Origin of the sequence: Rhodoferax saidenbachensis (genome assembly GCF_031457975.1) — a bacterium.
GTDB lineage: Bacteria > Pseudomonadota > Gammaproteobacteria > Burkholderiales > Burkholderiaceae_C > Allorhodoferax > Allorhodoferax saidenbachensis_A.
Window position 1 is genome coordinate 450346 of record NZ_JAVDXO010000002.1, and the last position, 55738, is coordinate 506083.

Genomic DNA, 55738 nt, shown 5'->3' on the forward strand with positions numbered 1-55738 from the left:
GCGGAATTCACGCTGGCGGCTGAACCAGGCCACCACGATGGCGGCAGCAAAGCCGAGCACGATGTCCAGCACGATGGTGCTGATGTAGTAGCCGATGCCGGGGCCGCTGTCGCGGTCATCGCCCTTGCGCAGGAAGCTGTCCACCGCGTAGCCGATCACGCGGCTCAAAAACACCACAAAGGTGTTCATCACGCCCTGAATCAGCGTCATGGTGACCATGTCGCCGTTGGCGATGTGGGCGACTTCGTGGCCAATCACGGCCTCGATCTCTTCGCGCGTCATGCCTTGCAACAGGCCCGTGCTCACGGCCACCAGGGCCGAGTTCTTGAACGCGCCGGTAGCAAAGGCGTTGGGTGCGCCTTCAAAGATGCCGACTTCGGGCATGCCAATGCCAGCCTTGTCGGCAAACTTGCGCACGGTCTCCACAATCCAGGCTTCGTCGGCGTTTTGCGGCTGCGCGATCACCTGCACACCCGAGGTCCACTTGGCCATGGGCTTGCTGATCAGCAGGGAGATGATGGCACCCCCAAAGCCCATCACCAGCGCGAAACCCAGCAGCGAGCTCAGGTTCAGGCCGTTGGGTGTGAGGTAGCGGTTCACGCCCAGCAGGCTGGCCACAATGCCCAACACGACCACAACAGCCAGGTTGGTCAGGACAAACAAAATAATGCGTTTCATGATTTCTTTCGGAATGCGACCGTGTACCAGTCGTTGCCCCGGATGGTAGGGGCGATGGCCGTGTTTTCAAGCTTTTCAGGGCTTGAGCCCACGAAGTTTATGGGCATTTGCGCGGTGCACGGAACACGCTGCTGTCGGCATAAAACGCCGCTTCTTCATTCTGCGCCCACCAGCCTGGCACGCCCAGCACCGGCAAGTGCGCAAACGGCTTGGCCGCCAGCATGGGCGCCGAAAGGGTGTGCGCCAGCCAGGCATCCAGATCCGCTATCGAATTGCTAGCTGCTTGCGCACGAAATACGTGGGCTGTGATGGGTTTTCTTGGTGCAACCAGCTTTTCCAGCAGTGCGTGGCCAAACAGCAGCAAGGTGGACTCCGCCCAGAGCGGACGCAACGTACCGAACACCGCCTGCCAGTCCTTGGCCGCCAGCGCCTGCCACAGCGCGTCGGGCGCCAGCAGCAGTGCGGCGTTTTCGTCAAACACGGTGAGCGCGTCGCGTGCCGGGCCGCGCACCGGCTGGATGCCGGTTTGCGCAATCTGCTCGGCCTGCAGCTGGTTGAGCTTTTTTTTCGCCAGCGGAAAGTGCAGCCAGCACAGGCCGTTAAAGAAGTCGTGCAGGCCATCGCGCGTGGGCACGCTGCCGGTGTCGAAGATGTACTGCTCGTAGGCGGTGCCAGTCGGCAGCTCGGCTTGCGGCACAAACTGCACCGGGGCGCGTTGCGCGGCATTGAGTGCCTGCGCCACGGTCAGGCCACCATTTACCTCAGCCGCCAGCCCCTCCCCCACTGCACGCCAAGGCGCGAGCCAGGGCGCGCGCCAGTCAATCGCCTCTAGACCATGCGCCACTGCAATGCTTCGCCCGCGGCCAGGGGTTTGAGGGAGGTTTCGCCAAAGGCAAAGCTCTCGGGCGGCGTCCAGCTCTCGCGCTTGAGCGTGATGGTTCCGGTATTGCGCGGCAAGCCGTAGAAGTCCGCACCGTGGAAGCTGGCAAAGCCTTCCAGCTTGTCCAGCGCGCCGGCCGTGTCGAACGCCTGGGCATACAGCTCCATGGCGGCATGCGCGGTGTAGCAGCCCGCGCAGCCCGATGCGTGTTCTTTGAGATGCGTGGGGTGTGGCGCGCTGTCGGTACCCAGGAAGAACTTGTGGCTACCACCCGTGGCCGCCTGCACCAAGGCCTGGCGATGCGTTTCGCGCTTGAGCACGGGCAGGCAGTAGTAGTGCGGACGGATACCACCCGTGAAGATAGCGTTGCGGTTGTAGAGCAGGTGGTGGGCGGTGATGCTGGCCGCGGTGAAGCGGTCGCTGTCCGCCACGTACTGCGCGGCTTCCTTCGTCGTGATGTGCTCGAAGACGATCTTCAGTTCAGGGAAGTCGCGGCGCAAGGGGATCAGCTGCGTGTCAATGAACACAGCTTCGCGGTCAAACAGGTCGATGTCACTGCTGGTCACCTCGCCGTGCACCAGCAGCAGCAGGCCGGCCTTTTGCATGGCTTCCAGCGTCCTGTAGGTCTTGCGCAGGTCGGTCACACCCGCGTCGCTGTTGGTGGTGGCGCCTGCGGGGTAGAGCTTGGCGGCGACCACACCGGCATCCTTGGCCCGTGCAATCTCGTCGGCGGGCAGGTTGTCGGTCAGGTACAGCGTCATCAGCGGCTCAAAATTCACATCTGCGGGCACGGCGGCCTGGATGCGCGCCTTGTAGGCCAGGGCCTGCTCCGCGGTGGTCACTGGTGGCTTCAGGTTGGGCATGATGATGGCGCGGCCAAACTGGGCGGCAGTGTGCGGCACCACGGTGTGCAGGGCGGCGCCGTCGCGCACATGCAGGTGCCAGTCGTCCGGGCGGGTGAGGGTGAGGGTGTTGGTAGGGGGCGTCGCTTGCGTCATGGGCGCTATTGTCCCAAAACCGCCGGTCACCCCATTTCAGGCCAACAAACGCAGCCCAGAGGCGCTGGGGGTGCCGGTTTCAAAGGCGCTCACAATGCGCGTGAGCTGTTCGGCCTGGTCTTTCAGACTTTCGGCCGCAGCAGCGCTCTGCTCCACCAGGGCCGAGTTTTGCTGCGTCATCTGGTCCAACGCTGTAATCGCGGTGTTCACCGTGGCAATGCCCTCGCTCTGCTCGGATACCGTGGCGCTGATGTCGCCGATGGTGTGCGTTACGCGCTGCACCGACCCCACGATTTCACTCATGGTCTGGCCCGCAGCCGCCACCAGCTGGGTGCCGCGCTCCACACGCTCTACGCTGGTACTGATGAGACTCTTGATTTCCTTGGCCGCCTCGGCACTGCGACCGGCCAGGCTGCGCACCTCAGAGGCCACCACGGCAAAGCCGCGGCCCTGCTCGCCGGCGCGCGCAGCTTCCACGGCCGCATTGAGCGCCAGGATATTGGTCTGGAAGGCAATACCGTCAATCACCGAAATGATGTCCGCGATCTTGGACGAGCTGGTGTTGATTTCCTGCATAGTGGCCACGACCTCGGACACTACCGTGCCACCGCGCTGTGCCACCTCGGCAGAAGTACCGGCCAGTTGACTGGCCTGCCGCGCCGCGTTGGCGCTGTTCTGCACGGTGTCGGTGAGCTGGCCCATGGAGTGCGCGGTTTGCTGCAAATTGGCCGCGGTCTGCTCGGTGCGATTGCTCAAGTCCAGGTTGCCTGCGGCTACCTCCTGGCTGGAGCGGTGGATGGAGCCCGCCGCCTCGCGGATGCTTTCCACCACGCCGCGCAGATTGGTCTGCATGGCCGTGACGGCCTGCAGCAGGCGGCCGATCTCGTCATTTGCCCCTTCGGGCACTTGGGTGGTGAGGTCTCCGGCGGCAATGCGCTCTGTCATGCGCATGGCCAGTTTGACCGGATGGGTGACACCCACGGTGATGCGCCAGGCAATGAGACCGCCGGCAACGAGCGCCACCGCAACCAAGCCGCCCAGCAGCACCAGCATCTTGCGCTGCAGGGCCTCAGAGCCGGTACTGGCCTCGTGCGTCTGGGCCAGCTGCAGCGCGATGAGGCTGGCCGCGTCCTTGCGCAGAGCCTCTTCGGCGGGGCGTACCCGGTTCATGAGCGTAAGCACAGCGGCCACGGTATCGCCGTCATTGGCCTGCTTCAAGGCATCGGCCACCTCGGGCAGCACCTTCTTGGTCTGCTCGGAAATGCGCCCCATCAAGGCTCGCTCGTCGGCACTGGCGTTGTCCGCCGTCAGCAGCGCGCTCAGGGCCGCCTCGGCCTCACTGAGGCGCGCAATGGCAGACTCCGCGGCCTTGAACTCCACCTGTAGCTGCTTGGGGTCCAGCTCGGTGAACAGCGCCACCGACCGGCTGTGGATGGTGACGCGGTTGATACTGTCCATCAACGCGTTGGTCAGCTCCGTCTGTCGGTTGTTGACCCGCACGATGTGCTCCAGCGAGTTACCGATCTGGCCCACCGAGTAAACGCCCGTCGCGGCCACGGCCAGCAACAACAAGAGGATGGCCACAAAGCCCAGGGTCAGTTTGCGCGCCAACGACGGCTGCCGGATAAAGGAAGTGGACATAGATGCCTCTTGTTGCCTGTATGCCGCCGCGGCGGGCCTGAACGACTCAGTGCTGGAGAATCTTGTTGAGGAAGTCCTTGGTGCGTGGCTGGCGCCCATCAGGGTTGCCGAAGAACTCGTCCTTGCTGCAATCTTCCAGAATGCGACCGCCCACGTCAATGAAGATCACGCGGCTGGCCACCTTGCGGGCAAAGCCCATTTCGTGGGTGACCACCATCATCGTCATACCTTCCTTGGCCAGGGAGACCATGACGTCCAGCACCTCGCCCACCATTTCGGGGTCCAGAGCCGAGGTAGGTTCATCGAACAGCATCACCACAGGGTCCATGCTCAGGGCACGGGCAATCGCCACGCGCTGCTGCTGGCCACCGGAGAGCTGGCCGGGAAACTTGTCCTTGTGCGCCATCAGGCCCACGCGGTCCAGCATCTTCAGGCCACGCACCTTGGCGTCGTCGGCGCTGCGGCCCAGCACCTTGATTTGCGCAATGGTCAGGTTCTCGGTGACGCTGAGGTGGGGAAACAGCTCGAAATGCTGGAACACCATGCCCACGCGGCTGCGCAGTTTGGGCAGGTCGGTGCTGGGGTCGTGCAGGGGCACACCGTCCACTGTGATATTGCCCTTCTGAATAGGCTCCAGCCCATTGACCGTCTTGATCAGGGTGGACTTGCCAGAACCCGAAGGCCCACACACCACCACCACATCACCCTTGTTGATGTTGACGGAGCAGTCATTGAGCACCTGAACCGGGCCGTACCACTTGGACACATTCTTGATTTCAATCATGTTCTATCTCTTCTTGTTCAACGGATGATGGCAATGCGGGCCTGCAGACGTTTGACAGCCCAGGACAACGCAAAACAGATCACAAAGTAAACGACGGCGGCCAGCAGGTACGCCTCTTCGGGGCGGCCATACAGCTTGCCGGCCAGCGTGAAGCCCTTCAGCAGGTCATAGGCACCGATGGCGTACACCAGCGACGTATCCTGAAACAGGATGATGGTCTGGGTGAACAGCACCGGGAGCATGTTGCGAAAGGCCTGCGGCAGCACCACTAGCACCATGTTCTGGCGGTAGGTCATGCCCAGTGCCTGGCCGGCAAACACCTGGCCACGCGGAATGGACTGGATGCCAGCACGCATGATCTCGCTGAAGTACGCGGCCTCAAAAGCAATGAAGGTGATCGAGGCCGAGAGCTCCGCACCGATGGGCTTGCCCACCAGGAAAGGAATCAGCAGGTAGAACCACAGAATCACCATTACCAGTGGGACAGAGCGCATGCCATTGACGTAAAACGCCGCCGCCCCACCCATCGCCTTGTTGCCCGAGAGACGCATCAACGCCAGCAGCGTGCCAAACACCACGCCACCCAGGGTGGCCACGATGGTCAGCAGCACACTGAAGCGCAGACCACTGAGTACGAATTTGTTGACGACGTCCCAGCTCAGGAAAGAAATATCCAATCCCAACATGTCAGTGCCCCCCGCCGGTGCCACCAGCGACGATGAAGCCGGGGATTTGCAAGGAGCGCTCGACCAAGGCCAGCACACGATTCACGGCAAATGCAGAAATCGCATACAGCGCGGTCACGCCCAGGTAGATTTCCACACCGCGCGAGGTTTCTTCCTGGGCCTGCATGGCAAACATGGTGAGCTCGGAAATGGAGACCGCAAAGGCTACCGATGAGTTCTTCAGCAGGTTCATGGACTCGCTGGTCAACGGCGGCAGGATGATGCGAAACGCCATGGGCAGGATCACATAGCGGTAGGTCTGAGCTGTGGTGAAACCCATGGCCATGCCAGCGTAGCGCTGGCCCTTGGGTAGCGCCTGGATACCGGCGCGCACCTGCTCGGCAATCCGCGCCGAGGTGAAGAAGCCCAAGCCAAACACCACCAGCACGAAGCCGGGAACGGCCTGGAAGGAGGGAAACATCTTCGGCACCACAAAGTACCAAAGAAATATCTGCACCAACAGCGGAATGTTGCGAAAGAACTCCACCCATACGTTGGCCAAACGCACCAGCCAAGGGCTGTTGGGCAAGGTCCGCAGGGTGCCTACCAAGGCCCCCACACCCACCGCCACCAGCCAGGAACAGCCAGCCACCGCCAGCGTCCACCGCCAGGCTTCCATCATCCATTGCCAGTACGTCCGGCCACTGCCGTCGTCACTGAAAAAAATCTGCCAATCCCAATGCATACCACCTCCACTGCAAATTGCGCGCCATCCTAAAAACAAAACCCGCTGGCATGCGGTCCAGCGGGTTCACATCAGACCAGAGGGTCCGAATTACTTCTTGGCGTAGTCTTCAGCAGGCTTGTCGTTGGGTGTAGCCCAGGCGGCCTTGGTGCTGTCGCTGGCGGACAGACCGACGCGCGTGTTCTTCGGAGGAATGGGTTGCATGAACCACTTGTCGTAGATCTTGGCCAGCTCGCCCGACTTGGCGAGGGCAATGACAGTGTCATCCGCCAGCTTCTTGAAAGCGGGGTCGTCCTTGCGGATCATGATTGCAATGGGCTCGACCGACAGCACTTCACCCACGATCTTGTAATCGCCGGGGGTCTTGGAACTAGCAATGTTGCCCGCCAGGATTTGACCGTCCATCACAAAAGCGTCTGCACGGCCGGACTCCAGCAGCAAGAAGCTGTCGGCGTGGTCCTTGCCGAACACTTCCTTGAAGTCCACGCCGGTGGCGCGTTCGTGCTTGCGAAGCAGCTGCACGGAGGTGGTTCCGGTCGTGGTTGCCACGTTGCGCCCATTGAGCTGGGCAATCGATGTGATGCCGGAGCTGCCCTTGGTGGCAATGCGCACTTCTTCCACATAGGTGGTCACCACAAATGCCACGTCTTTTTGGCGGGTTGCATTGTTGGTGGTGGAACCGCATTCGATGTCTACGGTACCGTTCTGGATCAAGGGAATTCGGTTTTGCGACGTGACCGATTGGTACTTGGTTTCAATCTTCTTGCCCACGGCCTTTTCCACGTTGGCGACGATGCGCTGGCACACCTCCACATGGAACCCCCCGTACTTGCCATCACCCAAGGCATACGACAGGGCACCCGATGAGTCGCGCACGCCCATGGTGATGGCGCCATCGGCTTTCACCTTGGCCAGGGTGTCGTTGCTCTGCGCGTAGGCACCGAAGATGCTGGCAGACAACAGGCCCAGAATGAGAACGTTCTTTTTCATGTTTTTCCTTCAATAAAAATCACTGTGATGAAACCCGAAACCTGGCAAGCATGGTGGGCTGACGGTCAACTGTACTGCCACCGCCCTGAATCCCGGACACCTGCTTACCCCTAGAAACCATGCAAATGGTAAATAACTTTATTCCTCTTTAGAACGGCACGAAATCCGTGGGGTACTTCCAGAAGTCCTTGAGCAGGTAGCTGACTGGCAGGTTCAGCGGCTTCTCGTTGGGCGGAATGGCCTTGAGGAACCAGCGATCGTAAATCGGCTGGATTTCCTTGCTCACGATCAGCCGGCGCATTTCCTCGTCGATCAGCTTCTTGAACTCGGGATCATTCTTGGGCAGCATGATGGCCAGCGGCTCGGTGGTCAGGAACTTGCCCACCACCTTCAGCGCCTCGGGGTGGGGCCGGTTGGCGGCCAGGCCGTACAGCAACACATCGTCCATGACGAAGGCATCGGCCTCGCCGCTCTCCACCATCTCCACGGCCTTGGCGTGGTCGGGGGCCTCCAGAATGGTGAGGTGCAGCAGACGCTCCCGGTTGGCCTGCTCGACCGCCTTGAGTGGCGTGGTGCCCTTGGTGGACACCAGCCTTTTGCCGTACAGGTCTTCAATGCGGTCAACCTTGCTATCGGCGCGCACCAGCATGCGCGCACCCGTGATGAAGTGGGGAATGGTGAAGGCCACCTTTTGGCGCCGCTCAGCGTTGTTGGTGGTAGAGCCGCACTCCAGGTCGGCCTTGCCTTCCTCGATCGTGGCAATGCGGTTAGCCGGGCTGACCTGCACAAACTCCACCTGCATGCCCTTGGCGCCGGTCTTTTTGCGCACGGCCTCGGCCAGTTTCAGGCACAGGTCTACCGCATAACCCACGGGCCTTTTCTCCGTGTCCAGGTACGAGAAAGGGATGGACGACTCACGGTGCGCCACCACCAGCTTGCCGCCAGCGGCCACGCGCTCTAGCACGGTGCCAGCCTGCGCCACGGCGCCGACAAGAGCACAGGCGACCAACGCCCCACCACGAACCCATAGTTTGGTTTGCATACCCACTCCAACGACACGTTTTCCGCCCTGGGCGCGACTCTAGCCTCGCCGGGTACCGACCGCCAATGCTGATTCATTCGCGCGGCATGCAAAAAGAGAATGCAAATTCTATGCCGCGGTTCCCTGGGTCAGCAGATAGTCCCAGAGTGCCTGGGCCGAGCCCTTGGGCGTGCGGGTCTGGGCGCGTTGGGCCGCCGTCAGGCCACGGGCGGCCTCTTTGCCCGAAAGGCGTTCGCGGTAGGCGCGCACCTCCATGGTGATCTGCAAGCCCTTCATCTGCGGCGGCAAGGCGCTCACCAGTTTTTTGGCACGCAGGTCTTTCTTCACCGCGCTGAAGGGCAAAAATGCCACGCCGTGGCCTTCCAGCGCCATGGCCTTCAGGCCCTCGGCCATGTCGGTCTCATAGACACGGTCAAAGTGGATGGCCACATCGGCCTGCTTCAAGATCAGTTCCACCATCTGCCCCAGGTAGGCGCCTGGCGCATAGCCCAGGTAGGGCAAGGGCTGTCCGGCCTTGCCCGGCAGCATGAACATCGGGCGGCCATCGGCATCGGGTTTCACATAGGGCGCCACCACCTCTTCGCCCAGGCTGACCATCTCATAGCGGTCGGCATCCAGTTGGTAGGGCTGCGAGGGGTGGTGGTAGGCGATCAACAAGTCGCAGCTGCCCTCCACCAGACGCAACACAGCATCGTGCACATTCAGCGCGATCAGCCGGCTTTTGAGCGGGCCAAATTTTTCCCGCAGGCCCGACACCCAGGCCGGGAAGAAGGTGAACGCCAGCGTGTGCGGCACGGCAAACTCCACCACGTCCTGCGCGGCGGTGGTATGCCCGCGCAGCATGGCGCGTGTGCTTTGCAGGGCCTGCAGCACTTCCAGCGACTGGTCGTACAGGGTTTCGCCCGCCGGGGTCAGGCGCGTGGGGTAGCTGCTGCGGTCCACCAGATCGGTGCCTGCCCAGGCCTCCAGCGACTGGATGCGCCGCGAGAACGCGGGCTGGGTGACGTGGCGCAACTGCGCGGAGCGGCTGAAACTGCGGGTCTCAGCCAGAGACACAAAGTCTTCAAGCCATTTGGTTTCCATGGGCCGCGATTATGCGCGGATTGCATGGGTTACACAGTGGGTGGAACCCGTACGCCACGCCGCGCCATCATGTCTTGGGCCATGGCCTGCAGCGCAGGCACCGACAGCACCGCCTGCGCAGCCGGGTACACCAGACCGTCCTCGTGCACCATGTGCTGGCCATACAAAGCGGCAAATTGGTCCAGTGCTGCAGTCTGTGCTGGAGTGAGGGCCAAGGGGCCGGCGTTGTGTCCGGCAATCGCCAGCAGCACCTGCCGGGCGGCGGCCCAAGCCGCTTCCATGTCTCGGTGGTCCTGCATGAGCTGGCGCACCTGGGCGCGCAGCGCAACGTCCGCGCCCAGCAGCAGCGGGGGAAACACATGCAACTCTTCGTCTTGGTGGTGCAACGGGGCAGCGATATCAAAGTAGCGCAGCACATCGCGTGCAGCCTGGCGGGCGTTATCGTCGCAGCCCATGTCCACCAGATGCTGCTGCAAGCGCTGCAACAGCGCCAGGCTGCGGTGCACACGTTCGTGGCAGGCGGCCAGCATCTCAAACGGCGCCTCAAACCCCGCTTGGGGCGCAGGGTGGGCGATGAGCGGTAGCGGAGAACGGGCCATGGCGGCATTATCCGGCGCACCGCACAATACGGCCCCATGCGTGTATTGACCTGGCTCCGCACTTCGGCCCTGCTGGCCACCCTTGCCACCGCCTTGCTTTGTGGCAGCACCCGGGCACAGACGCGCGTGGACGAAACCCTGCTACACCTCAGCGAAACTGAACTGCAGGCCCGCTTGCCTGAGCTGCGCCGTGCCGCCAAACCGGTGGTGGGACCACGTGGTCTGCGCGGCACCTGGACGGCACCGGGCGCACGCCTGCAAGGGCTGGCGCTGGACACCACGTTTTACCTGCGTGCCAAAAGCGTGCAGCGGATTGAGCAGCGATGGGCATCGACCTCGGCGCGGGATTGCACGCCGCAGCTGGAGCAGGCACTGGCCGCAGATCTGGAAACCCGTTGGGGGGCCAGTGTATCCACCACGGAAGACACGGGTACGCCTGAGTGGCAACGCGCCACGCTGTGGACGCAGGGGGATGCCGAGGCGCGGCTGTTGTTCTCGCAGACCGGCGGGCAATGTGCGGTGATGTTGGTGTACGCGCCCTATCTGCCCAAGGACGCCGCCACGCTGTGAGTGCGTGACACGGTGCGGGCCTAGGCCACGCCGCTGACCAGTGCGGTGTAGGCCGCGCGCGTGGCGGGCGAGACCGAGGCCAGCACCTGCGCATACGGTGTTTTGTGGCGCGCCAACAGGCGGGCCGAGGCCACGCTCTTGGAGCGGCAAAACCAGTGGCAGCTGTGTTGCATCAAAAACAGCTCGGCCGATAGCGTGAAGGCCTTGCGCTTGGGGCTGAGCTGTTGCGCGTTCTCCACCACCTGGGCCAGGCCCTGGGCATGGATGGCAAACGCACGGCGCAAATCAAACGTAGCCGCAGGCAGCCACACCGTCGCATACGGAATGGCCATGGGCAGCTTGCTCACCCGCGTGCGCAGCGGGTCTTCGTTGGCGAATTCAGTGGCGAAGGCCTGGAACTGCTCCAGCAGCCTGAGCTCCTGCGCGGCCAGGAAATTCCACACCTGGGCCTGGCGCTCGGCGTTGTCCTCGCCTAGCGCGCGCAGGTAACCGTCGGTCAGCCCCTCCATGAGGCGTTCAATGTCATAGCGCGACAGCGCATGCCCCAACAACACGATGCGCTGGCGCTGGTCGCGTTTTTTAAGGAACAGAATGCCGCCGGCAACCAGGGCAATGAGAATGAGGTCCATGGGGAAGAAGTGGGGCGTGACAGCAGCGCGGCAGTGTACGCGGCCCGAAATTGCCCCTACGCTTTGGACTTGATTGCTATGGTTTCAGGAGCTGCTTGCGCAGACTCCACGGGGGCTAGAGACCCAAAATTGCCTTCAATTACTCCGCACTCTGCTGCAGCGCCCACATGGACGCGTAGCGACCATTGGCGGCCAGCAGCTGGGCGTGGTTGCCGCGTTCGATGATGCGGCCAGCGTCCATCACCAGGATCTCGTGCGCGTCTACCACGGTGGACAGGCGGTGGGCGATAACCAGCGTTGTCTTGTTTTGCGCCACGCTTTGCAGCTCGGCCTGGATGGCACGCTCGTTGGCGCTGTCCAGTGCGCTGGTGGCCTCGTCGAAGATCATCACGGGCGGGTTCTTCAGCAGGGTGCGGGCGATGGCCACGCGCTGCTTCTCGCCGCCACTCAGCTTGAGTCCGCGCTCGCCCACCATGGTGTCGTAGGCCTTGGGCGCCGCGGCAATGAAGGCGTGGATGTGGGCAGCTTTGGCGGCCGCCTCCACTTCGGTGCGTGTGGCGCCGGGGCGGCCGTAGGCGATGTTGTATTCCACCGTGTCGTTGAACAGCACAGTGTCTTGCGGCACGATGCCCAGGCTCGAGCGCACGCTGCTTTGCGTGACCTGTTTGATGTCTTGTCCCGCCACAGTGATGCGACCCTGCTGTACGTCATAGAAGCGGAACAACAGGCGCGCGAGTGTGGACTTGCCCGAACCGCTGGGGCCAACCACAGCCACGGTCTTGCCGGCCGGAATTTCGAAGCTGATACCGTGCAGGATGGTGCGGGCCGGGTCGTACGCAAAGGTCACATCTTCAAAGCGCACGGTGGCATCAGCGCCATCCGCAGCCAGTTGCAGTGGCTGCGCACCGGGCACGTCGGCAATCTCGCGTTCGCGCTCCATCAGCGTGAACATCTTTTCCAGGTCGGTCAGACTCTGTTTGATCTCGCGGTAGATCACGCCCAGAAAGTTCAGCGGGATGTAGAGCTGGATCATGAAGGCGTTGACCATGACCAGGTCCCCCAGCGTCATGCGCCCGTCCACCACGCCCTGCGTGGCACGCCACAGCATGGTGACCAAGGCGCTGGCGATGATGAGCTGCTGGCCGGTGTTGAGCAGGGAGAGCGTGGTTTGACTCTTGACGGCCGCGCGGCGGTAGCGCTCCAGGTTTTCGTCGTAACGCTGGGCCTCAAACTCTTCGTTGTTGAAGTACTTCACCGTTTCGTAATTCAAGAGCGAATCGATGGCGCGGCTGTGGGCCGTGCTGTCCATCTCGTTCATCTTCTTGCGGAACTGGGTGCGCCACTCGGTCACGGTGATGGTGAAGCCGATATAGACCACCAGCGCCACAATGGTGATCCAGGCAAACCACACATCGAACTTGACGGCCAGCAGCGTGAGCACCAGCGTCACCTCGATCAGCGTGGGGATGATGCTGTACAGCGAATAGCTGATGAGCGAATGCACGCCGCGCGTGCCGCGTTCGATGTCGCGCGTCATGCCACCGGTCTGGCGCTCCAGGTGAAAACGCAGGCTCATGGCGTGCAGGTGGCGGAAGACCTCCAGGCTGATGCTGCGCGCCGCGCCCTCGGTAGCCTTGGCAAACACCAGTTCGCGCAGTTCGGTGAACAGCGAGGTGGACAGGCGCAACGCACCATAGCCCAGCAGCAGCGCGGCGGGCACCACCAGCAGCGCGGCGGGGTCGCCAGGCTGCAGCGTCATGGCGTCCACCAGGTTTTTCAACAGCAGCGGCACGCCCACGTTGGCCATCTTGGCGCCCACCATGAAAGCCAACGCGGCGATCACGCGCCACTTGTAGATCCACAGGTAGGGGAACAGGCGGCGCAGGGTCTCCCAATCGGACTTGGGCGGGGTGCCGGAGACCGGGGCGGCAGTAACGGCAAGGGGAGCATGGGCGGGGATGCCGGAGGGGCGCATGGGGGACAATCCAGAGAAGAACCAAACAAGGATTGTGCCCATGTCTACCAATTCAAGCCCCGTGCTTGTGCAATTACCCTCCGACGAGGAACTGGTGCTCAAAGTCATCCCCATGCCGGGCGACTGCAATGCCAATGGCGATATCTTTGGCGGCTGGGTCATGGCCCAGGTGGACCTGGCCGGATCGGTGGTGCCCGCGCGCTACACCCAGGGTCGTATGGCCACCGTGGCGGTGAACGAATTCGTCTTCAAGCAGCCAGTGCGCGTCGGCGACATCCTGAGCTTCTTCAGCAAGGTCAGCCGCATTGGCCGCACCTCCATCACCGTGAAGGTGGAGGTGTACGCCGAACGCTTTGGCAGCCAGGGCCAGTACATCAAAGTCACCGAGGCGTCACTCACCTACGTGGCCATCGACGACAAGGGCCAGCCTCGCGAGATCCCCAAACGCGACTTGTAAATAACACGCCCGTCTAGGGGTCTACGAGAATAGTGACAACCCTATCGGTGAATCAGGGGCGCACAGCTATAACCGAACTGCACAACACAGGGGGGCAAGGTGCAGTTCCTTCAATTGCTGATCAGCGGCGTGGCACAGGGGTGCATTTACGGCCTGATCGCACTGGGCTTCGTGCTCATCTACAAGGCCACAGAGACGGTCAGCTTCGCCCAGGGTGAACTGATGATGCTGGGCGCCTTCGGCGGCCTGGTGGGCATGACGCTCTTGGGCATGCCCTACTGGGCGGCCATGCTGGTGGCAGTGCTGGGCATGGCCGTGTTTGGCATGCTGCTGGAGCGCCTGGTGATCCGCCCCATTCTGGGCCAGCCGGCCTTTTCCATCGTGATGCTAACCATCGGCATTGGCTACGTGGCGCGCGGGCTGATCACCATGGTCCCCGGCATGGGCACCGACACCCAGGCCCTGCCCGTGCCCTACAAGGACGAAATCATCAAGATCGGCGGTAACGCCATGGGCATAGGCGCGCTGGTGCTCAACATCGAGCACATGGTGGTGATTGGCGCCACCGGCGTACTGTGCGTGTTGCTGTTCGCACTGTTTCGCTACAGCAAGCTGGGCATTGCCATGCAAGCCGCCTCGCAAAACCAGCTGGCCGCGTACTACATGGGCATTCCCGTGCAGCGCCTGAACGGCCTGGCCTGGGGCCTGGCCGCGGCGGTGGCCGCCATTGCGGGTTTGCTGTTGGCCCCCATCACCTTTGTGCACGCCAACATGGGCTTCATCGGGCTCAAGGCCTTCCCCGCCGCGGTGGTGGGCGGCTTCGGCAGCTTGCCAGGCGCCATTGTGGGCGGGCTGGTGATCGGGCTGGTGGAGTCGTTCTCCGGCTTCTATTTGCCGGACGGCTTCAAGGACACGGCGGCATACATCGTGGTGCTGGTCATGCTGATGGTCAAACCCAACGGCCTGTTTGGCGACACGCTGCGCAAAAAAGTATGAGATTTATCTTCAAGACGGACTACGCGCAGGACATCCGCCTGGCCAAGCACGGTGGGCATTTGTTCTGGTACAGCGCGCTGATGCTGTTGCTAGTGGCCGCGCCCTGGTTGTTTGCCGAGTACTGGCTGGCGCAACTGACCTTTGTGCTGATCTATTCCATTGCCGGGTTGGGCATCATGCTGCTGGCCGGGTTCACCGGATTGTTCTCATTGGGCCATGCAGCGTTTCTCGGCGTGGGGGCCTATGCGCAGGCGGTGCTCACGCACCATGGCATGCCGTTCCCGCTGGCGCTGGCCTGTGCGGCGGGGCTGTCGGCCGCGGTGGGCCTGGTGGTGGGGCTGCCGGCGCTGCGCGTCAAAGGCATTTACCTGGGCATGGCCACGCTGTCATTCGGCTTCATTGTGGAAGAAGTGCTGGCGCGCTGGGAGTCGGTCACCGGTGGCAACGCCGGCATCCACATCGACAAACCCACGCTGTTTGGCTGGGTGCTGGAGACTGGCGAGCAGTTTTACTTTCTCTGTCTCATCGTCACCGTCATTGCCACACTGGGCATTCTGAACTTGCTGCGCTCGCCCACGGGGCGCGCGTTTGTGGCCATCCGCGATTCCGAAATTTCCGCACAGAGCATGGGCATCCACCTGGCGTACTACAAGACGCTATCGTTCTCGCTGTCGGCTGCGCTGGCGGGTGTGGCCGGTGCACTGTACGCGCACAAGCTGCAGTTCATCTCGCCCGACCAGTTCAACATCATGCAGAGCATTGACCTGCTGCTGATGATCGTGATTGGTGGTGTGGGCTCGGTGCATGGGGCGTTTCTGGGCGCCATCTTCCTCATCACCATGCCGCAGGCCATTGCGCTGGTGAAGGACTATCTGCCCGAGGCCGTGGGCCAGGCGCCCGGCCTGCAAGGCGTGGTGTATGGCACGGTGCTGATTGCCTTTGTGCTGTTTGAGCCCATGGGGCTGTATGGCCGTTGGCTGAAGGTGCGCACCTACCTGCAGATGTTTCCGTTCTACCGCAAAGGCATGTTCAAGCGGCAGAAGTCCTTCCAGAAATCGGACCGGCTGAAATGAGCGAAGCCCTTCTATCCGCCCAGAATTTGAGCGTGCGCTTTGGCGGCGTCTTGGCCGTCAACAACGTGAGCTTTGATGTGAAGCAGGGCGAGGTGTTCACGCTGATCGGCCCCAACGGTGCAGGCAAGACCACGGTGTTCAACCTCATCAGCCGTATCTACACGCCCACCACGGGCACCATTGACTATGCGGGCCCTAAAGGCATGCTGAAGCTGACCGAGCAGCCCCCACAAGCCGTGGCCTCGCTGGGCATTGCGCGCACCTTCCAGAACATCGAGCTGTTTGAGCACGCCAGCGTGTTGCACAACCTGCTGATTGGTCGCCACACGCACCGCAAAACCGGGCTGTGGCAAGACCTGTTCTTCACCCCCAAGGTGCGCGAAGCTGAACTGCTGGCGCGCGAGAAGGCAGAAGAAGTGATCGAGTTTCTGGACCTGCAGCACCACCGCGACTCGCTGGTGGCCGGCCTGCCCTACGGCGTGCGCAAGGTGGTGGAGATGGCACGCGCGCTGTGCACCGAACCCAAACTGCTGTTGCTGGACGAGCCATCGAGCGGCCTGAATGTGGAAGAGACCGACGACATGGCGTTCTGGATCCAGGACATCAAAAATGAGCTGGGCATCACGGTGCTGATGGTGGAGCATGACATGAGCCTGGTTTCCAAAGTGAGCGACCGCGTGCTGGCCATGAACCAGGGCGAAGTGCTGGCCCTGGGCACACCGCGGGAGGTGCAGGCCGACCCCGGCGTCGTGGAAGCCTATCTGGGCTCCATTGGCGATGTGTCGTCGCTGCGCCGCCAGACCACGCAGGAGCCCGCATGAGCACGCAGCCGCCGCCCATCAGCGACCAACCGGTGCTCAAGCTGCTCAATGTGGAGAGCGCCTACGGCCCGATCAAGGCCATCCGCGGCGTGAGCCTGCAAGTGCGCCGCGGCGAGATTGCCACCGTGCTGGGCAGCAATGGCGCGGGCAAGACCACCATCCTCAAGACCATCTCCGGCATCATCGACCCACGCAAGGGGTCGGTGGAGTTCAAGGGTGAAGACATCACAGCGCAAGACCCCTCCTACATCGTGCAGGAGGGGTTGAGCCATGTGCCCGAGGGGCGCGAGGTGTTCCCGCTGCTGAGCGTGCGCGACAACCTACAGATGGGTGCCTTCACGCGCTCAGACCGCGATGGTGTGGCCAGGGACATGGAGTCCGTCTTCACCTACTTCCCTATCCTGCGGGAGCGTGCCACGCAAGACGCCGGCCTGCTCTCGGGTGGGCAGCAGCAGATGCTGGCGATCAGTCGCGCACTGATGGCCGACCCGGACCTCATTCTGCTGGACGAACCCAGCCTGGGTCTGAGCCCGAAGCTGACCAAGGAGATCTTCGAGATCGTGGTGCGCATCAACCGCGAACGCGGCACCACCATCCTGCTGGTGGAGCAAAACGCAAACATGGCACTCAACGCGTCGGACTACGGCTATGTGCTGGAGAACGGCCGCATTGTCATGGAGGACACCTGCGCCCACCTGCGTGAGAAGGACGACATCAAGGAGTTCTATCTGGGCATGAAGAAAGACGGTGTGAGAGGCGAACGGCGCTGGAAAAAGAAGAAGACATGGCGGTGACAACATGAGCGGACTTTGGGACACCTCCTCCATCCAACCGCGTCATGACATCGTCATGGCCGGCGACACCATTCCCGCGATGTTCTGGAACGCGGTGGAACAGCGCGGCCCGAACGTCTGGATGCGGCAGAAGCACCTGGGCCTGTGGCGCAGCTGGACCTGGAACCAGACCGCCGACGCAGTGCGCGAGATTGCAGGGGGACTGATCAGCCTGGGCTTCGAGAAAGGCGATACAGCCTCCATCCTGGCCAATACCGTGGTGGAGTGGGTGTGGGCCGACTTGGGCGTGCTATCCGCCGGAGGCGTGTCCAATGGCATCTACTCCACCGATGCGCCTAGCCAGGTTCAATACTTGTGCGAAGACTCCCGCACCCGCGTGCTCTTTGTGGAAGACGATGAACAACTGGACAAAGCACTGGAAGTGCGCGGCCAGTTGCCAGGCTTGCGCAAGATTGTGGTGTTGGACATGGAAGGCCTGCGTGGCCTGGATGACCCAGGCGTCATCAGCCTGGAAGCGCTGCGCGTGCTGGGCCGCGCCTACAACGCCGCGCACCCACAGGCCGTGCTGCAACGCGTGGCGGCCTGCCAACCGCAGGATTTGGCCATTCTGGTTTACACATCGGGCACCACAGGCAAACCCAAGGGCGCCATGCACCTGCACCAGGGCCTGGTCTACACGGTGCGGGGCTTCAACACGCTGATTGCGCAAACCGAGCTTGACGAGCGCATGTGTTTTCTACCGCTGTGCCACATTGCCGAGCGCATGGGCGGCGAGTACTTTGCGCTGTACACCGGTGCCAAACTCAACTTTGTAGAGAACCCCGAAACCATTCCTGAGAACGTACGCGAGATTGCGCCCACGGTATTTACCGCCGTGCCGCGCGTATGGGAGAAGTTTTACTCGGGCGTGATGATCGCGCTCAAGGAAGCGGGCTGGGTGCAACAGGCCGTTTATGCCTGGGGCATTGGGGTGGGCACGGCAATTGCCGATCGCGTGCTGGCGGGTGACCCTGTGGGAGGTTGGCTCAAGTTCAAGTTCAAGGTGGCACAAGTGCTGGCACTGAACAATGTGCGCAAGCTCATCGGTATCCACCGTGCGCGCTACCTGGTGACCGGGGCCGCCCCCATCTCGCCCGACCTGGTGCGCTGGTACCTGGCCCTGGGCGTGCCCATGCTGGAGGTGTGGGGCATGACGGAAACCGGTGGTGCCGCCACAGGCGTGCCAGCTCACAAGATCAAACCGGGGTCGATTGGCCCGGCTGCAGGCTTCAACGAAGTGAAGCTGGACCCGGCCACGGGTGAATTTTTGGTGCGTGGCCAAAACGTGTTTGCGGGTTACCTGAACCAACCCGAGAAGACCGCAGAGACCCTCACCACCGATGGCTGGCTGCACACGGGCGATGTGGGCGTGGTGGACGCGGATGGTTACTTCCGCATCACCGACCGCATGAAGGACATCATCATCACCGCGGGCGGCAAAAACATCACGCCCAGCGAGCTGGAGAACGACCTGAAGTTCTCGCCCTACATTACCGACGCGGTGGTGATTGGCGACAGGCGCGCCTACCTCACAGTGATCGTGATGATTGACCAGGAGAACGTGGAGAAGTTTGCCCAAGACGCGGATGTACCGTTCAGCAACTACACGTCGCTCACCCGCGCGCCCGAGGTGCAGGCGCTGATCCAGGCCGAGCTGGACCGGGTGAACCAGAAGTTTGCCCGCGTGGAGCAGATCAAAAAATTCTTCTTGCTGGAAAACCAGCTGACGGCGGAAGACGAAGAACTCACGCCCACCATGAAGCTCAAACGCAAGCTGGTGGAAAAGAAATACGAAGCCCAGATAGAGGCCATGTACCACTGAGCGGCCCACTGCCGCCCAGCTCTTTCACCACCGAGGAGACTTTCACCATGATGACACTGCGCACCGCCGCCGCTCTGGGCGCCCTGGCCCTGACGGCATCGCTGGCTTCGGCCCAGCAAGGCATCAGCAAGGACGAGATTTTGCTGGGCTCCATCCAGGACTTGTCCGGCCCTATCGCCGGCTTTGGCAAGCAGGCCCGCCTGGGCATGCTGCTGGCCGTGGACGAGATCAACGAGCAAGGCGGCATCAACGGCCGCAAGGTCAAGCTACTGGTCGAAGACTCGGCCTATGACCCCAAGAAGGCCGTGCTGGCCGCGCAGAAGCTAGTGAATCAGGACAAGATTTTCATGATGGTGGGCCACATTGGCACCGCGCAGAACATGGCGGCCATGCCGGTGCAGTTTGAGAAGAACGTGATCAACTTCTTCCCCATCACCGCGGCGCGCGAGATGTACGAGCCCTTCCACAAACTCAAGTATTCGTATGCCGCCCCCTACTACGACCAGATGCGTCTGGCGGTCCCCAAGCTGGTGAAAGAAAAAGGCGCCAAGAAGGTTTGCACCCTGTACCAAGACGATGACTTTGGGCTGGAAGTGCTCAAGGGCGGCGAGGATGGCCTGAAGACCATCGGCATGGAGTTTGCCGAGAAGACCTCGTACAAACGCGGCGCCACCGATTTCTCGTCGCAGGTGTCCAAGATGCAAGCTAGCGGCTGCGACTTCATCGTGCTGGGCACCATCATCCGCGAAACCATTGGCGCCATCGGCACCGCCCGCAAGCTGGGTTACAGCCCCACCTTCATCGGGTCCAGCGCGGCCTATACCGACTTGATCCACAAGCTGGGCGGCCCTGCCATGAATGGCCTGTACGCCACCATGACGGTGCAAAACCCCTACACCGACGAACAAGCACCGGCTATCCGCTTCTGGGCCAACAAGTACAAGACCAAGTTCAACGAAGACCCCACCGTGTTCTCGGTCTACGGCTACAGCATCGTCAACACCTTTGCCACCGTGGCCGGCAAAGCAGGCAAGAGCCTGAGCACCGACAGCTTCATCAAGGTCATGGATTCGCTGAACATCCCCAGCGACATCTTCGGCAGTGCGCCCCAGTCCTTCAGCGCCACCAAGCGCCTGGGCAGCAGCGCTTCCCGTATCTCGCAGATCACCGATGGCAAATGGAAGGTGGTATCGGAGTACGTGGGCGACCCAGCGTTAAAGAAATAAAGGGCGCGGCCCCGATGGGTGCCCCTCGCTACTCAAGCGGGCTGGGGGCCGTCGTAACCCTCGATCACAAGGAGCTCAATCGTGCACACGCCATCACGCAAAGACTTGGCGTGTTGGTAGCCGGGGGACTTCCAACAATCCAGCGCCGCTTGGTAGCTGGGGAATTCGATCACCGCGTTGCGCGACCGGCTTGCGCCCTCCAAGGCTTCAAAGGGGCCACCACGGACCAGGAATTTTCCGCCGTAGTGCGCCAGCGGTTCGGCGTTGGCAGCGATGTAGTGCTTGTACTGGTCGAGGTCGCTGATATCCACGCGAACCATCCAATAACCTTTTGGCATGTCGAATCCCTTTGCGTTGAAAAATCTACCGTGTTCATGCCTTGCGCATGGCGTGTGCGATGGCATTGCTTCCCCGTGCATCCAAAACATCCGCGGCGCCCAGCCGGTCGCGCGCCTCCCTGTTTTGGCTGAACTTGACCTTCCCCACCAGCGATGTGATGGCGATCTCAAAACCCACAATGTTGCGCAACATCGCGTCGATGAATTCTGGTTCGGAATCCCCCATCCTCCAGGGCTTGGGCTCGGCGGCCTCATGGCGTCGCGTCAACTTGGCCACGACGCCCCGAACAAATCGCTCGTCATCATGCAGGGTGATGGTGCCTTGCACGTGCACCACTTCATAGTTCCAGGTGGGGACCTGGCGATGGGCCTCCTGTTTGCTAGGGTACCAACTCGGCGAAACGTAGGCGTCGGCACCGCGAAACACCACCATCACCGGAGTGCCGCTGGGGCAACGCTGCCACAGCGTGTTGGCGCGGGCGACATGCCCGATGAGGGTGCCATGTGGCCCTGCGCTCGCGTCCAATTCCATGGGGATATGGTCAGCATCCAACCCGTCGGCTCCGTGGGTTACCAGCACGCCCAGGGGGTACGCGCGAATGATGCGGTGCAGTTCTTCCGTTCGGGTTTCGGCAAAGTGGGCAGGAATGTACATGGTCGGCCTTCGAAGGCAAAAGCTGTGCAATGAGCGCTACTGTGACTGAAAACCGGCGCCATGAGAAATCTTTGCCGCAGGGAGTGCATACCGGCGGTCTGCCGCAGGACAAGACACTTCACATAAAAATACCGCCCAGCCCCCGTAAACACTGCGCAAGCAGCTACCAAAACAATAGCAAATCAGGCAACAATGTAAGCCGCGGCCCCGGTGGACAGCAGCTTGCCGTCGGCGCCCAAAAACTCCATGCGCGTGGAGGCCACGCGGGAGCCCAGGCGCATGACTTCGGCGCGCAGCTCAAAGTGCTCACCAATGCCGGGGCGCAGGTAGTCCACCCGCAGGTCGATGGTGCCCAGCTTGGCAAAGCGGTGCAGACGCTGCAGCGGTGCTTCGTCCATGTGGCGCGCACCGATGGCAGCCATCACGGCCAAACCGCCCATGGCGTCGAGCCCCGCGCTGATGACGCCACCGTGGATGCGGTTGAAGCTGTAGTGCCCCACCAACTCGGGCTTCATGGCGATGTGTGCCACCACGCGCTGCGGCGTGATGCTGGCAATCTTCAGCCCCAACACCTGGTTAAAGGCGATGCTGTGCTCAAAGATATGTCGCAGACCCTCGATGAACTCGGCTTCAAACACCACCGGGGCGTCTGGGCTGTCAACGGAAGTAGCTGGCACAGGTGTTTTGGGCATGGGGCATTCTCACAGGCCGAGCTGACGGCTGGCCAACTCTTTCATGATCTCTTCGGTACCGCCACCGATCATCATGACCTTGACCTCGCGGTAGAGGCGCTCGCACGCAGTGCCGCGCATAAAGCCCATGCCACCCAGAATCTGCACACCCTGGTCGGCGCAAAACTGCATGGTCTGCGTGGCATGGTTTTTCAGCAGACAGAGCTGCGCCACCCACTCAGCTCCCTTGGCCGACTTGTCGCCGCGTTCCCCCGCATCGGCTCGCGCCGCCACCGCGTGCAGCCAGGCGCGCGTGGACTCGATGCGCATCTTCATGTCCATCAACTTGTGGCGAATCACCTGGTGGTCCACCAACGCCGTGCCAAAGGTTTTGCGCTGCTGCGCCCAAGCCAAGGCCTCGTCGTAACAGCACTCGGCAAAACCCAGCGCCATGGCGGCCATGGACAGGCGCTCGCCATTGAAGTTGGTGAGGATCATCTTGAAGCCCGCACCCTCCTCGCCCACCAGATTGGCGGCCGGCACGCGCACGCCGTCAAAGCGCAGATGTGCGGTGTCGGAACACAACCAACCCATCTTCTTCAGGGGGCTACGCGACAAGCCCGCGGCGTCACCCGGGACCATGAGCATGGAGATTCCCATCGGGCCTTTGTTCTTCAGGTCCGTGCGCACGGCCACCGTGATCCAGTCGGCGCGCATGCCGGAGGTGATGAAAACTTTCTCACCATCCACCACGTAGGCGTCGCCATCCAGCCGTGCCGTGGTGTTGAGGGCCGACACATCGGTGCCGCCCCCGGGTTCAGTGATGGCCAGTGCGGCAATCTTCTTGCCGGCCAGCACGTCGGGAACCACCTGTTGTTGTAGCGCATCGGAGCCATGGCGCAGCACGGGTGGCAGGCCGATGTTGTGACTAAACAGGCTGGCCATCAAACCACCGCTGCCACCCGTGCGGGCCAGAACTATCGTCAAGGCATTGCGCAGCGCCCACGGTGCGGGCGTGCCTCCCAACGCCTCGGGGTAGCCCAAGCCTAACCAGCCCAGATCAGCTGCACGCCGGTAGAGGGCGCGAGGAAATTCGCCTGCTTCTTCCCAGTCTTCCAGGTGCGGCACCACCTCAGTGCGGATGAAACGGCGCGCGGCGTCTTCGACGGCAGCGATGTCTTCCGCGGCAATGCCGTCTGGCGAATGGCTGACCGTCTGCATGGCGTCAGCTACCGGCGAACACTTTGGGTGTGCTTGCCCGGTGAAAGCCATTGAAGGGTTTGATGGCATCACGCGCCTGAGCCTTTTCGTCCGCCACACGCATGGGCCAGCCCATGCGCACCTGGGGCCGCGCACCGTCGATGCGCAACGTGCTCCCGCTGATAAAGGCCGCTGCAGGGCTCAGTAAAAACACAATGCCGGCGGCGGTTTCGGCCTCGGTGCCAAAGCGGCCCAGCGGTACGGTCTTGGCCATCTCGCGCAGCATGGGGCCCATCTCCGCGGGATAGTGGTCCATGCCGCTGGAGGCGATGTAGCCCGGCGCCACCGCATTCACGCGCACGCCACGGCCCGCCCATTCGGTGGCCGCGGTTTCGGTGAAGCTGACCATGCCCGCGCGCGCCGCACCGCTGTGGCCCATGCCGGGCATGGAGCCCCACATGTCGGCCACGATGTTGACGATGGCGCCGCCGTGCCGGGTCATGCTCTGGCTGAAGCACTCGCGCGCCATCAGGAAGCCGCCCGTCAGGTTGGTGTTGATTACAGCCTCCCAGCCCTTGGCGCTGATGGCCTCCAGCGGCGTCATGTACTGACCGCCTGCGTTGTTCACCAGGCCGTCGATCTGGCCATGCTGCGCCACGATAGCGGCCACGGTCTGCTGCACTGCCTCCTCCTGGCGGATGTCGCACACATGCTGGCTGGTCTGACCGCCGTCCTCCGCAATCTCGGCGGCCACTTTCTCCAGCTTCTCGGGCTTGCGGCCAATCAGTGCCACGGTAGCGCCAAGCGCAGCCAACTCATGCGCCACACAGCGGCCAATGCCGGAGCCACCGCCCGTCACCACCACTACCTTGCCCGCGAACAAACCGGGCGCGAACACGGAACCGTACGACATCAGGACTCCTTCAAAAACAAGGCCATGGCGGCGTCACCCAGTTCTTCGACGGACGCGCCCTTCTTGGCATCAAACCACTGCACCGACCAGTTCAGTGCCCCCAGCATCAACAGGCGCGCAAGCTTGACCGGCGCTTTGAGCTGTCCTTGGGTGTGCAGGGCTTCCAGCACCGGCATCCACAGGGCTTCGTAGTCGGCAATCAGCTGGGCCAGCAGCTTGCGCTGGCGGCTGTTGAGCGAGCGCCATTCGTACAGCATCACCGGCACAAAGTCATTGCCAGGCCCTAACAGCCCGGCAAAGTGCGTATGCACCAGCGCGGCCAGCTGCGCGGCCGGTGGCTGCTCGGCATAGCCAGGTTGGCTGAGGGCCGCGTGCTGGTTGGCCAGCGCGGTGTGCATGCCCTCCTCCATCACGGCGAACAGCAACGCGTCTTTGCTTTTGAAGTGGTAGAAGGGCGAACCGCTTTGCATACCGGCAGCAGCGGCAATGTCACGCGTGGTGGTGGCCGCAAAGCCCTTGCGGCGAAACAGCTGGGCCGCGACCTTGAGCAGTTCGTGGCGGCGGTTGCCGTCGTCGCGCTCGTCCACGGTCTTGCGTGGGCGGCCACGCGGGCGCTTGGGAACATCGATATCGGTGACAACAAGATCGGGAGGCGTCATGCCCCCGACCTTACCAAGCCTCCCTATTTTTAGCAATCGATTGCTTGGTAAAAATAAGCTGTGTCAGTCCACGCGCTGGTTTTCAGACGTGTTCCGTAGTGTCATTTCAGACACCTCGGGATTGCTTATGCTCTTCTTTTGATAGCTACTGGCGCAATATCGACGGCGGCTAGAGGCCCCTTTGACTCACAACCCTCACACTTTGCTGAAATCGGGCTTGCGCTTTTCCATGAAGGCGGAGAAAGCTTCCTTGGCGGCGGGGGCCTGCAGCAAGCGGCCAAAGCTTTCAGCCTCTTCATCGATGCGCTCCAGCACCTGGGCCATCTGGCCCTTCTTCAGCAGACGCTTGGTCTCCACCAACGAGGTCAGGGGTTTGGCGGCCAGCTTGCGCGCTTGCGCCTGGGCGATGCCATTGGCCTCGGTGGGCGGCACCACGCGGTTGGCCAGCCCCACTTCGAGGGCGGCCTCGGCCATAAAGGGTTCACCCATCAGCAGCGCTTCGGCCGCGCGGTGGTAGCCCATCATCTGCGGCACCAGCAGGCTGGAGGCCGCTTCGGGGCAAAGGCCCAGATTCACAAATGGCATGGAGAAGGCGGCGTTGTCCCCCGCGTACACCAGGTCGCAGTGGAACAGCATGGTGGTGCCAATGCCCACCGCCGGGCCACACACGGCCGCCACGATGGGCTTGGGGAAAGCCGCCAGCGCACGCAGAAAACGGAACACCGGCGCGTCGTTGGACTTTGGGGCTGCGCTCAGGAAATCGGCAATGTCATTGCCCGCGCTGAACACCGTCACATCACCCTGGAACACCACCACGCGCACAGCAACATCGTCACGTGCGGCGTCCAGCGCATCGGCGCAGGTGGCGTACATGGCCTGGGTGAAAGAGTTTTTCTTTTCCACCCGGTTCAGGGTGATGGTGGTGATGCCGTCGGCGGTGTCGATCAGGATGTCTTGCATGGTCGGTCTCTAGAGAAAGGAATTGGCGATTGGATCACTGTTTGTAGTAGACGATCTGGTGCGTCGTCACCAGCAGCACACCGGCCTGGTTCCACAGCTGGCTGCTCTGGTCAAAGAAGCCGTTGCGAAACGCCTGAGCCCGCGCCTGGCCCAGCAGGTAGCCACTGCCGGTTTGCGCCAACTGCTCGGCGCTGGCATGGAAGTACACGGTCATGGACACCGTGCCCACTGGCACGTGGGTGGAGCGGCGGATGAATACACGCGGAAAGAAGATGTCGGAAATCGATGCCAGCGAGGCGAAGTCCAGCGGGCGCGGTGGCTGGTCGCGCACCCAGAGCTGCGACAGGCTGCTGTCACCTTTCCCATCCCACACCTCGGGCAGGCCGCCGCTAATGGGGCGTGACTCGAAACGCCGCACAAACTCCATGGGGGCCCGCACCGCGGGTAGCGGCACATCCTCCGGCGGCGGGCAAATGGGCATGGGCTCCTCGTCCAGGCTCCAGGTCTCGCGCCGCACGGCGGTCACGGCAGTAGCCGTGAGTACGGCCTGGCCATTCTGCTGCAGCTCGATCACCCAGTGCTGGGTGGAGCGGTTGGTGCGTACCGCGCGTGCCTGCACGACAAAGTGGCCATCGGCCACCGCCGCGCAAAAGTTCACGGTGAGCGAGACCGGGTCGCCCAGGCGGTCCGGGTGGCGCAGCACGGCGCTGAGCGCCTGGGCTGCCGTGATGCCGCCAAACGGGCCCACCATGTTGGCGTAAGCCGGGTGGGTATGGCCCAGCCAGCTGCCATCGGGCTGGCGCTGCAGCGCCACCGCTTCATCAAACGGGTGGGAATTCATGCGGATGCAACATTGGGTGCTGGGATGGAAGCAAAGCCGTTCAGCCACTGCTCCAAGCGCGGCCACAGCAGCGACTGATGCTCGGCGCGGAACGGGCCAAAGTGGCCCAGACGGCGCACGGACAGATCGGCCGGCGCAATGCTGTGCACTTCTCGCGGCGCGTTGGCATACAGCTTGATCAGGCTGTGGGTGCCACGCAGGGTCATGAGTTCGTCATCGGTGATAGACAGCGCAACCACGGGGAACTGCACCTGGGCATAGCTCTGCTGCACTGCCGCGCCCTCGGCGCCCACGCTGTAGCGCGGATTCAGGCACCACTTGCGCCATTGCAGGATCACGCCCTTGGGCAGGTCGCCCACTTTGCGCAGGCGCTTGCCGGGGAAGTAGCCAAACAGCTGGGTTGCCAGCGGCACCAAGATGAACCAGAAGTACGGCACGATGCGCTTGAGCTGGGGCGCGTTCTCACGCCAGTAGCCGCTGCCCGCGGCCACGCTGAGCAAGCCACTCACCTGGTGCGCGTTGCGCAGCAGGCCCGGTAACTGGGCGCCCAGGCTGTGCCCCAGCAGGTACAAGGGCAACCTGGGTACAGCGGCCTTGGCGTGATCGATGACCGCTTCATAGTCGCGCGCCCAGTCATACAGGTCGGCCTGAAAACCCTTGAGCCCACCGGGAGGGAGCGAATCCCCCATACCGCGGTAGTCAAAGCTGGTGACTTGCCAACCCTGGGCCGCCAGCCACTGGGCAAAGGGGGCGTAATAGTCTTGCCGCACGCCCATGGCGCCGCCAATGACCACACTGCCACGCGCGGCGCCCTGGGCCGAGTAGGTGCGCAGGGACAGCGGCGTGCCATCGGCTGCCAATAGGGTTTGCGTTACAGAAGAAGTCGTGGCCATCGTGGTCTCCTGACAGATTAAAAAAGGCCACCCACGGTGGCCTTTTGGTGCGGCGTATCAGACGCGTTCAAAAATCCCGGCGGCCCCTTGCCCTGTGCCCACGCACATGGTCACCATGCCGTACTTCAGGTTGTGGCGGCGCAGCGCGTGGATGACGGTAGCCGCACGGATGGCACCGGTGGCGCCCAGTGGGTGGCCCAGCGCGATGGCGCCACCCATGGGGTTGACCTTGGACGCATCCAGGCCCAGCGTGTTGATGACCGCAAGAGACTGGGCCGCAAAGGCCTCGTTCAACTCGAACCAGTCGATGTCCTCATGCTTCAAGCCGGCGTAGCGCAGCGCGGCAGGAATCGCCTCAATGGGGCCAATGCCCATGATCTCGGGTGGCACACCGCGTGCGGCAAAGCTCACAAAGCGCGCCAGGGGTGTCAGGCCAAATTGCTTGACGGCCTTTTCGCTGGCCAGAATCAGCGCGCCCGCGCCGTCACTGGTTTGCGAGCTATTGCCGGCGGTGACGCTGCCACGAGCGGCGAACACGGGCTTGAGCTTGGCCAAGCCTTCGATCGAAGTGTCAGGGCGGGGGCCTTCGTCCAGGCTCACGGTGCGGGTCTTGGTGGAGACCTCGCCAGTGGCCAGATTGGGCGTACGCTCGATCACGTCGATGGGTGTGATTTCGTTGGTGAATTCACCGGCCTGTTGGGCCTTGATGGCACGCAGGTGGGATTCCAGCGCAAACGCGTCCTGCATCTCACGGCTCACCTTCCACTGCTGGGCGACCTTCTCGGCAGTCAGGCCCATGCCGTAGGCGATGCCGACGTTCTCGTCGCGCTCGAAAATCGCGGGGTTGAAAGAAGGCTTGTTGCCCCCCATGGGCACCATGCTCATGGACTCGGCGCCGCCAGCAATCAGCACATCGGCCTCGCCCACGCGGATGCGGTCAGCCGCCATCTGGATGGCCGAGATACCGGAGGCGCAGAAACGGTTGACGGTGATGCCGCCCACGGGGTGGTCAAAGGCCAGGCCCACGGCCACGCGGGCCATGTTCATGCCCTGCTCGCCTTCGGGGAAGGAGCAGCCAATGATGGCGTCTTCAATCGCCTTGGGGTCCAGCGTGGGCACTTGCAGCATGGCACTGCGCAGGGCGGCCACCAGCAGTTCGTCGGGGCGGGTGTTGCGGAAGTAGCCGCGGCCAGAGCGCCCGATGGGCGTGCGCGTGGCGGCAACGATGTAGGCGTCTTGGACTTGTTTCATAGGATTAATCCTTAGGTTTTGGGGTGGGTATCCACGCCCAGATGAATTCACATTGGATGGGCTGTTCGCCCGATTCGTCGCTGACCTGCACGGGCACGCTAACTTCGCCCTTGTCGCTTTGCTGCATCTGCAGGCGCTGCGCGTCGGACAACGTGGCCACGGCGCGCATGGCGCCCTGGGCACGGCGTTTGAAGTCGATGCGCATGGTCTTGGCCAGGGGCAGGCAGTCGTCACGCACATTCATGCCCACCACCATGCCGGTGGCCGTTTCGGCCAGCAGCGCCATGGCCGCAGCATGCACGCCCTGGATGTGGTTCTGCACGCGGCGCACATTCGCCACGGCAATCTCCACCCGCTCGGGCGCCATGTGCGCAAAGTCCAGCCCGGCCGTGCCTGTGAACGGCACGGCGCGACCCATGACCTTGTTGCGCAGCCAGGGGCGCAGCGCGGCGGGCACGCGGTCGAGCTTGGCAACCGAACGGGCAAGGCGGTTGGGCTGAGCCATCTTAGTTACGCACCGGCTTGCCGGTGGACATCATGCCCATGATGCGTTCTTGCGTCTTGGGGTGCGTCAGCAGACCGCAGAAGGCTTTGCGCTCCATAGCCATCAGGTATTCCTCGGTCACCAAGGTGCCGGCATCGACCTGGCCACCGCACACCACTTCGGCAATCAAGAGACCGATGTGGAAGTCGTGCGCGCTGATGAAGCCACCGTCGCGCATGTTAACCAGCTGGGCGCGGATGGTGGCGATGCCACTGCGGCCGGCCACCGGGAAGCTGCGCTTGTGCGGCGCGCGGTAGCCGCCCGTGAACAGCGCCTTAGCCTCGTTGATGGCGACGAACAGCAGTTCGTCCTTGTGCGGCACCACGATGTCGCTGTCCAGCAGGTAGCCCAGCTTGCGGCTTTCCAGCGCGCTGGTGCCCACCTTGGCCATGGCCGCGGCGGTGAAGCCTTCGGTGAGGAAGGGCAACACATCCTTGGAGGTGGACAGCGCCATGTTCTCGGCAGCACGGCGCGCGATGTATGTCAGGCCGCCAGCACCAGGCACCAGGCCCACGCCGACTTCGACCAGACCGATGTAGCTTTCCATCGCGGCCACGCGTTTGCTGGAATACACCGCCAGCTCGCATCCACCGCCCAATGCCAGACCACGGATAGCGGAGACCACGGGCACGTTGGAGTAGCGCAGCTTGAGCATAGCGTTTTGCAGCTCGGCCTCTGCGCCTTCAATCGCCTTGGCACCGCCCATGATGAAGGCGGGCATCATGCCTTGCAGGTCAGCGCCCGCAGAGAACATGTCGTCGGGCGACCAGATCACCAGACCCTTGTAGCCCTTCTCGGCCAGTTCCTGCGCCTGCAGCAGGCCTTCGATGACACCGCCACCGATGGCGTGCATCTTGGTCTTGATGCTGGCGATGAGCACTTCGTCATCCAGCGTCCACAGGCGAATGGATTCGTCTTCGAACACGGTCTTGCCCGCGGTCTCGGCCTTGGGTGCGTTGGCACCCAGCACGCTCTCGGGGAAGTGCTGGCGTTCGTACACAGGCAGCAGGCGCACCGGTGCAAAGGTACCAGTGCTGGGGTTCCAGGAACCGGCGGGCGTGTGCACGCCACCGGCCTCGGCCACGGGACCCTTGAAGACCCAGTCAGGCAGCGGTGCCTTGCACAAAGCGCGGCCCGCATCAATGTCTTCCTGGATCATCTTGGCGACTTCGAGCCAGCCGGCTTCCTGCCAGAGCTCGAACGGGCCCTGCTTCATGCCAAAGCCCCAGCGCATGCAGAAGTCCACATCGCGGGCGTTGTCGGCTATGGCGGCCAGGTGGATAGCGGCGTAGTGGAAGCTGTTGCGCAGGATGGCCCAGAGGAACTGGCCTTCCTTGCCTTCGGCATTGCGCAGCAGTTTCAGACGCTCGGCGGCCGGCTTCTTGAGCATGCGGCCATAGACCTCGTCTGCCTTCTGGCCAGCGGGCACGTACTCTTTGCTGGCCAGGTCGAAGCGCGACACATCGCGGCCCACCTTCTTGAAGAAGCCGGCCTTGGTCTTCTGGCCCAGGTTGCCCATCTCCAGCAGGGTCTTGAGCACGGTGGGGGTGGCAAAGCTTTCGTAGAAGGGGTCGGTCTCGATGGATAGCGTGTCCTGCAGCGTCTTGATGACGTGGGCCATGGTGTCCAGGCCCACGACGTCGGCGGTGCGGAAGGTACCCGACGATGCGCGGCCCAGCTTCTTGCCGGTCAGGTCATCGACCACGTCGAAGGTGAGGCCGAAGTTTTCCACTTCCTTCATGGTCGTCAGCATGCCGGCGATGCCGACGCGGTTGGCGATGAAGTTCGGGGAATCCTTGGCACGCACCACGCCCTTGCCCAGGTTGCTGGTGACAAAGCCTTCCAACGCGTCCAGGTACGACGCTTGGGTGGTGGGGGTGTTGATCAGCTCCACCAGCGCCATGTAGCGTGGGGGGTTGAAGAAGTGGATGCCACAGAAACGGGGCTTGATTTCTTCGGGCAGTGCTTCGGACAGCTTGGTGATGGACAAGCCCGAGGTGTTGGACGCCACGATGGTATTGGGGCCAATGAAGGGAGCGATCTTCTTGTACAGGTCCAGCTTCCAGTCCATGCGCTCGGCAATGGCCTCAATGATGAGGTCGCACTCGCGCAGCTGCTCCAGATGCTCTTCGTAGTTGGCCTGGCCGATGAGTGCCGCATCGTCTGCCACGCCCAGCGGCGCGGGCTTGAGCTTCTTGAGGTTGTCGATGGCCTTGGTGACGATGCCGTTCTTGGGACCTTCCTTGGCAGGCAGATCGAACAGCACCACGGGCACCTTGACGTTGACGAGGTGGGCTGCAATTTGCGCGCCCATCACGCCTGCGCCGAGCACGGCGACTTTTTTCACTTGGAAGCGGGACATAAAAATTCCTGAAAGGGGTTACTGGACACGAACCCAGGTTTGGGTGCGGTAGAAGAAACCGATGTAGCCGCGCATCTCGATCTTCTTGCCGCCTTCGATGGGGGTCATGGTCATCTTGTAGACCTTGCCGGTGGAGGGCTCGACGATGGTGCCGCCTTCCCACACGTCTTTGCCCTCAGCCTTCTTCAACCCACGGATCAACTCCAGCCCCAACATGGGCTGGTCCTTGCGATCGTCTTTGCATTCAACGCACAGTTCATCTGACTTGGCTTTGGGGTCCATCACTTTTTCAATGCGCCCAGAGACCACGCCGTTGTTCTCGACGATGCGGATCTCTGACTTGGCCGATCCGTCCTTGTCGTCAATCGTTCTCCACAACCCCACGGGGGTCATCTGGGCCATCACCGAAAAAGCACTGAGGGCCAGGGTGGCCACCAAAGTATTGCGAATCATGGTTGTCTCCTTTTGTAATAAGCAGGACTTGCGGAACACGGTTGAAGCATCAGGCGAACACGGCGTCGGTGTCCATCAGCACCTTGCTGCCGGAGCGCGCGGTGCGCATCAGCGTTGCAGTCTCGGGGAACAGCTTGGCGAAGTAGAAGCGGGCGGTTTGCAACTTGGCCACGTAGAAGGGATCAGTATTGCCGGCCGCGATTTCGCGCAGCGCAACTTGCGCCATACGGGCGAAGAAGTAGCCGAATACCAGGTGACCGGCTACACGCAGGTAATCCACGGCGGCGGCGCCCACTTCGTCGGGGTTCTGGAAGCCCTTGAAGCCGATCTCGGTGGTGAACTTGGTCATCTGGTCACCCAGGATGGCAACGGGGGTGATGAACTCGGACATCTTTTCGTTCGTGCCTTCTTCTTCCACCAACTTGCCCACCAGCTTGCCGAACTTCTTCAGCGTAGCGCCGTTGTTGCCCAAGATCTTGCGGCCCAGCAGGTCCAGCGATTGGATGGTGTTGGTACCTTCGTAGATCATGTTGATGCGGTTGTCGCGCACGTATTGCTCCATGCCCCATTCCTTGATGAAGCCGTGGCCGCCGAACACCTGCATGCAGGCATTGGTAGAGATGTGGCCGTTGTCGGTCAGGAAGGCCTTGGCGATGGGGGTGAGCATGGCCAGCAGTTCGCCGGAATCCTTGCGCACTTTCTCGTCGGGGTGGCCATGCTCTTTTTCCAGCAACATGCCGCAATAGGCCTGCAGCATGCGGCCACCTTCGGCGTAGGCCTTGGCAGTCAACAGCATCTTGCGCACGTCGGGGTGCACGATGATGGGGTCCGCGGGCTTGTCCTTGGCCTTGGGGCCGGTCAACGAGCGCATCTGGATACGGTCTTTGGCGTAGGCCAGGGCGTTCTGGAACGCCACTTCGGTCAGGCCCAGGGACTGGTTACCCACGCCCAGGCGGGCGGAATTCATCATGACGAACATGCCTTGCATGCCCTTGTTGGGCTGGCCGATCATGGTGCCGACGGCATCTTCCATCACGATCTGAGCCGTGGCGTTGGACTTGATGCCCATCTTGTGCTCCAAACCGCCGCAGTAAATGCCGTTGCGCGAGCCCAAAGAGCCATCCTTGTTCACATTGAACTTGGGCACCACAAACAGGCTCACGCCCTTGATGCCGGGAGGCGCATCGGGCAGGCGGGCCAGCACCAGGTGGATGATGTTGTCAGCCATGTCGTGTTCACCGGCACTGATGAAGATCTTGTTGCCGGTGATCTTGTAGGTGCCGTCGGCTTGAGGTTCGGCCTTGGTACGCATGAGGCCCAGGTCGGTGCCGCAATGGGGTTCGGTCAGGCACATGGTGCCGGTCCACTCGCCGCTGGTCATCTTGTGCAGGTAGGTCTGCTTTTGCTCGTCCGTGCCGTAGGTGTGCAGGGCGTGGTAGGCACCGTGTGTCAGGCCGGGGTACATGGTCCAGGCCTGGTTGGCACTGTTGAGCATTTCGTAAAACATGCCATTGACCACCAGGGGCAGGCCCTGGCCGCCGAACTCGGGGTCGCAACCCAGAGCCGCCCAGCCGCCGTCGATGTAGGTGCGGTAGGCCTCCTTGAAGCCCTTGGGCGTGGTAACCGCATGGGTCTTGCCGTCTAGCGTGCAGCCTTCGGAGTCGCCAGAGATGTTCAACGGAAAAATGACTTCAGAGGCGAACTTTCCGCCTTCTTCCAACACCGCATTGATGGTGTCAGCGTCCATGTCCGCGTGCTTGGGGATTTGCTTCAGCTCATCCACGACGTTGAGCACTTCGTGCATCACAAATTGCATGTCGCGCAGCGGGGGGGTGTAAGTTGGCATGGTGCGTTCTCCTGGGTAACTGAAAGAAAAGTGTGGGTTAAACGGCGGACGCGCCGTAGCGCGCGAGGATGTTGGCGAAGCCCTGATTGGCGCGCTCTATGGAGCCGGGGTTTTTCAGAAAACGGGCTTCGTAGTGCAGGGCCAAAATCAGGCCGTGGATTTCGAAGGCCATCTGGTGTTCGTCGGCATTGGCATGCAAGTGGCCGCACTGTTTGGCCAACACCACAGCGCGATACAGGGCGCTGAGCCAGGTTTGCACCGAGGTGGCCAGCGCGTCGCGCACGGGGCCGGGCCGGTCATCAAACTCGACCGCACCACTGATAAAGATGCAGCCTGACTGGATTTCTACGGCCACGCGCTTCATCCAGTTGTGGAACAGCGCCTCCACCCGGGGCAGACCGCGTTCGGCATGCAGCGCGGGATAGAACACTTCCTGCTCAAATCGGCCAAAGTATTCGCGGATCACGGAAATCTGGAGTTCTTCACGCGAGCCAAAGTGGGCGAACACACCGGACTTGCTCATCTGCGTGACCTCGGCCAACACACCGATGCTCAGGCCTTCGAGGCCAATTTGGGTAGACAGGCCAAGCGCCGCCTCGACGATAGCGGCTTTGGTTTGCTGCCCTTTTTGCATGGCACGCTTGGAAGGCGCGCGCTTGGCCGTCGCGTCAGAGACACTGCGGGGCTTGCTAGGAACCGACACGGAAGACATGGATAGGCAGACCACAAAATAGAACGATCGTGCTATTTTGCAGCATTTCCACCACCTACCCCATTAACCCCCGTGTTCTAGAGGGCTACTTCTAGCAAGACTACGGGTTTACCCCAGCATGACTTGCAGCGCGGGCTCGAGGTGCTCGGAGGGCAGGCGCTTGAAACCTGAGCGCGCATAGCGCTGCAGGCGGCCCGCCACAAAGGCGGTGACGGCGGCGGCGCGCACCTGCGCGTCCACCGTGGGGGTGGCCGAGGCCTGGGCGGTGGCGCTGTCGCGCAGGCACTGCTTGAGCGCAGCCTCCACCTTGTCAAACAGCTGGTTCATGCGCTGCTGCAAGCGTTCGTTCTCCAGCACCAGCGCATCGCCCACCATGACGCGAGCCATACCGGGGTTTTTCTCGGCAAATTGCACCAGCATGGTCGCAATGCGGGTGGCTTGGCGCCCCCCCGGATGGCTGCCGTCGGCGGCTTGGGGTTCGCGCTCCACGATCTGGGTGATCAGCGAGAACACCGTGCCTTCGATGAAATCAATGAGGCCCTCAAACATCTGCGCCTTGCTGGCGAAGTGGCGGTACAGCGCGGCTTCGCTCACTTCTAACCGGGCGGCCAGCGCGGCGGTGGTGATGCGTTCGCCACCGGGTTGCTCCAGCATGCTGGCCAGGGTTTGCAAAATTTGCACCCGGCGTTCGCCCGGTTTGGGGCGTTTGCGGCCCGCGCTCTGGTGCTCGGAATCGGCAGCGTCGGCAGAGGGGGCGAATGCGTCGGGCATGGTGGGTCAGGCGGTTGGGTCGAATGATTCTCGCACAGGGCAGGCGGTGCAAGCGGCTAGGCCGGCAAGCTGAGCCAGACCCGCAAGCCCCGGCCAGCGGCCCCACTACCCAGCTGCAGCGGGCTGCGGTGCACGCGGGCAATTTCATCGGCAATGGCCAGGCCCAGGCCATTGCCCTCTACCGCGGTACCGGGCACGCGGTAGAAGCGCTCCAGTACACGGCGCTGCTCGGCCTGCGGGATGCCGGGGCCGTCGTCCTCCACCTCCAGAAACGGCTGGGACGTGGCACCGGGCTGCGGTGCACGCACGCCGCAGCGCAGCGTGACGCGGCCACCTTGGGGCGTGTACTTCAAGGCGTTGTCCACGAGGTTGACCAGTAGTTCGCGCAGTAACCATTCCTGGCCTGTCACGTGGGCAGGGGCCACGTCCAGACCAAAGTCGATGTCCTTGCGCATGGCGACCTCCAGCTGGGCTTCCAGCACCACCTCACACAGCTGCTTCAGGTCCACACGCTGCATGGGCTGGCCTTGGGCGCTGCGCGAGTCGGCGCGCGAGAGGGCCAGCAATTGGTTCGCCAGCTGCGAGGTGCGGCGTGCGGCTTGGCGCAAGCGCAGCACCTGGTCCGCTCCTAAAGTGATAGTGGCTGGCGCAGCGTTTACGGGGGCTAGCGGGCTATTTTGTGCATTTCTCCCGCCACTGACGGCCTGCGCCCATGCTTCCACCTGCGCCTGCAGCCCGGCCAGTGGCGTGCGCAACTGGTGGGCTGCGTCAGCCACAAAGCGGGCCTGGCTCTCGGCCTGGGCGTTGACCAAACCGAACAGGCGGTTCAGCGAAAGCACCAGGGGCCGAACCTCGTCGGGCGAGGCATCGGGGTCCAGTGCCGAGAGGTCGCGCGGCGAACGTCGCTCCACCGCATCCTTCAGTTCCAGCAGCGGCCGCAGCGCAGTACGCACCGCCCAGTTGACAGCGAAGAACCCCGCCACGGCCAACACCAGGTTGGGCAACAGCACCTTGAGCGCCAGCAGGCGCAGCCACTGCTGGCGCGGGTCGGAGCCATCGGCCAGACGCACGACCAGCTCGCCGGCCACCGTTTTGACACGCTGGCTGACGATGCGGTAGGTGACGCCCTCGTACTCTTCACTAGAGAATTCAGCTTCTTTGGTGGTGGGGGGTAGGCCGGTGAGCCAGTCGTCGCCCACCTTCACGCGGCCGTCCAGACCGACGACGGCGAAGGCCGACATGCCTGGCCGCGCACTCAGAAACTCGTCTACTGGCGGGGCGGTTAGCAATACAGGCGGGGCTGTCTCGGTCTCGCCGCGCGCAACCACCGAGTCGGCCAGCAGCGGAACCAGGTTGAGCAACTGCCGGTCCTGCTGCAACGCGGCGCTGTCGGCCGAACGAAAGTCAAACCAGGTATTGAGCGCCGCCAGCAGCAGCAAGGGCAAGAGCAGCAAGAGCAGCAGGCGCCGCTGCAGGCCGGAGGACATACCGCTGACCATGGGGCGCTAGGTCAAGCCGCCAGCAATTCCAGCCGGTAGCCAAAGCCGCGGATGGAGCGCAGCGCGATGCCATGCGGCTCCAGCTTGCCGCGCAGGCGGGAGATATAGACCTCCACCGCGTTGGGTGTGATCTCCTTGTCCCAGCCGGTCAGGGCCTGCAGCAGCTTGTCCTTGTTGGCTGGTTTGGGGGCTTGTAGCAACAGGTACTCCATCACCGTCCATTCACGGGGGCCCAGCTCAATGGGCTGGGCCGCGCCCGCCGCACTGCGGATGCAGGCCTGGCGCTGGGCGGTGTCCAGCTCCAGCGGACCAAAGCTCAGCGTGGCGGAGGTGGCGGCCTGCGAGCGGCGCAACAGGGCGCGCAGTCGGGCCAGCAGCTCGGGCAACTCAAAGGGCTTGACCATGTAGTCATCAGCCCCCATGTCCAACCCCTGCACGCGGTCTTGCAGCGCATCGCGCGCGGTGAGGATGAGCACGGGCATGCTGTGGCCGTTCTTGCGCAGTGCCTGGGTCAGCGCCAGGCCGTCCATCAACGGCAAGCCGATGTCGACCACCGCCACATCAAACGACTCGGCCTGGGTGACTTCCAGCGCGCGCTCGGCGCTGCCCACCCAGTCCACCGCATAGCCGGCGTCCGACAGGCCCAGTTTGATGCCACTGGCCACCATCACATCATCTTCCACCAGCAGCAGTCTCATAGCGATTTTGGCCTCTAGCCCCCGTAGATATTGCGCAAGCAGCTATTGATTCAATAGCAATCAGTGCGAACGAATCATGGTGCCGAAGGCCTGGTCAGTCAGGATTTCGAGCAACAGCACGTGCGGCACGCGCCCATCGATGATGTGCACCGAGTTGACGCCGCTCTTGGCTGCATCCAGCGCGCCGGCGATCTTGGGCAGCATGCCGCCGCTGATGGTGCCGTCGGCAAACAGCTCGTCGATGCGCTTGGCGGTCAGGTCCGTCATAAGCTGGCCGGCCTTGTCGAGCACGCCACTGATGTTGGTCAGCATCATGAGCTTTTCGGCCTGTAACACCGTGGCCAGCTTGGCGGCCACGACGTCAGCGTTGATGTTGTAGCTTTCGTTGTGCTCGCCAAAGCCGATGGGGCTGATGACGGGGATGAAGGCATCATCTTGCAACGCCTTGACCACGCTGGGGTCCACGCTGACGATGTCGCCGACCTGGCCCACATCGTGTTCCTTGTTCGGGTCGGTGTTGTCCAGCATCTTGAGCTTGCGCGCGCGGATCATGGCGCCATCGCGCCCAGTCAGGCCCACGGCCTTGCCGCCGGCCTGGTTGATCAGACCCACGATGTCCTGCTGCACTTCACCCCCCAGCACCCACTCCACCACTTCCATGGTCGGCGCATCGGTGACACGCATGCCCTGGATAAACTGGCCCTGCATGCCCAGGCGTTTGAGCGCGCTCTCAATCTGCGGGCCACCGCCGTGCACCACCACCGGGTTGATGCCCACCAGCTTCAGCAGCACCACGTCTTCGGCAAAGGCTTTTTGCAAGGCCGGGTCGGTCATGGCGTTGCCACCGTACTTGATGACCATGGTCTTGCCATGGAACTTGCGGATGTAGGGCAAGGCCTGGGCCAGGATCTGGGCTTTGTCAAAAGGGGCGATGGAAGACGGTGCGCTGGTGTCAGACATGGTCAGGGTCCGTAGTGAATCGGGGAGTGAAGCGCAAATTGTGCCGCATTGCCGGGACAGATCCTTGCGGCATCCCTACGGCAGAGCGATTAGGCTGGCTGGTAGCCCTGCACGTGCTGGGACATGAAGGCTTTGATGGCGGCCACATCATTGGCATTCGCCGCGTCCTCCAGCACCTGCAGCTCTTGCTGCAGCGCCGCCCAGAGCATGAATGGCTCATGCGCTTTCATGATGCGCGGGTGGGCTGTGAGCTGGGGGTTGTCGCCAATCAGCAATTCTTCGTACAGCTTCTCGCCCACGCGCAGGCCGGTGACGGCGATCTCGATATCTCCGGTGGGGTGTGCGGCATCGCGTACCGACAGGCCAGAGAGCTGCACCATGCGCCGGGCCAGGTCCATGATCTTGACCGGCTGGCCCATGTCCAGCACAAACACATCGCCCCCTTGCCCCATGGCGCCGGCCTGCAGCACCAGCTGCGCGGCTTCGGGAATGGTCATGAAATAGCGTGTGACTTCTTCATGGGTCACCGTCAATGGGCCGCCCGTAGCGAGCTGCTTTCGGAACAGAGGCACTACGCTGCCGCTGGAACCCAGCACATTGCCGAAGCGGACCATGGAAAAACAGGTTCCCGTATTCGCATCGGCCAACGCCTGCAGCACCAGTTCGGCCACACGCTTGGTGGCGCCCATCACATTGGTGGGGCGGACCGCCTTGTCCGTGCTAATTAACACGAAGCGTTTGGTGCCACTGGCCGCTGCAGCCTGCGCCATGTTCAGTGTGCCAAATACGTTGTTGCGAACGCCCTCGCCCGGGTTGTCCTCCACCATGGGGACGTGCTTGTAGGCGGCTGCGTGGTAGACGGTGGCCGGACGGTAGGTTTCGCAAATCGCGCGCAGGCGCTCTGGATTCGTCACGCTGCCCAGCAACGGGATCAGCTCAACTTGTAATTGCTGGGCAGCGCAAATGGCTTCCAGCTCTTGGTGGATGGCATAGAGGCCGAATTCGTTATGGTCCAGCAACAGGAGCTGACGCGGTTGCTGCAAGGCGATCTGGCGGGTCAACTCGCCACCGATGCTGCCACCGGCGCCGGAGACCAGAACCACTTGGCCTGCCAGGTCTTTGGCCAGCAGAGCCACATTGGGCTGCACAGGCTCACGCCCCAGAAGATCTTCAATATCCAATTCGTGGATGTCTTGGACCGTGACCTTCCCGCTGGCGAGATCCGCCATGCTAGGTAGCGTGCGCACATGTACCGGCAACCCTTGCAAGGACTCAATGATCTGGTTGCGCCGCTCGCGGGTAGCGTTGGGCATGGCGAGGAGGATGTCGGTGATGCCCTCGCCATGCACCAACTGCAGCAGTTTGTCTGCGGAATGTACGGCGACGCCATTGATGCTGCGTCCGTTTTTACTACTGTCGTCGTCGACGAAGCCAACCAGAATGTAGTGACGGGCCAAGCCCAGCGCCGCTGCGGTTTGGGCCCCCGCAGACCCAGCACCAAATATCAAGAGGCGCCCGGCTTTGCCCAGGGATTGCCCCGCCAAACCCGCCAACCAAAACCGGGCACATGCCCGGCTGGCACCGACTAATAGTAAAAATACAATGGGCTGCAATAAACCCAAACTGCGAGGCACACCAAGCCATTGCTGCCACAGCAGTACAAACGTCAGCAACAAGGCATACAGGGCGACAGCTTTACCCGTTGCAACCAATGCAGCTTGCCCGGTGTAACGGAAGATCGCCCGATACAAACCGAAGCGCACAAAAATGGGAATCGCCAACATTGGGGCAATGCCATACACCCACCATTGTTGCCCAACAGGGTAATAAGTATTGTCCAGGCGCAGGGCGTAGGCGATCCAAGTGGCTACTACCGCCAAGACCACATCCAGCGCCATGACCGCCAGGCGCTTGGCCGTGCGAGGCCAAGCCAAAACCCAACGGCTATTGAGCATTAATAGCGAAAGATTCCTTGGTTTGCCCCTGTGCAATCAGAGTGGACAACCATTTGGGGGTCAACCCACGGCCAGACCAGGTTTCACCATTGGGACCACGGTATTTGGGAGCGACAGCAACACCCGCAGTTTTACTGGCTTTTGGAGATTTGGCAGTTGCGGCCTTCTTGCCACGCACACCCTTCACGGCCTTGGCAGGCTTTGCACCTTGCAAATCCTTAACAGTAATGCCAAACGCCTGCATCTTGGCCAAGATATCTTGCACAGTACTATGAAATTCCTTGGCCTTGATTTCACTGGCCTGCTTTTGCAGTTTTTCGATTTGGCTTTGGATATCGATCAGATTATTCACAAATTTCTCCTGTTATGAAATGAAGTCAATGAATGACACTTTCTCGCTTTAGAACTTTGCCAATGGTAAGGGCAATTATCTTCAAATCCAAACTCAACGAATGCCGCTTTAAATACTCTTCATCCAACGCAACTTTTTGAGGAATAGGTAATTCATCACGCCCATTGATTTGTGCCCAGCCCGTCAAACCGGGTACCAGGACATGGACGCCTTTGGTAGTTCGGAGGTTTATCAAATCGTCCTGGTTAAATAGCGCGGGGCGGGGGCCCACAAAACTCATGTCGCCGTGCAAAATACACCATAGCTGAGGGAGCTCATCTAAACTGCTCTTTCGTAGAAAAGAACCTATGGGTGTCAGCCACCGATCTGGTTCTTCCAACAAATGAGTGGCCACCGCAGGCGTGTCAACACGCATGCTACGGAATTTTGGCATTTTAAATAATTGATTATTTCTTCCGACCCTATTCGACCAATACCAAATTGGCCCTCGAGAACTGAACCGCACTGCGAGAGCGATTACAAGCATCGGCAGCAATAAAAGAAATAAGCTGGTGGTTGCAGCGATGACATCAAATAGCCTCTTCATGTGCGATCCATCCCTTGAAACGCACGACACAAACCTTCGTTTAGAGAAACGGGTGGCGTCCACCCCAGCACATCACGTGCTTTCGAAATATCTACTTGCAAATCTGCGACCAGACGACTCACCACATCTTGCCTTCCAGAAAAAGTGGCAAAGGACTTTAAAATCCAAACAGGTACCGGCAAGAGATAGGCAGGCCTACCACAAGCTCGAGCCAGACTCCTTATCAGTTCAGCGACTGACACATCCTGCGCATCACTTATAAGGAATGTTTGGTTTGCTGCCTTTGGATGGTGCAAGCAAACTAGTAAAAAATCTACCAAATTATCCAAACCGATCAAACTGCGTTGATTTTCGATGCAGCCAAGAGGCAATGGTAATCCGCGTTGAACTGCGCTCATTAACGTTGCAAAGTTAGCCTTTACTCCGGGGCCATACACCAAAGGAGGCCGAACAATCGTGACCTCCATGCCAGAATCAATTGCAAGCTGACGTAAGGCCATTTCCGCTTCATATTTGCTTTGCCCATAGGCATCTTGTGGAGCGGGCCGATCGGTCTCGGTAAAAGCATGCCCAGGGGATGTACTCTCACCATTAACTTTCACCGAACTCACAAATACAAACCGCCTGACACCCGCTGCGGCGGCTTGATGTGCCAAGCGCATGGTTCCATCCACATTTGCCGCACGAAAGGCAGTAAGAGGCTCAGACTGATCTTCGCGCATAACATGCACACGAGCGGCGAGATGCACGACCCCGCGGATATCATTCATGGCTACTGCACCCGACATCCACTCTCCGCGGGTGGCTGTTTCCGGCGCCCATGGGCCCATCTTCTGCATTAACGCACGCCCTACAAAACCAGTACTCCCAGTTATCAACACTCGACCGGGCTGCGACATCGAATTCATTGAGATGGCCACAGAAATTCAAGGACCTTCAAAGGATAACGTGACAGCAACCTTACCCAGTTGCTGTAAATACGGTTGGACCTGCAAGCCCGCAGCATCTCACGATTCATCTGCATGGTTGCCTTTGCACCGCTAGTACTCACGCCACCGCTCTGCATTCGAACAAGCACCTCGGGTAGATGAAGGTAGCGCAAACTTTGTCCGTAAAAGGCCCGCACAATGAATTCAAAGTCGCCGGCAATGTGATAGTCAATCTTGAAACGCCCAACGCGCTCCACCACCGCGCGACTCAGAAACAATGCTGGATGTGCTGGCATCCAACCCCAAGCCAAACGATCTGGGGTGAAGCGCCCGGAGCTATAGCGGCGCACCAAACGCGACGGATTTACCTCATGAAAAAACCCCACGTCGCCCATTAGAGCATCCAACTTATGCTCACGCATCTGCGCGATCACATGTGAAAATACAGCGTGGGAGGCATAGTGATCATCGGCATTCAGGAAACAGACAATATCTCCATTAGCGCGATCTAGGCCCTTGTTCATCGCGTCATAGATTCCCTTATCGGGTTCGCTGACGAATTGAGCGACATGTGGAAAGCCCTCAACGATTTCTCTAGTTTCATCAACAGACGCACCATCGATAACAATATGCTCGACTTTGACCCAATCTTGATCTGCGACTGACTGCAGCGCCCGCGCCAAGGTTGGTGCACTGTTGAAGCAGACGGTAATAACGGAGATTAACGGTTCGGAGCCCATGAATCAGTAGCGCAGGAAGCGACGCGCGATTTCCTTGGCCCACATGGGCACAAACTGCTGGATAAAGCGGCGACCGCGCACGCTGGATACGGGTTTTAAGCCGCCCTTGAAATCCGGCACCACAGTTCGCACATCGGCGAGACACTTCTTTAGTTCCGCTTCATAGACCTGATACACCGCAGCCGGTTCGGCCAACTCGGACGTGTAGAAGGTGGACAGTCGATCAAACTTGCCGTTGTCCAGCAATTGGAATTGATGAAAGTGATAAAAAATAAGCGGGGCCCCCTCCACTGTAATATCGCCCATCTCATTCTTACCAAACTGATATTGCGCATAGTTCCAGGGCGCAATGCCTGCACCTGAATGCAGGAGAATATGACAGGAAGAATAGCGGCTAGGCCACTCATCCAGATACTTCTGATCCCCCATCTTGCCATCTTCAAGACGGTAATAGCACCACTCGATGCACTGCTCGCGCCAACGCGAAAGGCAAGCTAGGCCCTGTTCGTCGCGGCGAAAACTGTCCCACTCCACGCAGAAGCGGCCATTGACTTCGCGGTCCTTGAGGCGCTCGGTGAAACGGTGCTCGATGATGGCTATGGAGGCATCGCCGATTTCGTCAAACAGTGGCTGTACATTCGAATAGAACAGCAAGTCAGCGTCCACGTAGGTAAGGAAATCAATTTCCGGATAGCTCTGCATGACATGCCAAGTGAAGCAGGACGACAAAGTCCAGCAGTACTCGGCCACACCGCGGTCGGCCTTTGCCTTCAGCAACTCTTCATTCTCGACTTCAGCCAACACGACGCAATTTACAAAAGGCAGATCGAGATGCTCGAGGATCTGTTTGGTTTGCGCGTCCATGCACAGCACATAGATTTTCATGCTAGGGCAAAAGCGCGCCAGACTGCGTATCATCGCTAGCCCCTTGACTAGATACCCGCTGTCAAACAGCGTACAGAAATAGCGTGTGCTCATTGGTCTTTCTTCTTGCACACATAAGTGCGAATTGCCTGACCCTGAGCGCAGTCGGTATCCGACTTTTCCTCATGCAGCGTGTAGGTAGCGATGAGCTCTAACTCATTCTCGGCAAGCAATACGAGAAACTCAGATTCATTAAAATGGATCTCCACGGTCTCAACACCATATGCCTGCTTCCGATACCACTGCTCAGGCCGTCCCCATACGACGGGGGTACGGTGAAAAATGGCATAACGCCCCGCGACGCGCGCAGTTTCTTCGACCGCCTTGGTATATTCCGGAATATGCAGCAGACAGCATCCAGAGACTGCAACATCAAAACTCTTGTCAGAGTACCGCAAGGCGGTGGCGTCTTCAACCGAAAAATTAATGAATGGATACTTTTCGCGTGCCAAACGGATAAAAGCATCGGAATAATCGCAGCCGGCGTATTTCACCGGAAGCTCGGCAAGCTCTATCACTTCGGAATAAAAACCGCTGGAACAACCGATCTCAAGCAGAGACATGCCTTGCGACAACTCCGGGAGTGCACGTACGGAATCCGCAAATACGTCAAATACATCGATGCGTGCGCCGTTACGGTATTGAAGCAACTGCTGTTCCACTAGCTCACGCTGTCTTTGTGGCAAGGCATTGTCTTGCCAAGCGGCGCGTAGACGCTGGCCTTCGGTATCGGCCTCAGCGCCCTTTAGCGAAACATAGTGCGCTGAAACCGCAGCATTGGGGAACAGAAGGTCACGTACGCTTTTGAGCCCACGTTTGAGCGAAGGAAAACAATTCAACAGGAAAATGACCGTAGTCTTCATTTTCATCCCAGATAACGCCTGAGCAGAGGCACCAGCTCTTGCATGCGCTGCGCATAGGTATGCTCACGTCGAGTCCTCGCCTGACCGGCCTGAGCGATCTGCGCGGCTTCTCCTGGATGGTCCAGATAGTGTCGCACCAGTTCAACTGCCTCTTCCTTGCTGGAATAGGACACGACTTCCCGGTCGATATCGAAGAGCACGTGGAGGTTGTCTTTGCGGTCGGTTAGCAGCATGGCGCCCACACCGGTGGCCTCGTAGAGGCGCATATTATTGGCGTTGTTCTCAGCAACATTGATATGGCGGTTCAGGGTGATGCGGCTGCGAGCCAAAGCGCGGTACATATCTAGGCCCCAGACCTCTCCGCCATGACACTGACGCAAGGGCGATGAAGCAGGCAGGCTGTCGGCCCCATAGCCGAATACACGCATGTCGGTTTGATCCGTCAGATATTCAAGCAGCGGAATCGCGCCACCGTGATGGCGGCTGATGCCGCCGACAAAACTAAAATCGATGTCCTTTTTCACTTCACCCAACAGCGACAACACGCGTTCGTCGAAACCAATGCGAAAATACTCGGAACTCACTCCAAGCGCGCGCAAGCGATCCACGAAGTGGGGGAAAGACGTCAGAATCAGATCGTAGCCTTTGAGAAATGACTCAGGTGGCAGTGGGCAAGCAATCTGCCCGACGATCAGGCGTACATGCTGCTTCAATTCGCGCAGCACCTCGCCAGGGAAGAATGACAGATCTTGGCAATACAGCACGTCGGGTTTGGCCTGCTTAATCTGGGCGACTGCCACGTCCATGAGTCCCGGTAGACCGGCGAGGAACTTTCCGAGCACAGGCACACGGAACAGACGGTGCGGCACCTTGAGCGCCAACTGCGACAGCGGCACCTTGTTGTCGCTTGCCCAGCGCTGCTGCAGCGGCACGGAATTGACGACCAGATCCGAGGCCTCACACCCCAGCGCATTCAAGTGACGGCTATAGAAGTCTGAAGTGCCGAAGCAGGCATTCAGCAAGATCTGCAGCTGACTCTGATAGTCCGCGGCGGCGAGACCGTCTTGCCGGGCATAGAAACGCGCCAGAAAAGCCGCATAGTAGGTATCGACAATAAGGAGCTTCATGTCTGGGGTTTGCGCAGACGCGGAAAAAGTAGGAACAGAGGCAGACGCAAGGGCAACGTGAGGCGCTGCAGCCAATTGCTAGCCTCCCACCAGAACACCAGCAGGGCGGGCAGATACAGCGGCGAGCGTACCAAAAAGAGTTGGTCGCGCAAGGACGGCTGGCGACGCGTGTTGCCGTAATCCTCACTGGAATAGACAGCGGCGGCTGTCGATACCAGCAGACGCCAACCGCGTTTGCGCACCCGCAAAGACACTTCGTAATCGGCCAGATAGTGTGGCAGCACACGCGGCCGCATGCCACCGGCGGCATTCAAGCCGGCGAAGGGAAATAACACGCCTCGCCCGGACAGGGCATCGACCTCCATCACCACGTCGGACACCGGCACAATTTTCGCCTTGTCGAGAAAATCACGCGTCAGCAGCCGCCAGGCGCTCACTTGGGCTCCTATGGATAGCAAACGCGCATGATCGGCCTCATCGCGGATCACGCTGCCCACGGCAGCCGGTGCATTAGCCAACGCAGTGTCGAGCAGGCGCTGAATGAAATCCTCGGTCACAGTGGTATCGTTGTTGATCAGCAGAACCCAATCGTTCTCGGTCGCCTTGGCTTGCAGATGGCGCAGCGCCAGATCCACCGCCCCGCCCCAGAACAACGAGCCATCCCCATTCAGGACCTCGACATCATGCTGTTCCGCCAACCATTCAGCCGTGCCGTCGCTGGAGCCATCATTCACCACCAGCATGCGCAAGGGCTGATTCAATATCTGCTTGTGCAAACAGACTACCAGCGATTGCGTCATCGCCAGCCGATTGAACACAGGAACCACGGCATAAACAGTCACTGCTCGCTCCTACGCAACTCGACCAACAGGCTGTCGCCCATGCCGAACAAATCGACTATGCGATTAAAGACAGCGAAAAGACTCAGTGCACCCACGCGTATCAGACCGCGCAGGGGGCCGAACTTGCGAGCGGTGACAGGCGCTGACTCTGAGCGGTTCGCCACCATCCAGATCGGACTGGGCTGGCCTCGCTGCGGCTGATAGCGGTTGGCGCGCAACTGCAGCAGCGTCCACACGTTCGGAGTGATGGTGCGGGAACGAACGACTTCGAGTCCGCAATGCTTGGCCATACGCGTAAAGCTCTTGCGATCAAAATGATGCAGATGATAGGGAATGTGCCAATTGATCCAACGGCTACCGGACAAACGTCGCCAGAGCGAAGCTGTGTTCGGAAACACCAGCACCATGCGACCATTGGGCATCAGTCTCTCGCGCAGAGTCTGCAAAGTCAGATCGGGATCGGGTAGATGTTCGATAACTTGATTCATGACTATGAGATCAAAAGACTGATCTGGGAAAGGCTTATCCTGCAGACTGCCAAAGTGAATTTTGAGACCCAAGGCGGCGGCAATCGGCTTCACATTCGGGTCCGCTTCTATGCCAAAGGCCGTTGCGCCCAATGCCTTCGCTTCGAGCAGAGAAACACCGCTGCCACAGCCTACGTCAAGCATGATCTCGCCGGAGCGAACAGTGTACTGGCCTTGATTATTGGTCCCATTCCACCAGCGTTTAAGGCTGGCGAAGGAAGACCTCACTTCGGCCGCTTGAGCGGTGACATCAAACGCTCTTATTTTTTTGCGCGGGTAGTAAGTCCCATAAAGTCTCGGCAGATCGGCTTCATGAAACCGAGGCTCGGTAGCTACATGTCCACAGGAATTGCAACACGCCAACTGGTATCGGTTCGGCTCACCGTAGCGATCATCAAAGACTTCTGCACCTAGAGCAAAAACACTGCCACCACAAACGGGGCAGGACATGGGCAAAGACATCAGTCTTGCTCCCGCACAAAGAACGTAGTGTTGTAGGCCTTACCCACGGGTTTATATCCAACGGTACTCAGGAATTGAACGACAGAGCAGTCGCCCAATACCAGCATATCGGCTCGCAACGTTTCGGCCAAGATGAAGCGAGGTCTGTAGCATGACCAGTCATTGGAGCGAAGAACCTCTTCATCCTTACCCTCCACATCAACTGACAAGAAATCAATTTGCTGACTAGGCGGCACGTACCTACGCAACAAAACATCCAAGCGCTCCACCTCAACCTGCACAATGTCGAGCAACCGATAGGGCGGTTTGTTCTTCCGCTCAGCCTCTGCAGCATCAAACGTATTTAATGCAGGCTCGTTAAAACGGTAATAGTTGAGTTTTCCTGCTCGGCCAGCGACGCCACACTCGATATTGGTATCGCGAGGACGTATTTGATTGAATTTTTTCATTGAGCCGGGCATAGCATCTATATTGATGCCAAACCAACCTCGCTTATAAAAAAGGTAAGTGTTAGAAAAGCGCGCCGGATGATGAGCGCCGACATCCACGTAAAAGCCCAGTGCCTTACCTTCCAACAATCGATTCAGAATCAGATCCTCCCCATCTTGGCCGTAGCAGGAGTTTGGCTGCATACTGGGATCTCGGCGAAATAGTTGATGCAATATAGATCGGAGCTTCATGAAGCTAAAAGATAATTTATGTAAAAAAGGACAATTTGCCGTTCACGATCTGATACACGTGATCAGCTTGAACGACGCTCATGTCATGCGACACGATCAAAATCGAAGTCTGGCCTCGCAATTCAAGCAATTCTTGCATTACCGCTCGAGCAGTTTTTTCATCTAACGCACTGGTCACTTCATCGAGAATCAACAGTGAGGGCTCGCGATAAAGTGCGCGGGCGATACCAATCCGCTGACGTTGCCCTCCCGACAAGCCCACCCCACCTTCACCTATGACCGTATGAATACCATGTGACAAGGATTGAAGCAGGCCTTCCAGATGAGCTTTCTTAATCGCATCTTGCAATCGAACCGGATGAGGATTTTCTTCCAAACAAATGTTGAATTGTAATGTGGCATCCATGAGGGCAATGCTTTGAGGCACGTAGCCGATTCTCCGACTAAAATCCGCACTTAAAAAAGGAACGAAATCCTTACCATCCAAGGTAAACGTTCCAGAAGATGGCTTCTGCAGTCCTGCCAGTAAATCCAGTAGCGTCGACTTCCCTGAGCCGGACGGACCAACGATGGCAACGACACGTCCAAATGGAATATCAAGAGAAATATCACAAAGTGTCACTTTTTCTTTGTAAGAGAAGTGCAGGTTGCGAGCACAATAATCTCTACTAAAAATGACAGTGTGCTCTGTTTTATTTTGCGTGTAACGCGCCACAGTGTCATACATGTCCAACAAAGCCTCAACAATAGGCAATGAGAAGCGGAAACTGTTGTAGTTTCCGGCAAGGCGGGCTAAGGCTGGCGCCGAACGCATTACGACCAGTCCAATGATTGCCAGCACAGGCGCCAATTCCGACAGATTACCTGCGGAAAAAGCAAACCAGATGCAAGCCAAAATTACCGCACACATCATCATTCCCTCCACTAAAACGCGCAGTGCGGAAGAAATAGTTTGATATTGGGTAAACAGACTTACATGTTGCTGCACAATTTCAGTATTCCTACGAGAAAAAGCCTGTTCCAAACCCATGATTTTAATATCTCGTACAGCACTAGCCATTGCATATACAAAACGATGACGTGCCACATCTAAATCTCTGGTGGCATGACCGAGACGAGCGACTTTTTTGGCAGTTGGAGAGAATACGCCGGCAACTAGAAAAAAGCCGGCAACTAACAGCCCCAGCACCAACCAAGGGGCAATAAGAAGTATTGAGAGAAAAATAAATAATAAAAAAACTATTTCATTCAGAGCCGCAATCAAGCATTGAAATAGTAAAGCAGCATGCACCGTATTTGAATAGCCAATACCGGCAATCTTGACAGCACCTTCATCCAAAAATAGCTGGTACCGGGAGTTTAAAGCTGCATCGATCAAGCGGTTAGTGGAACGGACGTTTACATCTGAAGCCACGCCTGCCTGGTACCGGATAAGCGCCGAATAAATGATGGCCTTCCCAATGAAGTACACAATTAGCCCTCCACCAGCAATTAGAATAATTGATGAATGATCATGAATCGCTGGCAAAAAGGGAATTTTTGCAAAATTAGCTGACATCTTCGCTGAGGATTCCGGGCTCGTCACCAACTGTATGAAAGGGAACAGAAGGGCAACCCCCCCTAGTTCCAATATGGACAGAGCCAAAGAAGAAGCCAGCATCGCTACCGTACGACGAAGACCAATCAACTCACGAAAGAAGGAAGATAGTCGCTTGAGACGTGGAAGCAGGTTGTGCGCCAGAAAATGCATGAAAAACGCTTTACTACTTATGTGAAGAGCTCTACCAACGGAAGTCCGTGCAACAACCCACTGAAGCACGCATGTGTAAGCCTGTATTATTGGGAAAATTCCAATTAAAAATGAGCGGCCTGAACGTGCTCCAACTGCCCCAACTAGCCTGATGAACACATCAGGCTAGTGCACTTTTGGTAGCCTGCCCAATCAATCTGCAAACAGAAAGTCAAGATGCGCCTTCATCGAATCATTCCCGTGCTACTTTATCGCAATGGAAGTATTGTCCGTAGTCAGCAGTTCGAGCGACACTTCAAAATTGGCGACGAGATGCAACAAATGCAGCGGTACATGGACTGGGACGCTGATGAAGTAGTTTATCTGGATATCAGCCAGCCTAACACAACGACGCCCAATCTCCTCTCCCAGCTGCCAAAAATCTCGCAGAACTGCTTTGCTCCTTTATCAGTTGGTGGCAACATTCACACATTGGAAGACATAGAAGATTACCTGCACGCGGGTGCAGACCGTGTCATACTCGGTAGCGTCGCCGTTGATCGACCCAACTTCATTGATCAGGCGGCCCATCGCTTCGGCTCACAGGCCATTATCGTCTCCGTCGACTATCGAGCCTTATCTCAAACCGGTTATTCAGTATTCACAAAGAATGGCTCTATTCTCAGCGAAAAGAACATCATTTCATGGGTTGATGAACTGCATCAGAGAGGCGTTGGAGAAATATTATTACATTCAATCGACCGTGATGGTATGGGTGGGGGGTACGACCTCGAATTGATTTCAGTTCTTAATCAAGAAACTTCTGTCCCCATCATCGCCTGCGGTGGTGCCAGCAGCTACCACCATTTCATTGAAGCTATCAACCATGGTGCTTCTGCGGTGGCGGCTTCGAATATTTTTGGCTTCAAAGAATTGGCTTACGCGAATACAAAAGCAGCCCTAGCTGGTGCAGAGCTTCCAATACGATTCTAATTTCCATTGCGAATCAAAGACCTTACGACGACGCACAACATCTGCTAAAGACATTGATACCTATAAGATTGCGTTGACAATTTTTCCAGAATCAAAGTCATTTTTTCATTTGGTATTGGATTCCAATATCGAGCAACAGACTCATCTTGAGGCTGCATAGCAGCTGGACTAAGGTGATCTCTCTGGATTTTCGCCAAAACCCTCCCCGCCATCCGACATCCCTCACGATATACGTGAATACGAATTTTTGAATAGTTTACCTGTCGAGGAAAATCATATGTCTCAAATTCAATGACAGGTCCGGCATCATACTCTTCACTCATGAAATGAGCAGTATTCCCTATGCGTTCATCGTTATACAGTGCCCATTCGACGGCGGAACATCCTCGATACAGAGGCAATACTCCAGGATGAATGTTCACCACACCATGCCGCACACTCTCCAATAGGCTTTTGGACAATCGCCTCGGAGTACCAACATTGATTAGGCAATTTATATTCTTTTTCTTTATTAATTCCAAAGTGCTTGAATCGTTGTGATTTTTAACAAAAAAGAAAGGCACGCCGGAAAGGCTTGATGAAATATCATCAGAGCACTCTTGCCATAAAAAATCCAATTCTCCCGCAGTGCGTTCTTGCCAAATTTGAGAATCCTTTTCTATTCTCAATTTCGCATCACAAATTACAGAAATATTGGAGACGCCGTGCACTATTGCCTCCTTCAAAAAAAGTGGCAATAAAGGAGAATCGATAGTGGATAAAAAGCCAATATTTACTTCTTTTTTTTCAAAATTTTTCATGGCATCAAATGACCATTTAAATTGATTCGGCCTGTTGATATACTTTTCGTACTGCCTCGATCAGCATCGCAACCTGATCTTCATCTACGTCCCACGAAACCGGTTGAAATTGAAGTAGTTCTTTTTTATGCATTTTCTCAGTCACCAGACATAGTCCTTCGGAATATGTTTTCCCCACAAGATTGAAAGGGAATCCATTTTTACCAATCGCAATTTGCCGTTGAAACATAGGAATTTGATAAATTGGTCGAACATAACCACCCGCATTAGGGAATCCTTCTTTCTCAAGCGCCTGCGAGAATTTCTCACGCGTCGTTCCTATTATCGCCGCATCAAACCTAGCGCTCCACATGTAATAGTTGTGGCGACAACCCGTCCTGACTTTCGGAGGAGTCAATCCAGGCAAATCGGATAGACCTGCAGTAAGCGCGTGACAAACACGCTCGACACGCTCGACCAAAACATCAACCTTCTTTAACTGTGCACGCGCCATCGCTGCAGTAATTTCAGTCATCCGATAGTTGAAACCAACTAGATTGCTCAGCTCCTTCACGTCAAGCCAGTCAATGACATTTTCACCGTGATTGCGGATCAGTTGCAGACGCAGCGCCAAATCGTCGCTTGCAGTCACACAGACGCCACCTTCGCCGACCTGGATATGTTTGTGAACATTCAGGCTGTAGATCCCGATGTGGCCAATGGTACCGGCCAGCTTACCGTCTTCTTCTGCGATCACAGCCTGGGCGTTGTCCTCGATCAGATATAAGCCTTTGGCGTCAGCCAAGGCACGCAGACGCGTCAATTCCGCCGGATGCCCGAACAGGTTCACCGCAATGATGGCCTTAGTGGCCGGGGTGATCGCCTTCTCCACCAGCACCGGATCGAGACAGAAATAATCCGGATCAATATCGACAAAAACCGGAATGCCACCATAGATCAACGGCGCCACCGCGGTGGCTGTCATGGTGTAGGGAGGCACGATGACTTCGTCGCCGGGGCCGATGCCGATGGCTCCCATCGCGGCCATCAGACCGGAAGTAGCTGAATTCACCGAGATGCTGTGCTTGGTCTTGAAGCGCGCGCTCCAGGCCGCTTCGAAGGCCTGCACCTGTTCACCGCCGAAGAAAGACGGACGCGCACTACCGTGAAATCCGGAGAGCACTGTGCCCTTGTCGAGAAAGTCGACGACGGCAGCCTTCTCTTCCGGACCAATTGCATTGAAAACGCCCAGCGGACGCTTGACGGCGGGCTCTCCGCCCAAAATTGCCAGTTTGGAATTCATGACGCTCCGGTCCTTAGATCAAGTAGGGTTCGAGATAGTGGTTGGACGCGGCCTTGCCCTTTTCATTGCGGCCGCCCTGCATGCTTTTGATGATCTTGCCTGCTTTGAGCGCGGCCACCAGCGCAATTGTCGTCATGCCCCAGACTTCGTCAACAGCTGCGATCAATTCCTCGGTGTCCAGATCGACGAGCTTCAGTCGCCCAGGCAAGCCCAGTCCATCGACGAAATGCTGGACTTCTTCCGGTTTCTGCCGAGGGTGAGGTTTGATATTGAAAGTGACTGCCGGCATTGCTTGAGCCCGTTGCCCGACCTCCTGCAGCACACCGCGCCAGTCATACCCCAACTCATCTGAAACTTCGGTTGGATCGAGCAGCACGACAATATTGCCGGGCAAACGCATCTTGTGCGCCAGAATCCTCTCCACCGCGGCGTCTATTCCCAAATGCGGCAACACACTGATGCGGCCGGCATGTTCCATGCCGATAGCAAGCTGCAAAAACACCTTTCCCATTTCGTCCGGCACCACAATCTGGTCCGGCAATGCATCGGCCTGAAAATGCTCAGCGTAATTCTTCCAATGATCGAACACGAAAATGCTGCGGGCACCCGAGATTTTTGCCAAACGTGTGAAATGATGGGTTCGCGCAAAATTGGTTTGCGAACCCAACAACAAAGTCGAACCGGGGACCAGACTCAAGGGTAGCTCATCTATCGGCAGGCATTTCGGTCGGCGGTTCGAGGACCAGCCTTCGGCGTACCACCCTTGCAAATGGCCAGCGGACTGCAGAAGCTGCGACAACTCCATACCCAATGCATATGCGCCCGGATCGACCGTGTAAAGCAACACGTTCTTGTGCGCTTCCAGGAAAATGCTCCAGAGCGTGTGTGTTTCGGGACTCATAGCGGCAAATCGATTATTTCCGCTGATACGCGGCGGACAGCTGTTCCGCGATCTTCAGGGAAGCGATAGCGTCCTCGCCGCTGCAGAGCGGCGTACTACCCTGGCACAGCTCGCGCACATGTCGCATCAGATTGGCCATCGCCTGCGCCGCGCCGCTGTCCTGTTCCGAAGTCTGTACCAGCCTGCGCCCCGGAGGAACGCCGGCATCGAGTTGCAGCGAGAAGCGGCGAATGCGACGCCCATCTTGGTCGACGATGACACGATAGTCGGTGCCGACGACATCAACCTCGAACAGCGTGAAACTGCGCTCGTCTAAACCCTGCAGCAAGACCTCCGGGCAGCGCTCGAATCGCAGAAAGGCGGTAACCGTAGGATCATGGTCCCAATGATCGTTCTTGCCGCTCAAAGGCACGGCTTCCAGACATTCGCCAAACAACATGCGGCATAGGTCGATGGCATGCGTGCCATTGTGCTTGATCCCCTTGGCGTATTTGATGGTGGCGGAAATCGCCCTGCTGCCGACCAGCAATCGCCAAGCGAATACAAAGCGTCGGCTGTAATTGACCACTAGTGGAATGTTGCGCTTCTTGTAGGCAGCTATCACTGCGGCGGCTTCCTCTATTGACTCGGCCAAAGGTTTCTCGGCGACCACCGCCTTGACGCAATCGTAGCTCAGGGCCTGGAGCATCAAATCGGCGCGCACGGAAGCCGGCACGGCGAAACTGATCACTTCAGGGCGGGCTTCTCGCATCATGGCATCGAAGTCGCGGTAAGCCGCTGCGCCCCACTTGCTCGCCTGCGCATCAAGGTCGGCAGACGTATCGAACAAAGCGGCAAGCGTGAAGCCCGTCGCCGCATAGCCCCCGGCATGCGTCAATGGCGTGTCGGAAATACCGGCATCGAGCATTGATCCGATCGCGCCCGCACCGACCACCGCAGCTCTCAAGGGTGAGCTCATCAACCTTCACTGGCCTGTTTCTGTTGCACGGCGGCGTTGATCATGGCCCACGCCGGGTTACGATGAATCAAAGCAATGATGTCTTCGACAGCAAAGGCCTCGTTGCTCTGGTGCAGCGTTTCATAGATTTTGTGCACCAGGGCATAGTCGGAAGGCTCGTCCACGGTCAGGCGCAAGCCGGGATAGCGCAAATGGTCCGGGGCCTCCCAACCGACATGCTTGAACAGATCGGGCCGCCGCGCGATGAAGTAGCTGCCATGCACGCGATCGATAGGATCGTCGCTGAGTTCCATGCTCTTGCGCAAGGCCGCGCTGGTGAAAGCGCGCACATCGAAGCCGATCGGATAGGTGCACT

Annotated in this window: 58 protein-coding genes (2 of these 58 running past the window's edge); 9 read left to right on the plus strand and 49 right to left on the minus strand. The window is 59.6% G+C overall.

Features of this window, described 5'->3' with window-relative positions:
• The 11 genes from htpX to J2X15_RS06325 form a co-directional block, all read right to left on the minus strand.
• Positions 1-678 carry the 5' portion of a protease HtpX gene (gene htpX / locus J2X15_RS06275; protein ID WP_310340429.1) on the minus strand. Its footprint begins 195 nt before the window's first position, so 678 of the gene's 873 nt are visible here — the first part of the coding sequence; the start codon lies at positions 676-678; the stop codon falls past the left edge of the window.
• A gap of 97 nt (positions 679-775) precedes the next feature.
• On the minus strand, positions 776-1522 hold the full coding sequence (locus tag J2X15_RS06280) for a DUF3025 domain-containing protein (protein WP_310340432.1): 747 nt from the start codon (positions 1520-1522) through the stop codon (positions 776-778).
• Positions 1507-2556: a dihydroorotase gene (gene pyrC, locus J2X15_RS06285; protein ID WP_310340435.1), complete on the minus strand. Its 1050-nt coding sequence runs from the start codon at positions 2554-2556 to the stop codon at positions 1507-1509. The genes J2X15_RS06280 and pyrC overlap by 16 nt, the downstream gene beginning before the upstream one ends.
• Positions 2557-2592: 36 nt before the next feature.
• Positions 2593-4197 carry a methyl-accepting chemotaxis protein gene (locus tag J2X15_RS06290; RefSeq protein WP_310340437.1) on the minus strand — a complete coding sequence of 535 codons (1605 nt, stop codon included), beginning with the start codon at positions 4195-4197 and terminating at the stop codon, positions 2593-2595.
• A gap of 46 nt (positions 4198-4243) precedes the next feature.
• Positions 4244-4981 (minus strand): amino acid ABC transporter ATP-binding protein, encoded by a 738-nt coding sequence (locus tag J2X15_RS06295; protein ID WP_310340438.1) that lies wholly within the window; start codon positions 4979-4981, stop codon positions 4244-4246.
• A 17-nt stretch (positions 4982-4998) separates the two neighbouring features.
• On the minus strand, positions 4999-5667 hold the full coding sequence (locus J2X15_RS06300) for an amino acid ABC transporter permease (protein WP_310340441.1): 669 nt from the start codon (positions 5665-5667) through the stop codon (positions 4999-5001).
• Between the two features lies 1 nt (position 5668).
• Positions 5669-6391, minus strand: coding sequence for an amino acid ABC transporter permease (locus J2X15_RS06305; RefSeq protein ID WP_310340443.1), 723 nt, complete (start codon positions 6389-6391; stop codon positions 5669-5671).
• 90 nt (positions 6392-6481) lie between these two features.
• A complete protein-coding gene (locus tag J2X15_RS06310; protein ID WP_310340446.1) occupies positions 6482-7381 on the minus strand; it encodes a transporter substrate-binding domain-containing protein in 900 nt (299 codons plus the stop codon).
• A 148-nt stretch (positions 7382-7529) separates the two neighbouring features.
• Entirely contained in the window at positions 7530-8423 is an 894-nt protein-coding gene (locus tag J2X15_RS06315; RefSeq protein WP_310340449.1) for an amino acid ABC transporter substrate-binding protein, read from the minus strand.
• Positions 8424-8531: 108 nt separating this feature from the next.
• Complete coding sequence (locus J2X15_RS06320; RefSeq protein WP_310340451.1) at positions 8532-9506, minus strand: LysR substrate-binding domain-containing protein; 975 nt, start codon at positions 9504-9506, stop codon at positions 8532-8534.
• Between the two features lie 29 nt (positions 9507-9535).
• Entirely contained in the window at positions 9536-10105 is a 570-nt protein-coding gene (locus tag J2X15_RS06325) for a hemerythrin domain-containing protein (RefSeq protein ID WP_310340453.1), read from the minus strand.
• Between the two features lie 36 nt (positions 10106-10141).
• Between J2X15_RS06325 and J2X15_RS06330 the strand changes: the two genes are divergently transcribed.
• Positions 10142-10675: a hypothetical protein gene (locus tag J2X15_RS06330; RefSeq protein ID WP_310340455.1), complete on the plus strand. Its 534-nt coding sequence runs from the start codon at positions 10142-10144 to the stop codon at positions 10673-10675.
• Between the two features lie 20 nt (positions 10676-10695).
• Here the strand turns inward: J2X15_RS06330 and J2X15_RS06335 are convergent, their stop codons facing one another.
• Both J2X15_RS06335 and J2X15_RS06340 read right to left on the minus strand, forming a co-directional pair.
• On the minus strand, positions 10696-11304 hold the full coding sequence (locus tag J2X15_RS06335; protein WP_310340457.1) for a hypothetical protein: 609 nt from the start codon (positions 11302-11304) through the stop codon (positions 10696-10698).
• Between the two features lie 139 nt (positions 11305-11443).
• A complete protein-coding gene (locus tag J2X15_RS06340; RefSeq protein WP_310340460.1) occupies positions 11444-13279 on the minus strand; it encodes an ABCB family ABC transporter ATP-binding protein/permease in 1836 nt (611 codons plus the stop codon).
• 40 nt (positions 13280-13319) lie between these two features.
• Here J2X15_RS06340 and J2X15_RS06345 point away from each other — a divergent pair, with 40 nt between their 5' ends.
• The 7 genes from J2X15_RS06345 to J2X15_RS06375 all read left to right on the plus strand — a co-directional run bounded on the left by J2X15_RS06345 (position 13320) and on the right by J2X15_RS06375 (position 20507).
• Entirely contained in the window at positions 13320-13736 is a 417-nt protein-coding gene (locus J2X15_RS06345; protein ID WP_310340463.1) for an acyl-CoA thioesterase, read from the plus strand.
• 99 nt (positions 13737-13835) lie between these two features.
• Positions 13836-14732 (plus strand): branched-chain amino acid ABC transporter permease, encoded by an 897-nt coding sequence (locus tag J2X15_RS06350; RefSeq protein ID WP_310340465.1) that lies wholly within the window; start codon positions 13836-13838, stop codon positions 14730-14732.
• Entirely contained in the window at positions 14729-15805 is a 1077-nt protein-coding gene (locus J2X15_RS06355; RefSeq protein WP_310340468.1) for a branched-chain amino acid ABC transporter permease, read from the plus strand. Before J2X15_RS06350 ends, J2X15_RS06355 begins: the two co-directional genes overlap by 4 nt.
• The gene (locus tag J2X15_RS06360) at positions 15802-16626 is read left to right on the plus strand and encodes an ABC transporter ATP-binding protein (RefSeq protein WP_310340472.1); all 825 of its coding nucleotides are present in this window, start codon (positions 15802-15804) and stop codon (positions 16624-16626) included. The genes J2X15_RS06355 and J2X15_RS06360 overlap by 4 nt, the downstream gene beginning before the upstream one ends.
• The gene (locus J2X15_RS06365) at positions 16623-17420 is read left to right on the plus strand and encodes an ABC transporter ATP-binding protein (RefSeq protein ID WP_310340474.1); all 798 of its coding nucleotides are present in this window, start codon (positions 16623-16625) and stop codon (positions 17418-17420) included. Before J2X15_RS06360 ends, J2X15_RS06365 begins: the two co-directional genes overlap by 4 nt.
• Before the next feature lie 4 nt (positions 17421-17424).
• Positions 17425-19281: an AMP-dependent synthetase/ligase gene (locus tag J2X15_RS06370; RefSeq protein WP_310340476.1), complete on the plus strand. Its 1857-nt coding sequence runs from the start codon at positions 17425-17427 to the stop codon at positions 19279-19281.
• 50 nt (positions 19282-19331) lie between these two features.
• Complete coding sequence (locus J2X15_RS06375; RefSeq protein WP_310341232.1) at positions 19332-20507, plus strand: ABC transporter substrate-binding protein; 1176 nt, start codon at positions 19332-19334, stop codon at positions 20505-20507.
• A gap of 32 nt (positions 20508-20539) precedes the next feature.
• Here J2X15_RS06375 and J2X15_RS06380 read toward each other — a convergent pair whose 3' ends face one another.
• The 31 genes from J2X15_RS06380 to J2X15_RS06530 form a co-directional block, all read right to left on the minus strand.
• Positions 20540-20845 carry a DUF1330 domain-containing protein gene (locus tag J2X15_RS06380; RefSeq protein WP_310340478.1) on the minus strand — a complete coding sequence of 102 codons (306 nt, stop codon included), beginning with the start codon at positions 20843-20845 and terminating at the stop codon, positions 20540-20542.
• 34 nt (positions 20846-20879) lie between these two features.
• Positions 20880-21500 (minus strand): FMN-binding negative transcriptional regulator, encoded by a 621-nt coding sequence (locus tag J2X15_RS06385; protein WP_310340480.1) that lies wholly within the window; start codon positions 21498-21500, stop codon positions 20880-20882.
• 182 nt (positions 21501-21682) lie between these two features.
• Positions 21683-22192 (minus strand): thioesterase family protein, encoded by a 510-nt coding sequence (locus tag J2X15_RS06390; RefSeq protein WP_310340481.1) that lies wholly within the window; start codon positions 22190-22192, stop codon positions 21683-21685.
• Between the two features lie 9 nt (positions 22193-22201).
• A complete protein-coding gene (locus J2X15_RS06395) occupies positions 22202-23392 on the minus strand; it encodes an acyl-CoA dehydrogenase family protein (protein ID WP_310340483.1) in 1191 nt (396 codons plus the stop codon).
• A gap of 4 nt (positions 23393-23396) precedes the next feature.
• Complete coding sequence (locus tag J2X15_RS06400; RefSeq protein ID WP_310340485.1) at positions 23397-24284, minus strand: SDR family oxidoreductase; 888 nt, start codon at positions 24282-24284, stop codon at positions 23397-23399.
• Complete coding sequence (locus J2X15_RS06405) at positions 24284-24943, minus strand: TetR/AcrR family transcriptional regulator (protein ID WP_310340487.1); 660 nt, start codon at positions 24941-24943, stop codon at positions 24284-24286. The genes J2X15_RS06400 and J2X15_RS06405 overlap by 1 nt, the downstream gene beginning before the upstream one ends.
• A 195-nt stretch (positions 24944-25138) precedes the next feature.
• On the minus strand, positions 25139-25903 hold the full coding sequence (locus J2X15_RS06410; RefSeq protein WP_310340489.1) for an enoyl-CoA hydratase: 765 nt from the start codon (positions 25901-25903) through the stop codon (positions 25139-25141).
• A gap of 34 nt (positions 25904-25937) precedes the next feature.
• On the minus strand, positions 25938-26744 hold the full coding sequence (locus tag J2X15_RS06415) for an acyl-CoA thioesterase (RefSeq protein ID WP_310340491.1): 807 nt from the start codon (positions 26742-26744) through the stop codon (positions 25938-25940).
• Positions 26741-27637 carry an alpha/beta hydrolase family protein gene (locus tag J2X15_RS06420; protein WP_310340493.1) on the minus strand — a complete coding sequence of 299 codons (897 nt, stop codon included), beginning with the start codon at positions 27635-27637 and terminating at the stop codon, positions 26741-26743. The genes J2X15_RS06415 and J2X15_RS06420 overlap by 4 nt, the downstream gene beginning before the upstream one ends.
• A 57-nt stretch (positions 27638-27694) precedes the next feature.
• Positions 27695-28888 carry an acetyl-CoA C-acyltransferase gene (locus J2X15_RS06425; RefSeq protein ID WP_310340495.1) on the minus strand — a complete coding sequence of 398 codons (1194 nt, stop codon included), beginning with the start codon at positions 28886-28888 and terminating at the stop codon, positions 27695-27697.
• A gap of 4 nt (positions 28889-28892) precedes the next feature.
• Positions 28893-29393, minus strand: coding sequence for a DUF4442 domain-containing protein (locus J2X15_RS06430; RefSeq protein ID WP_310340498.1), 501 nt, complete (start codon positions 29391-29393; stop codon positions 28893-28895).
• A gap of 1 nt (position 29394) precedes the next feature.
• Entirely contained in the window at positions 29395-31794 is a 2400-nt protein-coding gene (locus J2X15_RS06435; RefSeq protein ID WP_310340501.1) for a 3-hydroxyacyl-CoA dehydrogenase/enoyl-CoA hydratase family protein, read from the minus strand.
• Positions 31795-31812: 18 nt separating this feature from the next.
• Positions 31813-32247 carry a DUF2147 domain-containing protein gene (locus J2X15_RS06440; RefSeq protein ID WP_310340504.1) on the minus strand — a complete coding sequence of 145 codons (435 nt, stop codon included), beginning with the start codon at positions 32245-32247 and terminating at the stop codon, positions 31813-31815.
• 49 nt (positions 32248-32296) lie between these two features.
• Positions 32297-34093 (minus strand): acyl-CoA dehydrogenase C-terminal domain-containing protein, encoded by a 1797-nt coding sequence (locus tag J2X15_RS06445; RefSeq protein ID WP_310340506.1) that lies wholly within the window; start codon positions 34091-34093, stop codon positions 32297-32299.
• 37 nt (positions 34094-34130) lie between these two features.
• The gene (locus J2X15_RS06450) at positions 34131-34805 is read right to left on the minus strand and encodes a TetR/AcrR family transcriptional regulator (RefSeq protein ID WP_310340508.1); all 675 of its coding nucleotides are present in this window, start codon (positions 34803-34805) and stop codon (positions 34131-34133) included.
• Positions 34806-34913: 108 nt separating this feature from the next.
• Entirely contained in the window at positions 34914-35576 is a 663-nt protein-coding gene (gene slmA, locus J2X15_RS06455; RefSeq protein WP_310340510.1) for a nucleoid occlusion factor SlmA, read from the minus strand.
• 56 nt (positions 35577-35632) lie between these two features.
• Positions 35633-37063, minus strand: coding sequence for a sensor histidine kinase (locus J2X15_RS06460; protein WP_310340512.1), 1431 nt, complete (start codon positions 37061-37063; stop codon positions 35633-35635).
• A gap of 23 nt (positions 37064-37086) precedes the next feature.
• Positions 37087-37773: a response regulator gene (locus tag J2X15_RS06465; protein WP_310340513.1), complete on the minus strand. Its 687-nt coding sequence runs from the start codon at positions 37771-37773 to the stop codon at positions 37087-37089.
• A gap of 60 nt (positions 37774-37833) precedes the next feature.
• A complete protein-coding gene (gene argB / locus J2X15_RS06470; RefSeq protein ID WP_310340514.1) occupies positions 37834-38733 on the minus strand; it encodes an acetylglutamate kinase in 900 nt (299 codons plus the stop codon).
• A gap of 89 nt (positions 38734-38822) precedes the next feature.
• Complete coding sequence (locus J2X15_RS06475) at positions 38823-40688, minus strand: polysaccharide biosynthesis protein (protein WP_310340515.1); 1866 nt, start codon at positions 40686-40688, stop codon at positions 38823-38825.
• Positions 40678-41040: an H-NS histone family protein gene (locus J2X15_RS06480; RefSeq protein ID WP_310340517.1), complete on the minus strand. Its 363-nt coding sequence runs from the start codon at positions 41038-41040 to the stop codon at positions 40678-40680. The genes J2X15_RS06475 and J2X15_RS06480 overlap by 11 nt, the downstream gene beginning before the upstream one ends.
• A 25-nt stretch (positions 41041-41065) precedes the next feature.
• Positions 41066-41626, minus strand: coding sequence for a sugar transferase (locus J2X15_RS06485; protein WP_310340519.1), 561 nt, complete (start codon positions 41624-41626; stop codon positions 41066-41068).
• A complete protein-coding gene (locus tag J2X15_RS06490; protein WP_310340522.1) occupies positions 41623-42534 on the minus strand; it encodes a UDP-glucose 4-epimerase family protein in 912 nt (303 codons plus the stop codon). The genes J2X15_RS06485 and J2X15_RS06490 overlap by 4 nt, the downstream gene beginning before the upstream one ends.
• Entirely contained in the window at positions 42531-43295 is a 765-nt protein-coding gene (locus J2X15_RS06495; RefSeq protein WP_310340524.1) for a glycosyltransferase family 2 protein, read from the minus strand. The genes J2X15_RS06490 and J2X15_RS06495 overlap by 4 nt, the downstream gene beginning before the upstream one ends.
• Positions 43296-43298: 3 nt before the next feature.
• Positions 43299-44273, minus strand: a complete 975-nt coding sequence (locus J2X15_RS06500) for a glycosyltransferase family protein (protein WP_310340525.1) — start codon at positions 44271-44273, stop codon at positions 43299-43301.
• Entirely contained in the window at positions 44270-45088 is an 819-nt protein-coding gene (locus J2X15_RS06505; RefSeq protein ID WP_310340527.1) for a class I SAM-dependent methyltransferase, read from the minus strand. The genes J2X15_RS06500 and J2X15_RS06505 overlap by 4 nt, the downstream gene beginning before the upstream one ends.
• A complete protein-coding gene (locus tag J2X15_RS06510) occupies positions 45085-46209 on the minus strand; it encodes a glycosyltransferase family protein (RefSeq protein ID WP_310340530.1) in 1125 nt (374 codons plus the stop codon). The genes J2X15_RS06505 and J2X15_RS06510 overlap by 4 nt, the downstream gene beginning before the upstream one ends.
• Positions 46206-47051, minus strand: a complete 846-nt coding sequence (locus J2X15_RS06515) for a glycosyltransferase family 2 protein (protein ID WP_310340533.1) — start codon at positions 47049-47051, stop codon at positions 46206-46208. The genes J2X15_RS06510 and J2X15_RS06515 overlap by 4 nt, the downstream gene beginning before the upstream one ends.
• On the minus strand, positions 47048-48040 hold the full coding sequence (locus J2X15_RS06520) for a class I SAM-dependent methyltransferase (protein ID WP_310340534.1): 993 nt from the start codon (positions 48038-48040) through the stop codon (positions 47048-47050). Before J2X15_RS06520 ends, J2X15_RS06515 begins: the two co-directional genes overlap by 4 nt.
• Complete coding sequence (locus J2X15_RS06525; RefSeq protein ID WP_310340536.1) at positions 48040-48672, minus strand: FkbM family methyltransferase; 633 nt, start codon at positions 48670-48672, stop codon at positions 48040-48042. The genes J2X15_RS06520 and J2X15_RS06525 overlap by 1 nt, the downstream gene beginning before the upstream one ends.
• A gap of 64 nt (positions 48673-48736) precedes the next feature.
• Positions 48737-50470 carry an ATP-binding cassette domain-containing protein gene (locus tag J2X15_RS06530; protein ID WP_310340538.1) on the minus strand — a complete coding sequence of 578 codons (1734 nt, stop codon included), beginning with the start codon at positions 50468-50470 and terminating at the stop codon, positions 48737-48739.
• A gap of 240 nt (positions 50471-50710) precedes the next feature.
• On the opposite strand from J2X15_RS06530, the gene hisF reads away from it, so the two are divergent.
• Positions 50711-51442 carry an imidazole glycerol phosphate synthase subunit HisF gene (gene hisF, locus J2X15_RS06535; protein ID WP_310340541.1) on the plus strand — a complete coding sequence of 244 codons (732 nt, stop codon included), beginning with the start codon at positions 50711-50713 and terminating at the stop codon, positions 51440-51442.
• Positions 51443-51486: 44 nt separating this feature from the next.
• On the opposite strand, the gene J2X15_RS06540 is transcribed toward hisF, so the two are convergent.
• The 5 genes in view from J2X15_RS06540 to J2X15_RS06560 are tightly spaced (at most 16 nt apart) and all read right to left on the minus strand, a layout consistent with a single transcriptional unit that may run on beyond the window.
• A complete protein-coding gene (locus tag J2X15_RS06540) occupies positions 51487-52242 on the minus strand; it encodes a formyltransferase family protein (protein WP_310340544.1) in 756 nt (251 codons plus the stop codon).
• 16 nt (positions 52243-52258) lie between these two features.
• Positions 52259-53524 carry a DegT/DnrJ/EryC1/StrS family aminotransferase gene (locus tag J2X15_RS06545; RefSeq protein WP_310340547.1) on the minus strand — a complete coding sequence of 422 codons (1266 nt, stop codon included), beginning with the start codon at positions 53522-53524 and terminating at the stop codon, positions 52259-52261.
• 13 nt (positions 53525-53537) lie between these two features.
• Positions 53538-54425 carry a hypothetical protein gene (locus tag J2X15_RS06550; protein WP_310340549.1) on the minus strand — a complete coding sequence of 296 codons (888 nt, stop codon included), beginning with the start codon at positions 54423-54425 and terminating at the stop codon, positions 53538-53540.
• A 13-nt stretch (positions 54426-54438) separates the two neighbouring features.
• A complete protein-coding gene (locus tag J2X15_RS06555) occupies positions 54439-55383 on the minus strand; it encodes a Gfo/Idh/MocA family protein (RefSeq protein WP_310340551.1) in 945 nt (314 codons plus the stop codon).
• Positions 55383-55738: the 3' end of a cytidylyltransferase domain-containing protein gene (locus tag J2X15_RS06560; protein WP_310340552.1), read on the minus strand. It continues 391 nt past the right edge of the window; only the last 356 of its 747 coding nucleotides appear in the window; the start codon falls outside the window, past its right edge; it ends in the stop codon at positions 55383-55385. Before J2X15_RS06560 ends, J2X15_RS06555 begins: the two co-directional genes overlap by 1 nt.

Excerpts from the sequence above, each read along its gene's own strand:
- J2X15_RS06335 (WP_310340457.1), bottom strand. The coding sequence starts at position 11,304 with ATGGACCTCATTCTCATTGCCCTGGTTGCCGGCGGCATTCTGTTCCTT.
- J2X15_RS06460 (WP_310340512.1), bottom strand. The coding sequence starts at position 37,063 with ATGTCCTCCGGCCTGCAGCGGCGCCTGCTGCTCTTGCTGCTCTTGCCC.
- J2X15_RS06430 (WP_310340498.1), bottom strand. The coding sequence starts at position 29,393 with ATGGCTCAGCCCAACCGCCTTGCCCGTTCGGTTGCCAAGCTCGACCGC.
- slmA (WP_310340510.1), bottom strand. The coding sequence starts at position 35,576 with ATGCCCGACGCATTCGCCCCCTCTGCCGACGCTGCCGATTCCGAGCAC.
- J2X15_RS06410 (WP_310340489.1), bottom strand. The coding sequence starts at position 25,903 with ATGCAAGACATCCTGATCGACACCGCCGACGGCATCACCACCATCACC.
- J2X15_RS06360 (WP_310340472.1), top strand. The coding sequence starts at position 15,802 with ATGAGCGAAGCCCTTCTATCCGCCCAGAATTTGAGCGTGCGCTTTGGC.
- J2X15_RS06425 (WP_310340495.1), bottom strand. The coding sequence starts at position 28,888 with ATGAAACAAGTCCAAGACGCCTACATCGTTGCCGCCACGCGCACGCCC.
- J2X15_RS06440 (WP_310340504.1), bottom strand. The coding sequence starts at position 32,247 with ATGATTCGCAATACTTTGGTGGCCACCCTGGCCCTCAGTGCTTTTTCG.
- J2X15_RS06395 (WP_310340483.1), bottom strand. The coding sequence starts at position 23,392 with ATGCAGACGGTCAGCCATTCGCCAGACGGCATTGCCGCGGAAGACATC.
- J2X15_RS06550 (WP_310340549.1), bottom strand. The coding sequence starts at position 54,425 with ATGAGTCCCGAAACACACACGCTCTGGAGCATTTTCCTGGAAGCGCAC.
- J2X15_RS06340 (WP_310340460.1), bottom strand. The coding sequence starts at position 13,279 with ATGCGCCCCTCCGGCATCCCCGCCCATGCTCCCCTTGCCGTTACTGCC.
- J2X15_RS06465 (WP_310340513.1), bottom strand. The coding sequence starts at position 37,773 with ATGAGACTGCTGCTGGTGGAAGATGATGTGATGGTGGCCAGTGGCATC.
- J2X15_RS06420 (WP_310340493.1), bottom strand. The coding sequence starts at position 27,637 with ATGGCCACGACTTCTTCTGTAACGCAAACCCTATTGGCAGCCGATGGC.
- J2X15_RS06300 (WP_310340441.1), bottom strand. The coding sequence starts at position 5,667 with ATGTTGGGATTGGATATTTCTTTCCTGAGCTGGGACGTCGTCAACAAA.
- J2X15_RS06375 (WP_310341232.1), top strand. The coding sequence starts at position 19,332 with ATGACACTGCGCACCGCCGCCGCTCTGGGCGCCCTGGCCCTGACGGCA.
- J2X15_RS06305 (WP_310340443.1), bottom strand. The coding sequence starts at position 6,391 with ATGCATTGGGATTGGCAGATTTTTTTCAGTGACGACGGCAGTGGCCGG.
- J2X15_RS06315 (WP_310340449.1), bottom strand. The coding sequence starts at position 8,423 with ATGCAAACCAAACTATGGGTTCGTGGTGGGGCGTTGGTCGCCTGTGCT.
- J2X15_RS06290 (WP_310340437.1), bottom strand. The coding sequence starts at position 4,197 with ATGTCCACTTCCTTTATCCGGCAGCCGTCGTTGGCGCGCAAACTGACC.
- J2X15_RS06530 (WP_310340538.1), bottom strand. The coding sequence starts at position 50,470 with ATGCATTTTCTGGCGCACAACCTGCTTCCACGTCTCAAGCGACTATCT.
- J2X15_RS06385 (WP_310340480.1), bottom strand. The coding sequence starts at position 21,500 with ATGTACATTCCTGCCCACTTTGCCGAAACCCGAACGGAAGAACTGCAC.
- J2X15_RS06400 (WP_310340485.1), bottom strand. The coding sequence starts at position 24,284 with ATGTCGTACGGTTCCGTGTTCGCGCCCGGTTTGTTCGCGGGCAAGGTA.
- J2X15_RS06390 (WP_310340481.1), bottom strand. The coding sequence starts at position 22,192 with ATGCCCAAAACACCTGTGCCAGCTACTTCCGTTGACAGCCCAGACGCC.
- J2X15_RS06355 (WP_310340468.1), top strand. The coding sequence starts at position 14,729 with ATGAGATTTATCTTCAAGACGGACTACGCGCAGGACATCCGCCTGGCC.
- J2X15_RS06365 (WP_310340474.1), top strand. The coding sequence starts at position 16,623 with ATGAGCACGCAGCCGCCGCCCATCAGCGACCAACCGGTGCTCAAGCTG.
- J2X15_RS06495 (WP_310340524.1), bottom strand. The coding sequence starts at position 43,295 with ATGGGCTCCGAACCGTTAATCTCCGTTATTACCGTCTGCTTCAACAGT.
- J2X15_RS06320 (WP_310340451.1), bottom strand. The coding sequence starts at position 9,506 with ATGGAAACCAAATGGCTTGAAGACTTTGTGTCTCTGGCTGAGACCCGC.
- argB (WP_310340514.1), bottom strand. The coding sequence starts at position 38,733 with ATGTCTGACACCAGCGCACCGTCTTCCATCGCCCCTTTTGACAAAGCC.
- J2X15_RS06540 (WP_310340544.1), bottom strand. The coding sequence starts at position 52,242 with ATGAAAAATTTTGAAAAAAAAGAAGTAAATATTGGCTTTTTATCCACT.
- J2X15_RS06505 (WP_310340527.1), bottom strand. The coding sequence starts at position 45,088 with ATGAAAATGAAGACTACGGTCATTTTCCTGTTGAATTGTTTTCCTTCG.
- J2X15_RS06435 (WP_310340501.1), bottom strand. The coding sequence starts at position 31,794 with ATGTCCCGCTTCCAAGTGAAAAAAGTCGCCGTGCTCGGCGCAGGCGTG.
- J2X15_RS06475 (WP_310340515.1), bottom strand. The coding sequence starts at position 40,688 with ATGCTCAATAGCCGTTGGGTTTTGGCTTGGCCTCGCACGGCCAAGCGC.
- pyrC (WP_310340435.1), bottom strand. The coding sequence starts at position 2,556 with ATGACGCAAGCGACGCCCCCTACCAACACCCTCACCCTCACCCGCCCG.
- J2X15_RS06405 (WP_310340487.1), bottom strand. The coding sequence starts at position 24,943 with ATGACGCCTCCCGATCTTGTTGTCACCGATATCGATGTTCCCAAGCGC.
- J2X15_RS06445 (WP_310340506.1), bottom strand. The coding sequence starts at position 34,093 with ATGCCAACTTACACCCCCCCGCTGCGCGACATGCAATTTGTGATGCAC.
- J2X15_RS06325 (WP_310340453.1), bottom strand. The coding sequence starts at position 10,105 with ATGGCCCGTTCTCCGCTACCGCTCATCGCCCACCCTGCGCCCCAAGCG.
- J2X15_RS06345 (WP_310340463.1), top strand. The coding sequence starts at position 13,320 with ATGTCTACCAATTCAAGCCCCGTGCTTGTGCAATTACCCTCCGACGAG.
- J2X15_RS06510 (WP_310340530.1), bottom strand. The coding sequence starts at position 46,209 with ATGAAGCTCCTTATTGTCGATACCTACTATGCGGCTTTTCTGGCGCGT.
- J2X15_RS06520 (WP_310340534.1), bottom strand. The coding sequence starts at position 48,040 with ATGTCTTTGCCCATGTCCTGCCCCGTTTGTGGTGGCAGTGTTTTTGCT.
- J2X15_RS06380 (WP_310340478.1), bottom strand. The coding sequence starts at position 20,845 with ATGCCAAAAGGTTATTGGATGGTTCGCGTGGATATCAGCGACCTCGAC.
- J2X15_RS06295 (WP_310340438.1), bottom strand. The coding sequence starts at position 4,981 with ATGATTGAAATCAAGAATGTGTCCAAGTGGTACGGCCCGGTTCAGGTG.
- J2X15_RS06485 (WP_310340519.1), bottom strand. The coding sequence starts at position 41,626 with ATGAAGAGGCTATTTGATGTCATCGCTGCAACCACCAGCTTATTTCTT.
- J2X15_RS06490 (WP_310340522.1), bottom strand. The coding sequence starts at position 42,534 with ATGAATTCGATGTCGCAGCCCGGTCGAGTGTTGATAACTGGGAGTACT.
- J2X15_RS06450 (WP_310340508.1), bottom strand. The coding sequence starts at position 34,805 with ATGTCTTCCGTGTCGGTTCCTAGCAAGCCCCGCAGTGTCTCTGACGCG.
- J2X15_RS06415 (WP_310340491.1), bottom strand. The coding sequence starts at position 26,744 with ATGAATTCCCACCCGTTTGATGAAGCGGTGGCGCTGCAGCGCCAGCCC.
- J2X15_RS06545 (WP_310340547.1), bottom strand. The coding sequence starts at position 53,524 with ATGAATTCCAAACTGGCAATTTTGGGCGGAGAGCCCGCCGTCAAGCGT.
- J2X15_RS06525 (WP_310340536.1), bottom strand. The coding sequence starts at position 48,672 with ATGCAGCCAAACTCCTGCTACGGCCAAGATGGGGAGGATCTGATTCTG.
- J2X15_RS06330 (WP_310340455.1), top strand. The coding sequence starts at position 10,142 with ATGCGTGTATTGACCTGGCTCCGCACTTCGGCCCTGCTGGCCACCCTT.
- J2X15_RS06500 (WP_310340525.1), bottom strand. The coding sequence starts at position 44,273 with ATGAGCACACGCTATTTCTGTACGCTGTTTGACAGCGGGTATCTAGTC.
- J2X15_RS06555 (WP_310340551.1), bottom strand. The coding sequence starts at position 55,383 with ATGAGCTCACCCTTGAGAGCTGCGGTGGTCGGTGCGGGCGCGATCGGA.
- J2X15_RS06370 (WP_310340476.1), top strand. The coding sequence starts at position 17,425 with ATGAGCGGACTTTGGGACACCTCCTCCATCCAACCGCGTCATGACATC.
- J2X15_RS06310 (WP_310340446.1), bottom strand. The coding sequence starts at position 7,381 with ATGAAAAAGAACGTTCTCATTCTGGGCCTGTTGTCTGCCAGCATCTTC.